Origin of the sequence: Halorubrum sp. 48-1-W (assembly GCF_003287355.1) — an archaeon.
Classification (GTDB): Archaea; Halobacteriota; Halobacteria; order Halobacteriales; family Haloferacaceae; genus Halorubrum.
Genome location: NZ_QMIM01000009.1, coordinates 1 through 46,787, shown reverse-complemented (window position 1 = coordinate 46,787; position 46,787 = coordinate 1). Strand labels below are relative to the sequence as shown.

43 protein-coding genes and 4 pseudogenes are annotated in these 46,787 nt (G+C 61.9%); 25 read left to right on the top strand and 22 right to left on the bottom strand.

Annotation, left to right across the window (positions count from 1 at the left end):
• Positions 1 to 190: 190 nt before the first annotated feature.
• Both DQW50_RS04740 and DQW50_RS18835 read left to right on the top strand, forming a co-directional pair.
• A pseudogene (locus DQW50_RS04740) lies at positions 191 to 741 on the top strand (IS6 family transposase); the annotation flags it as partial.
• 75 nt (positions 742 to 816) lie between these two features.
• Positions 817 to 1,176: a winged helix-turn-helix domain-containing protein gene (locus tag DQW50_RS18835; RefSeq protein ID WP_112078151.1), complete on the top strand. Its 360-nt coding sequence runs from the start codon at positions 817 to 819 to the stop codon at positions 1,174 to 1,176.
• Positions 1,177 to 1,575: 399 nt separating this feature from the next.
• Here DQW50_RS18835 and DQW50_RS04730 read toward each other — a convergent pair whose 3' ends face one another.
• Complete coding sequence (locus DQW50_RS04730; RefSeq protein WP_112078150.1) at positions 1,576 to 2,445, bottom strand: SDR family oxidoreductase; 870 nt, start codon at positions 2,443 to 2,445, stop codon at positions 1,576 to 1,578.
• A 196-nt stretch (positions 2,446 to 2,641) separates the two neighbouring features.
• On the opposite strand from DQW50_RS04730, the gene rdfA reads away from it, so the two are divergent.
• Together rdfA and DQW50_RS04720 are read left to right on the top strand one after the other, a co-directional pair.
• Entirely contained in the window at positions 2,642 to 3,259 is a 618-nt protein-coding gene (rdfA, locus tag DQW50_RS04725) for a rod-determining factor RdfA (RefSeq protein ID WP_112078149.1), read from the top strand.
• A 96-nt stretch (positions 3,260 to 3,355) separates the two neighbouring features.
• Positions 3,356 to 5,296, top strand: coding sequence for an archaea-specific SMC-related protein (locus tag DQW50_RS04720; protein ID WP_112078148.1), 1,941 nt, complete (start codon positions 3,356 to 3,358; stop codon positions 5,294 to 5,296).
• Positions 5,297 to 5,782: 486 nt separating this feature from the next.
• On the opposite strand, the gene DQW50_RS04715 is transcribed toward DQW50_RS04720, so the two are convergent.
• On the bottom strand, positions 5,783 to 6,550 hold the full coding sequence (locus DQW50_RS04715) for an IclR family transcriptional regulator (protein WP_198664608.1): 768 nt from the start codon (positions 6,548 to 6,550) through the stop codon (positions 5,783 to 5,785).
• 352 nt (positions 6,551 to 6,902) lie between these two features.
• Here DQW50_RS04715 and DQW50_RS04710 point away from each other — a divergent pair, with 352 nt between their 5' ends.
• Both DQW50_RS04710 and DQW50_RS04705 read left to right on the top strand, forming a co-directional pair.
• On the top strand, positions 6,903 to 7,673 hold the full coding sequence (locus DQW50_RS04710) for a molybdopterin-binding protein (RefSeq protein WP_198664607.1): 771 nt from the start codon (positions 6,903 to 6,905) through the stop codon (positions 7,671 to 7,673).
• A 41-nt stretch (positions 7,674 to 7,714) separates the two neighbouring features.
• Entirely contained in the window at positions 7,715 to 9,625 is a 1,911-nt protein-coding gene (locus tag DQW50_RS04705) for an FAD-dependent oxidoreductase (protein WP_112078146.1), read from the top strand.
• A gap of 90 nt (positions 9,626 to 9,715) precedes the next feature.
• On the opposite strand, the gene DQW50_RS04700 is transcribed toward DQW50_RS04705, so the two are convergent.
• The gene (locus DQW50_RS04700; RefSeq protein ID WP_112078153.1) at positions 9,716 to 10,534 is read right to left on the bottom strand and encodes a mycofactocin-coupled SDR family oxidoreductase; all 819 of its coding nucleotides are present in this window, start codon (positions 10,532 to 10,534) and stop codon (positions 9,716 to 9,718) included.
• Between the two features lie 118 nt (positions 10,535 to 10,652).
• Here DQW50_RS04700 and DQW50_RS04695 point away from each other — a divergent pair, with 118 nt between their 5' ends.
• Complete coding sequence (locus DQW50_RS04695; RefSeq protein ID WP_241964338.1) at positions 10,653 to 11,108, top strand: putative quinol monooxygenase; 456 nt, start codon at positions 10,653 to 10,655, stop codon at positions 11,106 to 11,108.
• A complete protein-coding gene (locus DQW50_RS04690) occupies positions 11,006 to 11,311 on the top strand; it encodes a hypothetical protein (protein WP_112078145.1) in 306 nt (101 codons plus the stop codon). The genes DQW50_RS04695 and DQW50_RS04690 overlap by 103 nt, the downstream gene beginning before the upstream one ends.
• A gap of 17 nt (positions 11,312 to 11,328) precedes the next feature.
• Here the strand turns inward: DQW50_RS04690 and DQW50_RS04685 are convergent, their stop codons facing one another.
• From DQW50_RS04685 to DQW50_RS18830, 5 genes are all read right to left on the bottom strand, one after another.
• Entirely contained in the window at positions 11,329 to 12,150 is an 822-nt protein-coding gene (locus tag DQW50_RS04685) for a mycofactocin-coupled SDR family oxidoreductase (protein WP_112078144.1), read from the bottom strand.
• Positions 12,151 to 12,184: 34 nt separating this feature from the next.
• Positions 12,185 to 13,009: a mycofactocin-coupled SDR family oxidoreductase gene (locus DQW50_RS04680; protein ID WP_112078143.1), complete on the bottom strand. Its 825-nt coding sequence runs from the start codon at positions 13,007 to 13,009 to the stop codon at positions 12,185 to 12,187.
• An 81-nt stretch (positions 13,010 to 13,090) separates the two neighbouring features.
• Positions 13,091 to 13,360, bottom strand: coding sequence for a hypothetical protein (locus DQW50_RS18095; protein WP_198664606.1), 270 nt, complete (start codon positions 13,358 to 13,360; stop codon positions 13,091 to 13,093).
• 1 nt (position 13,361) lies between these two features.
• Positions 13,362 to 13,565, bottom strand: a complete 204-nt coding sequence (locus DQW50_RS18595; RefSeq protein ID WP_198664605.1) for an SDR family oxidoreductase — start codon at positions 13,563 to 13,565, stop codon at positions 13,362 to 13,364.
• A gap of 113 nt (positions 13,566 to 13,678) precedes the next feature.
• A complete protein-coding gene (locus DQW50_RS18830; RefSeq protein WP_394338568.1) occupies positions 13,679 to 13,858 on the bottom strand; it encodes an SDR family NAD(P)-dependent oxidoreductase in 180 nt (59 codons plus the stop codon).
• 154 nt (positions 13,859 to 14,012) lie between these two features.
• Here DQW50_RS18830 and DQW50_RS04670 point away from each other — a divergent pair, with 154 nt between their 5' ends.
• From DQW50_RS04670 to DQW50_RS04660, 3 genes are all read left to right on the top strand, one after another.
• Positions 14,013 to 15,044, top strand: a complete 1,032-nt coding sequence (locus DQW50_RS04670; protein ID WP_198664604.1) for a thiamine pyrophosphate-dependent dehydrogenase E1 component subunit alpha — start codon at positions 14,013 to 14,015, stop codon at positions 15,042 to 15,044.
• Between the two features lie 4 nt (positions 15,045 to 15,048).
• Positions 15,049 to 16,023, top strand: a complete 975-nt coding sequence (locus DQW50_RS04665) for an alpha-ketoacid dehydrogenase subunit beta (protein ID WP_112078141.1) — start codon at positions 15,049 to 15,051, stop codon at positions 16,021 to 16,023.
• Between the two features lie 132 nt (positions 16,024 to 16,155).
• The gene (locus tag DQW50_RS04660; protein ID WP_112078140.1) at positions 16,156 to 17,973 is read left to right on the top strand and encodes a 2-oxo acid dehydrogenase subunit E2; all 1,818 of its coding nucleotides are present in this window, start codon (positions 16,156 to 16,158) and stop codon (positions 17,971 to 17,973) included.
• Positions 17,974 to 18,444: 471 nt separating this feature from the next.
• Here the strand turns inward: DQW50_RS04660 and DQW50_RS04650 are convergent, their stop codons facing one another.
• The 8 genes from DQW50_RS04650 to DQW50_RS04615 all read right to left on the bottom strand — a co-directional run bounded on the left by DQW50_RS04650 (position 18,445) and on the right by DQW50_RS04615 (position 26,808).
• Positions 18,445 to 19,266: a mycofactocin-coupled SDR family oxidoreductase gene (locus tag DQW50_RS04650; protein WP_112078139.1), complete on the bottom strand. Its 822-nt coding sequence runs from the start codon at positions 19,264 to 19,266 to the stop codon at positions 18,445 to 18,447.
• Positions 19,267 to 19,275: 9 nt separating this feature from the next.
• Positions 19,276 to 20,100: a mycofactocin-coupled SDR family oxidoreductase gene (locus DQW50_RS04645; protein ID WP_112078138.1), complete on the bottom strand. Its 825-nt coding sequence runs from the start codon at positions 20,098 to 20,100 to the stop codon at positions 19,276 to 19,278.
• A gap of 22 nt (positions 20,101 to 20,122) precedes the next feature.
• Positions 20,123 to 20,944 (bottom strand): mycofactocin-coupled SDR family oxidoreductase, encoded by an 822-nt coding sequence (locus DQW50_RS04640; RefSeq protein ID WP_112078137.1) that lies wholly within the window; start codon positions 20,942 to 20,944, stop codon positions 20,123 to 20,125.
• Between the two features lie 17 nt (positions 20,945 to 20,961).
• Positions 20,962 to 21,783: a mycofactocin-coupled SDR family oxidoreductase gene (locus tag DQW50_RS04635; protein ID WP_112078136.1), complete on the bottom strand. Its 822-nt coding sequence runs from the start codon at positions 21,781 to 21,783 to the stop codon at positions 20,962 to 20,964.
• Between the two features lie 34 nt (positions 21,784 to 21,817).
• The gene (locus tag DQW50_RS04630; protein WP_112078135.1) at positions 21,818 to 22,645 is read right to left on the bottom strand and encodes a mycofactocin-coupled SDR family oxidoreductase; all 828 of its coding nucleotides are present in this window, start codon (positions 22,643 to 22,645) and stop codon (positions 21,818 to 21,820) included.
• Between the two features lie 17 nt (positions 22,646 to 22,662).
• Positions 22,663 to 23,484: a mycofactocin-coupled SDR family oxidoreductase gene (locus tag DQW50_RS04625; RefSeq protein ID WP_112078134.1), complete on the bottom strand. Its 822-nt coding sequence runs from the start codon at positions 23,482 to 23,484 to the stop codon at positions 22,663 to 22,665.
• A 241-nt stretch (positions 23,485 to 23,725) separates the two neighbouring features.
• Positions 23,726 to 24,865 carry an ATP-binding protein gene (locus DQW50_RS04620; RefSeq protein WP_198664603.1) on the bottom strand — a complete coding sequence of 380 codons (1,140 nt, stop codon included), beginning with the start codon at positions 24,863 to 24,865 and terminating at the stop codon, positions 23,726 to 23,728.
• A complete protein-coding gene (locus DQW50_RS04615) occupies positions 24,862 to 26,808 on the bottom strand; it encodes a VWA domain-containing protein (RefSeq protein ID WP_198664602.1) in 1,947 nt (648 codons plus the stop codon). Before DQW50_RS04615 ends, DQW50_RS04620 begins: the two co-directional genes overlap by 4 nt.
• Positions 26,809 to 26,963: 155 nt before the next feature.
• Between DQW50_RS04615 and DQW50_RS04610 the strand changes: the two genes are divergently transcribed.
• From DQW50_RS04610 to DQW50_RS04570, 9 genes and pseudogenes are all read left to right on the top strand, one after another.
• Positions 26,964 to 28,901 carry an FAD-dependent oxidoreductase gene (locus DQW50_RS04610; protein ID WP_112078132.1) on the top strand — a complete coding sequence of 646 codons (1,938 nt, stop codon included), beginning with the start codon at positions 26,964 to 26,966 and terminating at the stop codon, positions 28,899 to 28,901.
• 16 nt (positions 28,902 to 28,917) lie between these two features.
• Complete coding sequence (locus tag DQW50_RS04605) at positions 28,918 to 29,922, top strand: electron transfer flavoprotein subunit alpha/FixB family protein (RefSeq protein WP_112078131.1); 1,005 nt, start codon at positions 28,918 to 28,920, stop codon at positions 29,920 to 29,922.
• Positions 29,919 to 31,232, top strand: coding sequence for an FAD-dependent oxidoreductase (locus DQW50_RS04600; protein ID WP_112078130.1), 1,314 nt, complete (start codon positions 29,919 to 29,921; stop codon positions 31,230 to 31,232). Before DQW50_RS04605 ends, DQW50_RS04600 begins: the two co-directional genes overlap by 4 nt.
• An 84-nt stretch (positions 31,233 to 31,316) precedes the next feature.
• Positions 31,317 to 31,607, top strand: a complete 291-nt coding sequence (locus DQW50_RS04595; RefSeq protein ID WP_074878640.1) for a ferredoxin family protein — start codon at positions 31,317 to 31,319, stop codon at positions 31,605 to 31,607.
• Between the two features lie 2 nt (positions 31,608 to 31,609).
• Positions 31,610 to 32,389 (top strand): SDR family NAD(P)-dependent oxidoreductase, encoded by a 780-nt coding sequence (locus DQW50_RS04590; RefSeq protein ID WP_112078129.1) that lies wholly within the window; start codon positions 31,610 to 31,612, stop codon positions 32,387 to 32,389.
• A complete protein-coding gene (locus DQW50_RS04585) occupies positions 32,386 to 33,243 on the top strand; it encodes an electron transfer flavoprotein alpha/beta- subunit (protein WP_112078128.1) in 858 nt (285 codons plus the stop codon). Before DQW50_RS04590 ends, DQW50_RS04585 begins: the two co-directional genes overlap by 4 nt.
• A gap of 20 nt (positions 33,244 to 33,263) precedes the next feature.
• Positions 33,264 to 33,854: pseudogene (locus tag DQW50_RS04580) on the top strand (IS6 family transposase).
• Positions 33,855 to 33,915: 61 nt separating this feature from the next.
• Positions 33,916 to 35,088 carry an alcohol dehydrogenase catalytic domain-containing protein gene (locus tag DQW50_RS04575; protein WP_112078127.1) on the top strand — a complete coding sequence of 391 codons (1,173 nt, stop codon included), beginning with the start codon at positions 33,916 to 33,918 and terminating at the stop codon, positions 35,086 to 35,088.
• Between the two features lie 166 nt (positions 35,089 to 35,254).
• Positions 35,255 to 35,818: pseudogene (locus tag DQW50_RS04570) on the top strand (IS6 family transposase).
• Positions 35,819 to 35,834: 16 nt separating this feature from the next.
• Here the strand turns inward: DQW50_RS04570 and DQW50_RS18735 are convergent.
• Genes DQW50_RS18735 through mftA form a run of 4 tightly spaced genes read right to left on the bottom strand, consistent with a single transcriptional unit; the run spans position 35,835 to position 39,463 of the window.
• A complete protein-coding gene (locus DQW50_RS18735; protein WP_323749570.1) occupies positions 35,835 to 38,126 on the bottom strand; it encodes an FkbM family methyltransferase in 2,292 nt (763 codons plus the stop codon).
• Positions 38,127 to 38,150: 24 nt separating this feature from the next.
• Positions 38,151 to 39,110, bottom strand: a complete 960-nt coding sequence (gene mftC / locus DQW50_RS04560; protein WP_112078125.1) for a mycofactocin radical SAM maturase — start codon at positions 39,108 to 39,110, stop codon at positions 38,151 to 38,153.
• On the bottom strand, positions 39,100 to 39,342 hold the full coding sequence (mftB2, locus tag DQW50_RS04555; protein ID WP_112078124.1) for a mycofactocin biosynthesis chaperone MftB2: 243 nt from the start codon (positions 39,340 to 39,342) through the stop codon (positions 39,100 to 39,102). Before mftB2 ends, mftC begins: the two co-directional genes overlap by 11 nt.
• Before the next feature lies 1 nt (position 39,343).
• Positions 39,344 to 39,463 carry a mycofactocin precursor MftA gene (mftA, locus tag DQW50_RS04550; RefSeq protein ID WP_112078123.1) on the bottom strand — a complete coding sequence of 40 codons (120 nt, stop codon included), beginning with the start codon at positions 39,461 to 39,463 and terminating at the stop codon, positions 39,344 to 39,346.
• Between the two features lie 147 nt (positions 39,464 to 39,610).
• Between mftA and DQW50_RS04545 the strand changes: the two genes are divergently transcribed.
• Complete coding sequence (locus tag DQW50_RS04545) at positions 39,611 to 40,378, top strand: creatininase family protein (protein WP_157964844.1); 768 nt, start codon at positions 39,611 to 39,613, stop codon at positions 40,376 to 40,378.
• Positions 40,379 to 40,577: 199 nt separating this feature from the next.
• Here DQW50_RS04545 and DQW50_RS17580 read toward each other — a convergent pair whose 3' ends face one another.
• The gene (locus DQW50_RS17580; protein WP_127341310.1) at positions 40,578 to 41,006 is read right to left on the bottom strand and encodes a hypothetical protein; all 429 of its coding nucleotides are present in this window, start codon (positions 41,004 to 41,006) and stop codon (positions 40,578 to 40,580) included.
• 162 nt (positions 41,007 to 41,168) lie between these two features.
• Here DQW50_RS17580 and DQW50_RS04540 point away from each other — a divergent pair.
• From DQW50_RS04540 to DQW50_RS04525, 4 genes and pseudogenes are all read left to right on the top strand, one after another.
• A pseudogene (locus tag DQW50_RS04540) lies at positions 41,169 to 41,804 on the top strand (IS6 family transposase).
• A 57-nt stretch (positions 41,805 to 41,861) separates the two neighbouring features.
• Positions 41,862 to 44,243 (top strand): cation-translocating P-type ATPase, encoded by a 2,382-nt coding sequence (locus DQW50_RS04535; protein ID WP_112078121.1) that lies wholly within the window; start codon positions 41,862 to 41,864, stop codon positions 44,241 to 44,243.
• A gap of 81 nt (positions 44,244 to 44,324) precedes the next feature.
• Entirely contained in the window at positions 44,325 to 45,401 is a 1,077-nt protein-coding gene (locus DQW50_RS04530; RefSeq protein ID WP_112078120.1) for a hypothetical protein, read from the top strand.
• A gap of 80 nt (positions 45,402 to 45,481) precedes the next feature.
• Positions 45,482 to 45,781 (top strand): hypothetical protein, encoded by a 300-nt coding sequence (locus DQW50_RS04525; RefSeq protein ID WP_112078119.1) that lies wholly within the window; start codon positions 45,482 to 45,484, stop codon positions 45,779 to 45,781.
• Between the two features lie 107 nt (positions 45,782 to 45,888).
• On the opposite strand, the gene DQW50_RS04520 is transcribed toward DQW50_RS04525, so the two are convergent.
• The coding region (locus DQW50_RS04520) for an amidohydrolase family protein (protein ID WP_157964843.1) at positions 45,889 to 46,787 on the bottom strand (899 nt) is incomplete at its 5' end.

Sequence of the window (46,787 nt, the reverse complement as noted above, 5' to 3'; positions counted from 1 at the left end):
CCCTCGCGGGCGGTTCGCGCCCTCCGGGCGCTCACCGGCACGCCACCGCAGAATCGTTCGTTCCTTCACCTGTGTTGAGCGATTCCTGTTTGGTGTGGGAAGTCTTCTATGACACGCTCATTATCGTAGTGTATATGAACTCCTTATGATTGGGCGGTCGAGAACGGTCGGTGTTCACCTGGGTGAATAATCGTTTTCAAATACTGTTTTGTTTCTCGAGGTATTCGGTGTTGATCGGGTTCGGTCTATCGTTCGTAACAGGGTTCGTACGACTGACCTACAGCCGGAATCTGGTCGGCGTCCGAATCACGTCGCGGTTGATGAGACCGTGAGTCAGCTCGATGGTGAACGAGATGGGCTGTACGCTACCGTCGATCCCGATTCGAACGAACTTCACCATACAACGCTTGAACCAACAGGAACGAACGTGACCGCAGATCAGTTTTTCACGGAACTCCGGCAAAAGCACGACGTCGATGACGCGATCTCTCTCGTTGATGACGCGGTTCTACTTCACCGAGCCTGCAAAAACATGGCTTCGATTTCAGATACGAACGACATGGAACTCGGAACAGTGCCAAATATGTCAATTATAAGGTGAAACACAGAACCATCCGTTTCTCAAACTGTTTCACCAGAGCCGAAGCAGAAACTGCGGACGAGTGGCTACGATCGTTCGCTTTCGCGTGGATCTGCGTACCTGACGAACCACTCGAACAGGCTGTTTCTGATACTCAGTGATCTGGCCGAAAGCGAAAACTCTCAGAACTACAATAAGAAGAGTTCGAGCGAACTGTCCACGGATCGCCTCGAGAGATCGGCTGTGACGCGCCGGCGTGGACGCCGGCGCTCGCACGAGAATATCTCGAAGAAACGTACAGTGTCGAATACTCGATCTCGAGTTGTCGGCGGTTCTTGAAAGAGGCGGGATTGAGCTATCAAAACCACCTCACTCAGCCACCGAATCCGACGATAGCGACCAAGAAGCGTTCCACGACGAGACGAAAAAAAGCGGCGGAAGACGGACGCCACAGTAGTGTGTCTCGATCAAACGGAGACGTCTGTCCAAGTCGAATCGCGTTGAGGGGGGTTTCCGTGTGGTACGCAGCCCGCCGTCGAAGTATCCGGTCAATGGAAGTGGACGCGTTTGTCGGGCGCGATCACCGAGGACGGTGAACGCTTCTCCTCTCGGCTCACGGAGTACACCACTGCCGATCACACAAAATTATCAGTTTAATACTATGTGTAGAATCTGAAGATGATCTGATTGTCGTATTGGATGGAGTACCGTATTTTCAGGCATCGGCCGTCACGGGCCTCACTGCCCCTGACGACCTGACTGCCCCTGACGACCGCACCTTCGTGACGCGCCCTTCGTACTCGCCGGAGTAGAACCCAGTCGAGGAATGCTGGAGACGACTCCAGGCAACGCGCAACAACCGCCTCTTCGACTCACTCGACGAACGTACAACAGCGATCGACACAGCGATCGATACAGCGATCGATCGACTCCCAGTTTCAAATATGAGAACGTATTTCTAACGTCTAGTAAATGCGGTCTCACCCCGGAGCAAATCAGGGCCACGCCGGATCGACGCCAACGAGGTCGGCGCTCCGGCGCCAGAGGCGGGTCCGGATCTCGGGGTCGGTAGCCTCGTCGGACGGTTGGACGGCACCGTCACCAGTCACGTAAACGCCAGTCCGGTCGCCGAACTCGGGCTCAGTGGCGAGACGGACCAGCCGTCGTCCGCCCACCCGTTCGCTGGTCCCGATACCGGGAACGATCCCCGCAATACGAACGGCGAGCCGAGTAGTGAGGGCAACGTCGCGAAACAGGTTCGTCGACGGGACGAATCCGGGGTGGAAGCTGTTTGCGGTCACGCCTTCCGGAACTCGGTCAGCGAGTTCGAGCGTGAACGCGATCAGCGCGAGTTTCGACCGTGAGTAAGCCTGCAGGGCGTCGTAGTCGCGCTCGAACTGGAGGTCCTCGAAATCGATCGAGGCGCGACGATGGGTTTCGGAGCCGGTCGTGACGATCCGGGCCGGCGCCGACGCGAGTACGACGTCGAGCAGTTCGTGTGTGAGAAGATATGGAGCCAGATGGTTGACCGCGAGCGTGCGTTCGACCCCGTCGGCGGTCTCGGTGCGCTCGCTCACAGAGAGTCCGGCGTTGTGGACGAGCGCATCGAGCTGATCGTACGTCTCTCGGATCTCCGTCGCGAGTGAACGCACCGCTGACTGCGTCGCCAGGTCGGCGCGGTGGAACCGGATCTCGCCCGGCAGCGTCGACGACTCGGCCGCCAGCGACTCTCCACGGGACCGCTCCCGACCGACGACCCCGACGGTCGCCCCATGCTCGGCCAGTTCCGTCGCAGCGATCCGACCGATACCGCTCGTACCGCCGGTGAGGAGCACGACGTGCTCGTCCGTGTTACTGGAGCACATAGGTAGCTGTTTGTCCACCACCGGAATCAAGTTTCGGGTCGATATCACGGGTTCATACGGACGAGACGTCGGACGACACTGTACCACGAGTGAGCGTTCCGATCAGTTCGCGATAGCGATTTCAGAGGGTACCTAACAACAGTACTGTTATTATTTGATCCGTACGCCTTTACCCTCGGAGCCGGACCGGAGAGTAGTGAGTGATTCAGAACCCGGCCGTCGGGGCAAAGTAGAACAGCTGATCGAGAAGCACGATTTGGATGGGATCGGTGACCGACTCGAACGTCGCTGGACTGCGAACGGTGACGAACGGAAGAGTTTGCGAGACCTTGCCGACGAGTTCAATCGGGAACTCCTCCGTGTCGCACTGATCGATGCAGAAATACAACCTCTCGACGGAGACGTCGAAAACGTGTACCGACTTCTGACTGACGACGACGTTAGCACCGCCGACCGTACGCGGGCCAAACGTCGCCTCGATCGTGAGGATGTCGACGTCGATCACCTTCAACAGGAGTTCGTTACCTACCAAGCTATCCGAACCTACCTGAGAGAACACCGCGGCGCCTCGTACTCTAGTGAGAAGAGAGACCGAACCGAATCCGAGAAGGAGCACATCCAGCGACTTCGTGGTCGCGTTCAATCGGTTACCAACAGCAAACTGGCACAATTGCGACGGAACGATGACATCGAGCTCGGCTCGTTCCGCACGCTGGTAGAGGTTAACGTGCTGTGTAGAGACTGTGGCACGAAGTACGCTGTTGAGGCGTTACTCGACAACGGCGGCTGCGACTGCGTCGGTTCGGACGAGTAGCAGCCTGTGCGAGGGGGTGGCGACGCCCTCACGAGTGGGCGACGACATCGGGACTAGCGTCGACATGTTTATACGATTTCCACTGGCAAAACGCCTATGCAGCGACAACAGGCCTCCGCACCGAGGGCCACAGTCCACGCCCACAATATCGGAGGAATTCGGCAGACGGAGGTTACGTTCGAGTCCGGGGTAACTATCCTCGTCGGCCGGAACGCCACAAACCGTACGTCGTTCCTTCAGGCCATCATGGCCGCGCTCGGAAGCGAGAACGTCGCGATGAAAGGGGACGCCGACAACGCCGAGGTCACGCTCGAACGAGGCGAGGAGACGTACTCCCGGACGTTCACCCGGCGTGAAGGGGGCATCGAGCAGGGCGGCGACCCGTACCTCGACGATCCCGAGTTGGCGGACCTGTTCGCGTTCCTGCTCGAGTCAAACGAGGCGCGACGGGCAGTCGCGACGAACGCAGACCTCAGAGAGCTCATCATGCGCCCCGTCGACACCGAGGAGATCCAGTCCGAGATCAACCGCCTCCAAAACCGTCGTGATGGCCTCGAAGCGGAACTCGACGTTATCGACGACCGGAAGGGCGAACTCCGCGACCTCGAGGATCGTCGCGAGACACTCCATGAGCAGATCGAGCAGACGAAAGCCGAACTCGAAGCCGTGGAGGACGAACTCGACGCGGCCGACGCCGACGTCGAGACCCAGCAGGCGGAACAGTCCGAACTCGAAGACCGACTCGAAGAACTCCGCGAGAAGCGCGCCGACCTCGATGACGTGCGGTACGAACTCGAAACCGAACAGGAGAGCCTCCGGGCGCTCGAGACGGAACGCCGAGAGTACGGGTCCGAACTGAAGGATCGAGGTGACGCGCCCGACACCAACGCCGACGAGATCGATGCGCAGCTCCGAGAGCTCCGGCAGCGAAAGAGCGAACTCGAAAGCCAGGTGAACGAACTCCAGAGCGTGATCCGGTTCAACGAAGGGATGCTTGACGAGGACGGGCCGGGGGCGCCGATCGACCTCGACGCGGGGGGTGACGGGGCTCTCACGGACCAGCTCGTCGACCATGCCGTCACCTGTTGGACCTGTGGTACCGCGATCGACCCGGGTCAGATCGAGTCCACACTCGAGCAGCTACGCGACCGCAGCCAGTCGAAAGTCGGCGAGGTCGACCGACTCGAATCCGAGATCGAGCAACTCCGGAGCGAGAAGCGAGAAATCGAACAGGCCCGAACGGAACGCGACCGACTCGAACGCCGGCTGGACGAACTCGAGACGGAGATCGAGCGGACGGAGGCGACAATAGACGACCTCCGGGATCGACGCGAGCACGTGACCGAGGCGATCGAGGAGGTCGAGGCCGCGATCGACGAACTGGAGGGCGAGGAGTACGACGAGGTACTCGACCTCCACCGGAACGCAAACGAACTGGAGTACGAACTCGGACGGGTAGAAAACCAGTTGGAAGACGTCGAAGCCGATATCGCCGAGGCGGAGGCACATATCCAGGATGAGGGCGAGATTCACGACGAACTCGACGACGTAACTGAGGAAATCGAGCGCCTCCGCACGCGGATCGGTCGAATCGAACGGGAGGCGGTTGAGGCGTTCAACGACCACATGGACTCGCTGCTAGACCGGCTCGAGTACGAGAACCTCGACCGGATCTGGATCGAACGTGTTGAGCGCGAGGTCAGGGAAGGGCGTCGCAAGGTGACCAAACAGGCTTTCGAACTCCATGTCGTCCGCACGACTGGCTCGGGAGCAGCCTACGAGGACACCGTCGATCACCTCTCCGAGAGCGAGCGCGAGGTGACGGGTCTGGTGTTCGCACTCGCCGGCTATCTCGTCCACGACGTGTCTGAGAGGGTCCCGTTCATGCTGCTTGACTCTCTGGAAGCGATCGACGCCGGGCGCATCGCTGTCCTGGTCGACTACTTCTCCACCCACGCCCGCTACGTGATGGTCGCGCTCTTGCCAGAGGACGCCGCCGTGCTGGACGATGCGTACGAGCGTATCACCGATATCTGATCGGAACAGGCGTGTTCCGACGCCTGGGACAGTGACCGAATCAGCCGGATCGACGTCACTGAGGTCGCTGATCCTGGAGCGATTTCGGGACCACTACTGACAGACCCTCCGCAACGGCGACGACTGGACCGGGACTATCGCTTCTCGAACACCGACGATGACGTTTCTATAACAAATGTACTGTTGTTATTTGAATGGAATTGTGACTGATCCGGGCGAAGCTTTCGGGTGCGAACAGAACGACAGCTCGAACGGAGAAGTACCGACTAGAAGGGCCCTACAGCGTCGGTAATTGGTACCCAGAATGGACCCGGGGAACGAGGCGAATCGTCAATAGTTGCGTTCGCGCCGTAGTAGAAAGGGAGCGTTTTCCGGATATTCCGCGGCAGTTCGTTCTCCCCGGTATCCCGATCGGCTTTCCCGAGGAGGACGATCGGATTTCGGAGAGTAGGGGAGCACTCGAGATGAGACCTCGCGATGCTGATCTCACACAGACATGTTTTCCATCAGCTTTAGCTCGATAACGTTCGTCACGTCTAGGACGGCATCCGGGAGCTCTTCTTCGAAGAACGGGCCACGTAACTCCCGTTCCGGGCCCGCGACACTGACTGCCCCGCGCACTTCACCGTCCGGACCTAAGATGGCGGCACCAACGCCCCTGAGTCGCTTGACGTGCTCCCCTTTGTCGAGAGCAAACCCCTGCTGGCGGATTTGCTCCAATTCTTCGTCGAGTGCGCCCCTATCGACGATACTGGATTCGGTCATCCGGGGGAATCCATGCCGATCGACGATCTCGTCGACGCGTTCTACAGGTAGTTGTGCCAGGATCGCCTTCCCCATGGACGAGGTAGTCAGCGGCACTGTCGTTCCGATGGAGCCGAGGTCGATTTCGTTCTCCAGGTGGCGGAAAATCACGGTCGCCAGTCCTCGCTCCTCGACCGACAGGTACGCGTTGGTCCCCGTCTCCCTGCCGAGTTGTTCGATCTCGGCACGTGCAGCCCGGTATACGCTAAGCCGTTGTCTAGCGGCCTCACCGAGGGGGAGGAACCGTAGCCCTAGTTCGTACTCCCCGTTGGTTTTGATGACGTACCCCTCGTTTTCCAGGGTCGCGAGGTGGTTATATACCGAACTTTTCGTTTGTCCCGCAGCGTTCGCGATTTCGGTGACGCCTGCGGGTTGGAGGTCACGAAGCGTTTCGATAATACGTATCGTTCGATTGACCGCGCTTACTTCGGTAGTGTGTTTCTCTCCCATGGCATGTCGGTACGTATCCATTGACATAAATTGAATGGTCGTTCAGCCAAAGTAGACAACTAATTACTATAGAAGAACAATGTTTGTTCTTTCATGATATAGTACAGATCCTAACAGCCCCACAGCGCTCTAGATCTGTCGTGAATATCCGTGAATAACGTGTGGTCAAACAGTCTCATACAACCATCAGTAGCTATTGATTAATGCCGCCGAGTGAGTAACAGCTGTTCTGTTCTAAAGAACAATTATCTATTTTGAGAGAACAGATAGGTAGTATAGACAAAACGAGGCGATAGCTGGAACCCGACAAATTCGCTTGGTTCTACACATCACATGTAACCAAAAAATCACGATGGACCCATCATACACTTACGAGGGGAGCGAGACTACACAGGTGAATAGAATGGCGACAACTGCCGCAATCGTCTCTATCGGGGACGAACTACTGGCGGGCGACGTTGAGAACACGAACGCGTCGTGGCTCGGGACCCGACTCACAGAGTTTGGTATCGACGTCCGTGAAATACGAGTCGTCCCCGACGAAGCCCCTACCATCGAGACGACCGTCTCGGACCTCAGCCAGACACATACCCTGGTACTAACAACTGGAGGGCTCGGGTCGACGCCGGACGATATCACGATCGAAGCAGTAGCTGACGCGCTGGGACTACCACTCGAACCCAATTCTGAGGCACGAGAACATGTGGAAGCAGCTGTAACAGAAATTCGGGAGGACCATCCCGACTTTCGACACGATATTGAGACAGCAGCACGGTATCCGGCTTCGGCAGAGATCATCCCGAACCACGTTGGGATCGCGCCGGGCTGTATCTGCGGGAACGTCTACGTACTACCCGGAATTCCTGCCGAAATGAAGGCCGTCTTCGAGCACGTTGCGAACGGTTTGGAGGGAAGTATCACCTCTCAGACGCTCTATACTGAGACGCCAGAAAGTCATTTGAACACGGTGCTTAGTGAGGTGAGCGAGCGGTTCGACGCGCGCATCGGTTGCTATCCGACAGGCGAACTGAAGCGGATCAGGATCGTCGGAGAGGAAGAAACGGCGGTCGAGGATGCAACAGCGTGGCTCGTCCGTCATCCAAACATCCGGCGGGACGTGTGAACTGCGCTATCTTCAAGTACAACTAATTGATATCTGTTAGCATGGACATCTCCGATTCCGCAACAGTTGGACCTCTCTCGGTTCCGAACCGTGGCGTCTTTCGGCCCGTTCGCACCCGGTTCGTCGACGATGGACGGCCGACAGAGGAGCTCGCTGCCCATCTCGCTGCTCGCGCAGCCGGCGGTGCGGGGCTGGTGGTCGGCCCCGCTGAGATGCTTGTCCACTCGTCTGCCAGTGGGCCGGCATTCATTGACGCGTACGACGAGGAGGTGGTCCCGGCGCTGGCGAGCGTCGTCGACGCCGTCCACGACCATGACGCGAAAGTCGTCGGGCAACTCACTCATACCGGTGCGGAATCCCGAGGTGACTGGGAAATGCAACCTCAACTGGCCCCTTCGGCGTCCCCATCCGATGCCGCCTACGAGATGCCCAAGACGATGACTCGGGACGACATCGACGAGGTACTATCCGGGTTCGGCGACGCAGCGGCGAACCTCGATGCAGCCGGCTTCGACGGCGTTGAACTGGCTGCGGGCCCGTTCTCGGTCCTCCGACAATTCCTGTCCCCGCGGTACAACGCCCGGGACGACGAGTACGGGGGCGACTGGTCGGCAAGGGCACGGTTCGTGAACGAAGCACTCGAGACAGCCGCTGACCGGATCGACGGTCCGGTCGGCCTCCATCTCTCGCTCGCGGAACTGGAGTACGGCGGGTACGCGTTCGACGACGTGCCCGAGATCCTCGACGCCCTGGAGGGGTTCGACTATCTCTCCTGTACGGTTGGGAGCCATGCGACGTACAACCAAACACACGCTGGAATTTCGACGGATGCTCCGGATCTGATCGGTCCGATCGCCACGGCCGCCGACACCGTCGACGTGCCCGTAATCGGGCGGTTGCCGTTCACGACGGTCGACGACGTCGACACCCTGTTCGACGCGGGCGCCGACTTCGTAAGCTTCACTCGTCAGCTACTCGCTGACGACGAAACGCTCCGGAAAGACGAAGCCGGCGAGGGCTACGACCGTTGTATCCAGTGTAACCAGAAGTGTCTCGAGGCGGTGTACGGGCACGCTCACGGCGGTCATGTCGAGTGTGTGGTGAACCCCCGAACCGGTCGGGAATCCGAACTGGTAGCCCGCTCCGCCCTCGACGACGCTGCGCTCCCTCAGCGCGTCCTCGTCGTCGGCGGCGGTCCGGCCGGACTGCGCTTCGCCGCGATCGCCGCCGAGCGCGGTCACGACGTGACGCTACGCGAGGCGAGCGATAGCCTCGGTGGTCAACTCACGCTCGCCGCGCAGGGACCGCTCGCGCCGTTCGGGCGCGCGGCCGCCGACCTGGAGACCGCCGCGCGCGAATCGGGGGTGACCGTCGAGCTCGATTCGCCCGTCACAGCCGCCGACGTGGAGCCATCGTGGGACGCCGTCGTCGTCGCGACAGGGGCAACACTCCCCGAGACTGGCGATCGGTTCGACGGGACGGTGGTAAACGCGTTCGACGTGCTCGAGGGCGCCGAGGTCGGGGAGGACGTGCTACTGTTCGACGAGAACCGCTGGATCGTCACCGTCCAGACCGGACTCGAACTCCTCGGCCGCGGGGCGTCGGTGGAGATGGTCAGCAGCGACCACTACCCCGCGTTCCGAACCGAGCAACCGAACCTTCCGGGGTTCGTTGCTGTACTACAGGCCCAGGGGGCCGAGTTCACCGGAAATCACACTGTCGATTCGGTCGCCGAGGACGGCACGGCCACCCTCCGGAACACGCTCACCGGCGACACCGCGACTCGCGACCCGGACACTGTGGTCGTTGCCGGTCGCCGACAGGCCGACGAGTCGCTCTACCTCGAGTTGGATGAACGTCGCGACGACGTCTACCGGGTCGGGGACGCCGTCTCACCTCGGAAGCTCGACCGCGCGTACTACGACGGCGAACTGCTCGCGAGACGGCTATAGGTAGTAGCCGACGGATCGGTTACGAGAGCGTCCGGTACAGCCAGTCGGCCAGCAGTGTCGGGACGGCGGGGGTCGTTTCTGGAGCCACGGTCATTTCGCCAGCATACCGGCGTCGACGGGGAGAACGACCCCGGTGACGTAGCGTGCGGCGTCACTCGAGAGCCACATGTACGCCTCGCTCACGTCGCCCGGCTCAATGAGCTGTTCATCCAACACGTTCATCGACCCGCTGGCATCGGAAACGGAAGCGAGCGCCGACTCTCCTACCGTCTCGAGAATACCGTCGATCATCGGCGTGGCGACGCCGGTCGGGGCGACACAGTTGACGTTCACGTCGTGGGGCGCGAGTTCGAGCGCGAGCGCCTTCGTCAGGCCGACGATGCCGTGTTTCGCGGCCGCGTAGTGGCCCGACCCCTTCGCCCCGACGAGCCCGGCCGTCGATGCCGTGGAGACGATTTTCCCACCGCCGTCCCGCTCGATGAAGTGCTGGCTGACGTGTTTCGCACAGAGCCATGCCCCCTTGAGGTCGGAGTCGACCAGTTCGTCCCACCGCTGTTCGTCCATCTCAACGAGGTCGGTGACGTTCCAGATGCCGGCGTTGTTCGCGAGGATGTCGATCGTCCCGAAGTGGTCGATCGCTTCCTCGACAGCAGTTTCGACTGCCGGCTCCCGGCGAACGTCGGCACGTACCACGAGCGCGTCCTGTCCTTCGTCCTCGACGAGACTGGCTGTCTCATCGAGTTGCGTCTCGGAGGCGAGTGGGTACTGACTGGTCTCGATCCCGCGTGCACCGCCGGTCACCACCACGTCGGCACCGTGTTTCGCGTAGTGTTGAGCGTGAGAGCGGCCCTGGCCTCGGCCGGCGCCGGTAACGAACGCGACCTCTCCGTCGAACCTGTAACGCGGCACTACCGTGTGTGTCGGTGCCATAGCAGTTCTAGTTTGCGGTGTCCGTGACGGAACGAGTACGTCGTATTGTCGTTCCGACCCGAAGCGACAGTGTGTGGGAAGTACCAGCGAACACACGATGATCGTACGCCACGCCTCGTTCCCGATCGACGCAGAGCGACGAGGCGAGACGCGTGACCACAGAGGGACGGTCGTCGAACAGTCGAACCGGGAGGACGGCGCGATCGAATACCGTGCCGCCGTGGACGTCGAAGACGAGAACACGATCCGGTTTTTGGAACGGTACGAGGACGCGGACGCGGTCGACGCGCACGATCAGACGGAGCATTTCCAGACTTCGAGGAACGACTTCCCGAACTGTTCGCCGGCGAGCCGACGGTCACCCGATTCGAGGTCAGCGACGCGACAACGCTCGAACTGTAGAGTAGACCCGTCCCGGAGAACTATTAGCGGGCAGTCAAATGCGGGCGTATGGCAACCGGTATCGAACTCGTCGTGTTTGCCGTCGTCGGCCTGTTTGGCACGAACGCGATCCCACACTTCGTCCGTGGAGTCACCGGGAAGCGCCACATGACGCCGTTCGGCTCGGAATCGAGTGCGGTGCTGAACGTACTCTGGGGTAGCGCGAACGCCGCAGTCGCTGGCTCGCTGGCGTGGGTGTACCGTGACGCCGTCGAGGCGAGCACGCTCGTTGTCGCCTTCGTCGCCGGCGTCGTGATGGCTGTCGGGCTGGCGTCGTACTGGACCGAGGAGAACCCGCAACTGCCCTGGGAGTGACCCAGAGCAGGAGGGTGCTATTTCGCGAGGAATCCGGCGTCGACCGGCAAGTATACACCGGTGACGTAGCGTGCAGCGTCGCTGGAGAGCCACATGTACGCCTCGCTGATGTCCTCCGACTCGATCATGCCGCCGTCGCCGAAGACGTTCCACGGGCCAGTCATCTCCGTCACCGCGGCGAGCGCCTCCTCGCCGTACGCCTCGTTGATGCCGGAGATCATCGGCGTGTCGATTCCCGTGGGGCCGATACAGTTGACGTTGACGTCGTACTCGGCGAGTTCGAGCGCCAGCGTCTTCGTCAAGCCGACGACCCCGTGTTTGGCAGCGACGTAGTGCCCCTGTCCGGGAATTCCGATCGCCCCCGCAGTCGAAGCAGTCGAGACGATCTTGCCGCCGTCGCCACGGTCGATGAAGTGCTGGCCGACGTGCTTCGCACAGAGCCAGACACCCTTCAAGTTCGTGTCGATCATCTCGTCCCACATCTCCTCTTCCATCTCGACTGCGTCGGCCATCGACGCGATGCCGGCGTTGTTCGCGAGGATATCGATGTGACCGAAGTGATCGACAGCGCGGTCGACCGCCGCCTCCACGTCGCCCTCGTCGCGAACGTCCATCTCGATCGCGAGGGCTTCCTGGCCTTCGTCCTCGACCAGGCTGGCTGTCTCCTCCAGTTCCTCGCTCGTCCCGAGGTCGTACGGCACCGTGTCCATGTTCCGACTGACGTCGGTGACGACGACGTCGGCGCCGTGTTTCGCGTAGTGCTGTGCGTGACTGCGCCCCTGTCCGTGCGCGGCTCCAGTGACGAACGCCACCTGACCGCTGAAGTCGTATTGTACCATTGTTGGGTGTTGGTGGTGGGTTGGTTGCGGGTCGTTACTTCGCGAGGAACCCGGCGTCGACCGGGAGGTACGTGCCGGTGACGAAGCGTGCGGCGTCGCTGGAGAGCCACATGTACGCCTCGCTGATGTCCTTCTCTTCGATCATCCCACCTTCCGGATCGAAGATGTTCGTCGGGCCGCTCATCGCACCGATCTCCTCCATGAACTCTTCACCAGCGGACTCGATCATCCCCTGGACCATCTGGGTGTTGATCGCCGTCGGCCCGATACAGTTGACGTTGACATCGTACTCGGCGAGTTCCAGCGCCAGCGTCTTCGTCAGACCGATCACGCCGTGCTTGGCGGCGACGTAGTGGCCGTTGCCCGGGACACCAGCTTTGCCGGCCGTCGAAGAGGTGGAGACGATCTTGCCGCCGTCGCCCCGGTCGATGAAGTGCTGGCCGACGTGTTTCGAACACAGCCAGACACCCTTGAGGTTCACGTCGATCAGTTCGTCCCACATTGCCTCGTCCATCTCGGTCATTTCGGAGATGGACTCGATACCGGCGTTGTTTGCCAGGATGTCGATCTTTCCGAAGTGGTCTACGGCCTGGTCCACGGCGGCTTCGACCTCGTCTTCCTTGGAGACGTCGGCCTCGATTGGAAGCGCCTCCTGTCCTTCCTGCTCGACCAGGTTCGCGGTTTCGGCAAGTTCCTCCTCCGTCCCGAGGTCGTACGGGACCGTCTCCATGTTCTCGATGATGTCGGTAACGACGACGTCGGCGCCGTGTTTCGCGTAGTGCTGTGCGTGGGAGCGTCCCTGTCCGTGCGCGGCTCCGGTGACGAACGCCACCTTGCCGCTGAAGTCGTATTGTACCATTGTCTATCTTACCTGGACAAAGCCCGCCGTTGGTTATCACTTCACTTCGAATGTGCTGTGGGCTTTGGCGCGACATTCTTCTCAACCAACAGTAATAAAACTAGGTACGTGTTCGAACGCTTTCTGGTTCGAGCGACCGACGTGCCCGAGCTGGACGGCAGGGTCGTCGTTCTGCGAGAGACAGTGGGCGAGGGAGGCGTGGCGCGGGATGCTACCGTTGGTGCAGGTATCCCCCTCCCTTGGAATATCGTGTTCGTCCGCCGCGGCAGGGAGAGTGATCCCGGTGACGTAGCGGGCGGCGTCGCTCGACAGCCACATGTACGCCTCGCTGATATCCCGCGACGATAGCATTTTACCGGGGCTCGAAGACGTTGAACGGGCCGGCGAGCGCCCCGGCACCCTCATCCAGGACCTCCTCGCCATAGGCCCCGAACATGCCATCCATCATCTGGGTGTCGATGGGGGTCGGTGCGACGGCGTTGACGTTGACGTCGTACCCGGCTAGTTCCAGCGCCAGCGTCTTCGCCAGGCCCCGCCCCCGGTGCTTCGAAGCCACATAGTGGCGTTCCCGATCGGCACGCCCGAGAAGTCCGACGTCAAGGCGGTGCTAACGATCTTGCCAACGTCATCCCGTTCGATGAAGTGCTGGCCGACGTGTTTCGAACACAGTCAGACGTTCTTGAGGTTCACGTCGATCGACTCATTCCAGGTCTCCTCGTCCAGCTCCGTCGCCTTCGCGATGGACTCGATACCGGCGTTGTTGGCGAGGATGTTGATCCGTCCGAACCGGTCGATGGTCTGGTCGAAGGCGGCTTCAACCTCGTCCTCGTTGAAGACGTCGGCCTGGATAGGGAATGCCTCCTGTCCTTCCTCCTCGACCAGGTCCGCGGTTTCGGCCAGGTCTCGTCGGTATTAACGTGCGACTGGGGCGATCGACTGTCGCAGTACCATGATACGTAGATTTAATATGATGTGCGGTAGCATTTGTCAGTACCGTGGGATCATGAGTCAAGAAACTAACGTACACGATCACGACAAGTCGAACCTCCGTGAGATGTATCGTCAGATGAAACTGACCCGAGAGGTGGAACTGGCGCTACTTGACTTGGTCGAGGCAGGCGAGATTCCGGGCGATGCACACATGTGCAACGGCCAGGAGGCGAGTGCAGTCGGGACCTGCTTCGCTCTCGATGACGACGACCTGATCACCGGCACACACCGCAGTCACGGCCACGTACTGGCTATGGGAACGGACGTGAACGAGCTACTGGCCGAGTTCGGTGGCAAAAAAACCGGCGTCGGTGGTGGCCGTGGTGGCGAGTTCCACCTCTACGATCCTGAAAACGGGGTGTTCGAGACCAGCGCCGTCGTCGGGGCGAGCGTCCCTCACGGTGCCGGTGCGGCTCTCTCCAGCCAGATCGACAACGACGACCGTGTCACGGTCGCCTTCTTTGGTGACGGCGCCTCGAACGAGGGCGTCGTCTTCGAGACAATGAACATGGCCGCCATATGGGATCTGCCCATCGTCTTCCTGTGCGAGAACAATCAGTACGCCGTGTCGACGTCGTCTGACTACTCGATCCCGACCGACGACATCTCCGACAGAGCTACGGCGTTCGACATGCCCGGCAAGACGATCGACGGCCAAGACGTCCTCACCGTCTACGACGAAGTGTCCGAGGCGGTCGCCGCGGCGCGCAACGGCGAGGGGCCGCAGTTCGTCGAGTGCGAGACCTACCGCTACTTCGGGCACTTCTCGGCCGAGCAGGACCTCCTCGGGGACCGGCCCTACCGCACCGAGGAGGAGATTCAAGAGTGGCGCGAGAACAGGGACCCGCTGAAACTGTTCAAAGACCGGGTGACCGACGCTGGCGTGATGGACGATTCGGAGTTCGAGGACATCGACCACGCGGTTGACGAGACCGTTGAGGAAGCGGTCGAGTTCATGCGCGATAGCGAGGAACCGGCCGGCGAGCGAGCCCTGGAAACGATCTACGCCGAGGACAACGTCCAACCGGCGCCCAAGTACCGGTGAAACCATGTCAGAAAAAGCGTACCTAACGGCGGTCATCGAAGCGTACCGGCAATCAATGGCGGCAGACGACGACGTGATCCTTCTCGGAGAGGACGTCCAGAAAGCGCTGTTGAATACCTCGATCGGGTTGGCCGACGAGTTCGGCGAGGACCGGGTCAGGGACACTCCAATCGCCGAACCGGGGTTCACCGGTATCGGTGTCGGCGCGGCCATGGACGGCAAACGGCCCATCGTCGAGTACCAGATCAACACGATCCCGCACCTGACGATGGAACAACTGGTGAACAACGCCGCCCGGATCCACCACATGAGCAACGGCCAGTACTCGGTCCCAATGACGGTGACGGTCCCGATGGCCGGGTCGCCGGGTGGACTCGGACCCCAGCACTCCGAGGCACCACACGCGGGACTGATGCACTACGGTATGAAGCAGGTGATCCCGAGCACACCGTACGACGCGAAGGGGCTCCTGCTGAGCGCCATCGAGGACGACGACCCCGTGGTCGTGTACTTCCCCGTAGTCCTACAGGGGGACACCGGTGAGGTCCCCGACGAAACGTACACCGTCCCGCTGGGGGAGGCCGCGGTCAGGCGCGAGGGCGACGACGTGACGGTAGTCGCCGTCGGCGAGACGGTGCCACAGGCGACTGCGGTCGCCGAGGAGTTCGAGGGGGAGGCGAACGTCGAGGTGCTCGACCTCCGGACGCCACTCCCACTCGACGAGGAAGCGATCCTGAACAGCGTCAAGAAGACCGGTCGCGTCGTCGTCGTCGACACCGGAAACCGGATGTGCGGGACAGCCGCAGAGGTCGCGGCCCGGATCGCCAACAAGTCGTTGTTCGACCTCGACGCACCGGTCAAGCGCGTGACCCGGGCCGACGCCCCAGTGTCGTACAGCGAGCCCGAGGAGGGCGAGGTACTGCCGGATCAGGCAACCATCTCGCAGGCCGTCGAGGACGTGCTCTCGCCGACGTTCTGATGGCCGCGGGGCCGAACTGCCGGCGAACGGCACCGCTCGCCGTTGGGCCGGTGGTGACGCTGTCTCGCGGATACCACGAGTGATACACAGTACCACCCACAGATTTACATCGGAATCGGAGGAGGGTCGTGTATGGCGTACATAGTGACGATGCCGAATCTGGGGATGTCGATGACCACCGGCGAGGTGCTCCAGTGGTTCGCGGACCGCGACGCGGCGGTAGCCGATGGCGACCGACTCCTGGAGATCGAGGCCGAGAAGACGACGGCCGAGATCGCCGCGAAAGAAGACGGCGTCCTCCGGGAACGGTTCGCCGACGTCGGCGACAAAGGGCCGCCGGGCGTCCCCCTCGCGATCGTCGCAGACGAGGGCGCGGACATCGGGGACCTCACGGCCGAGGCACGGTCGCGTCTGGACGATCTCGAACCTGCCGACACCGATGCGTCAGCCGGCGACGACGGGAGTGAACCAACGGCCGACGACGCCGAGGGGGGCGCCATCGACGACGAGCGCTCGACTGACGATGCCGGCGACTCTTCGGATGGGCCGGTAGGCGTGAGTCCTAGGGCTCGCCGTCGGGCAGCGGAACTAGACGTCGACATCCATCAGGTCACGGCTGCCGTCGACGAGAGAATGGTCACCGAAGACGATGTCCACGCCTGGCACGAACGCCAGACGGCCACGCCCCGGCTGACTCCCCGGGCGAAGCGCCGTGCGGAGGAACTGGGGCTAGATCCCAGTGATATGCCCGTGCCCGACGACGGGTCGGCGGTTACCGCGGACGACCTCGACGCCCTCGCGACCGGTGGCCCTGCCTCTCAAACGGTCCGTACCGAGCGCGAACTGGACGGGATGCGAGGACAGATCGCCGACCGCCTGAGCGAGAGTTACCGGCAGGCAGTACACGTCACTGTCGACCGTTCGGTCGATGTCGAGGCGCTGTTCGAGGCGGTCGATGCGGCCAGGGCGGAAATCGACGGAGACGTCTCGGTGCAGGACCTGCTCCTCCGAGCAGTGTCGCGTGCACTGTCCGAACACCCGGCATTCAACGCGACGTTCGAGGACGGCGTCCACCGCCAGTACGAGGAACACAACGTCGGCATCGCTGTGGACGTCGACGACGGTTTGCTCACGCCCGTGGTGCCCGACGTGGCGTCGAAGTCCCTGAGCGAGTTGAGTGCGACCCGCCGAAACCTGACCGAACGCGTCCAGGCCGGCGAGTACGACCTGGACGACCTCGCCGGAGGGACGTTCACGGTCTCGAATCTGGGTCCACTCGACGTGGACTCGTTCACCCCGATCATCAATCCTCCGGAGGTGGCCATCCTCGGTCTCGGTCGTGCAGAGCAGAGAGCCGTCCACACATCGGAGGGGACCACGTCTCAACGCCACCTGACGATGTCACTGTCGTTCGACCACCGTGTCGTCGATGGGGCAGATGCGGCCAGATTCCTCGAGACGATCTCCGAGGGCGTGACGGAGCCAGAACGCCTCCTCCCTGAGGGAGTAGCAGTCGGCGGCGGAGACACCGACGCCGAGGAGATAGAGCCGGCAAACCGGCAGGTTACCGCCAGCAACGACGACGGTCTGGCCGGCGACGTCGACTTCGGTGAGTACGCTTGGCGATTCGACGAACCGGCAGATGTCGGCGGAAGTGGCACCGCACCGACGCCCGTGGACCACTTCTTGGGGTCACTGGCATCCTGTCTCGCCGTCTCGACGCGCTTACAGGCCGAGAAGTACGACGCCGACCTCGCGTCGGTCGATGTCGACGTGACGGGGCAGCCAGACCACGGTCGGATCGAGAACATCGACGCGACCCTCACGCTGGAATCCGACGCCGACGAGGAGACCGTCGAACGAATCGTCACGTCCGCCAAGCGAATCTGTACCGTCTCGAACCTGATCCGGGACGACGTCGGCCTCGACGTTCGATACGAGCGGTCGTGACTCCGGGTGGTCGTCTGACGGCGAATCGACTCTCGACCGTGGCGGTGCGACGGCTCAACCCCCCATCTCTACCGAGGGCCACTCCAGTCGACGGTACCACTCGTCAGAGTGTGGCGTCGTTTGATGGCGTTCTCGTCAAAAAATCTCGGTGGCGTCGGTGGTTGCGGGGGGTGTTCACTTCGCCGCTCCGTAGTCGCCACACGACCGTATTTTGCGTACTCTGCCGCGTGTGATTGACCCTGTACACGTGCGGTCCCGGTGACGAACGCTACCTGCCAGTTGAAATCGTACTGAACCATCGTGTTCACCTGAACGAACCAGATCCTCGAAGCGATGTCTCGCCGACACTCACCTGTAACCGCACCCGTCGCATGTGTAATTTGTTCACGATGAACTAACAGAGAACTGATTGAGAAAACTAGCCGGAAAGGGACCCAACGGAACGGGTCGAGACCGATCTCGACAGCCCCGCTACTTCGCGGTCATCCCGGCGTCGACCTTGAGCGTCGTCCCGGTGACGTAGCGGGCGGCGTCGCTGGAGAGCCACATGTACGCCTCGCTGATCTCCTTGGGTTGCAGCATCTCGCCGGGTTCGAAGACGTTGGCCGGCCCGGTCATCGCCATCGTCTCCTCCAGCAGTTCGTCGCCGTACGATTCGACGTACCCCGAGATCATCGGCGTGTCCATGCCCGTCGGTGCGACGGCGTTGACGTTGACGTCGTACTCGGCGAGTTCCAGCGCCAGCGTCTTCGTCAGGCCACGCACCCCGTGTTTCGTGGCGACGTAGTGGCCGTTCCCGGGGGCACCGGTGAAACCAGCAGTCGACGTCGTCGAGATTATCTTGCCGCCGTCGCCCCGCTCGACGAAGTGCTGGCCGACGTGTTTTGCGCAGAGCCAGACACCCTTCAGGTTCGTGTCGATCATGTCGTCCCACATCTGCTCGTCCATCTCCGTCATGTCCGTGGCGTTGAAGATGCCGGCGTTGTTGGCGAGGATATCGACGTGACCGAAGTGGTCGACGGCCTGGTCGACGGCGGCCTCGACCTGGTCCTCGTCGCGGACGTCCATCTCGATCATCAGCGCCTCCTGACCGTGGTTCTCGACCGCCGAGGCTGTCTCCTCCAGTTCCGTCGACGTGCTCATGTCGTACGGGTTCGTGTCGATGTTCTCGCAGATGTCGGTGACGACGACGTCCGCACCGTGTTTCGCGTAGTGTTCGGCGTGCGATTCGCCCTGACCGTGACCGGCACCGGTGACGAACGCCACCTGGCCGCTGAAGTCGTAGTTTACCATCGTTCTGGGTTATTTTGCGGTGTGTCCAGTGTCTACAGGTAGCACGATACCGGTAACGTAGCGGGCGGCGTCGCTGGAGAGCCACATGTACGCCTCGCTGATGTAGCGCGGATCGATACCCGGCTCCTCTGGCGTGAAGATGTTCATCGGCCCGGCAACCTCGCCGATACTGCTCAACGCTTCCTCTCCGTAGGCTTCGATCATCCCGGGGACCATCGGACTGTTCACAACCGATGGGGCGACAGCGTTGACGTTGACGTCGTACTCGGCGAGTTCCAGCGCCAGCGTCTTCGTTATCCCGACAACACCCCACTTGGAGGCGACGTAGTGAACGATTCCCGGGTTGCCGGTTAGCCCCGCCTGTGAGGTCGTCGTGACGATTTTACCGCCATCTCCGCGATCGATGAAGTGCTGGCCGACGTGTTTCGCGCAGAGCCAGACGCCTTTGAGGTTCGTGTCGATGACCTCATCCCACATCGCCTCGTCCAGTTCGGTCGCGTCGGAAACAGTGACAATACCGGCGTTGTTCGCGAGGACGTCGATCCTGCCGAAGTGATCGATCGCTTCCTCAACGGCGGATTCGACCTGTGCCTCGTCGCGAACGTCCATCTCGATCGCGAGGGCTTCCTGGCCTTCTTCCTCGACCAGACCTGCTGTCTCTTCGAGTTCGCCCGACGTTCCGAGATCGTACGGTACAGTGTCGACATTCTGATTGATGTCGGTGACGACGACGTCGGCGCCGTGTTTCGCGTAGTGCTGTGCGTGCGAGCGCCCCTGTCCGTGCGCGGCACCGGTGACGAACGCCACCTGGCCGCTGAAGTCGTAGTTTACCACTGGTTTCCTGTTCTGACTGCGATCATTTCGCGGTCGCTCCGGCGTCGACGGGCAGTGCGATCCCTGTGACGTAGCGTGCAACGTCGCTGGAGAGCCACATGTACGCCTCGCTGATGTCCTTCGGCTCGATCATCTCGCCCGGCTCGAACACGTTCATCGGGCCGGTCATCTCGCCCATGTTCTCGAGCATCTCCGGCCCGTAGGCCTCCATGTAGTTCTGCATTCCCGGACTGTCAAGCGCCGTCGGACAGACGGCGTTGACGTTGACGTCGTACTCGGCGAGTTCCAGCGCCAGCGTCTTGGTGAGGCCGATCACGCCGTGTTTACCAGCGACGTAGTGACCTACCCCCGGCGCACCGACGAGCCCGGCCGTCGAGGAGGTGGAGACGATCTTGCCGCCGTCGCCACGGTCGATGAAGTGCTGGCCGACGTGTTTGGAACACAGCCAGACGCCTTTTAACAGCGTGTCGATCACCACGTCCCACTGTTTCTCGTCCATCTCGGTCATGTCCGCGGCCGGCCAGTGGCCGGCATTGTTCGCGAGGAAGTCGATGTGACCGAATTCGTCGAGCGCCTCGGTGACGGCGGACTCGACCTGCCCTTCGTGACGGACGTCCATCTCGAGGGCGAGCGCGTCCTGCCCCTCGTCCTCAACGAGGTCGGCGGTTTCGTGGAGTTCGTCGGTGCTCCCCATGTCGTAGGGAACGTGGTCGATGTTCTGCCCGACGTCGGTGACGACGACGTCGGCGCCGTGTCTCGCGTAGTACTGTGCGTGCGATCGTCCCTGACCGTGTGCGGCACCGGTGACGAACGCGACCTTACCGTTGAAATCGTATCCTGGCATAGTGTCGTGATTACTGGTTATTTGGCGAGCATTCCTGCGTCGACGGGAAGCCCGATCCCGGTGACGTAGCGGGCGGCGTCGCTGGAGAGCCACATGTACGCCTCGCTGATGTCCTTCGATTCGATCATTCCGCCGTCGCCGAAGATGTTCCACGGGCCGGTCATCTCCGTCGCCGTCTCGAGCGCCTCCTCCCCGTAGGCTTCCATCACTCCCGCGACCATCGGTGTCTCGACGCCGGTGGGACAGACCGCATTGACGTTGACGTCGTACTCCGCGAGTTCCAGCGCCAACGTCTTCGTCAGCCCCAGCACGCCATGCTTGGCGGCGATGTAGTGACCCGATCCGGGCCCTGCAACCTTACCGTAGATCGATGAGGTGGAGACGATTTTGCCGCCGTCACCACGGTCGATGAAGTGTTGGCCGACGTGCTTCGCACAGAGCCAGACACCCTTCAGGTTCGTGTCGAGCATCTCGTCCCACATCGCCTCGTCGATCTCGACCAGATCGCCGAAGTGGGCGATGCCGGCGTTGTTGGCGAGGATGTCGATCGTCCCGAAGTGGTCGACCGCCTCGTCGACGGCCGACTTGACCTGGCTCTCGTCGCGAACGTCCATCTCGATAGCCAGCGCTTCTTGCCCCTCCTCTTCGACGAGGCTTACCGTCTCGTCGAGTTCTTCGGGAGTGCCAAGATCGTACGGCACCGTGTCCATGTTCCGGTTGATGTCGGTGACGACGACGTCGGCACCGTGTTTCGCGTAGTGCTGTGCGTGCGAGCGTCCCTGTCCGTGAGCGGCACCGGTGACGAACGCCACCTGGCCGCCAAAGTCGTATTCTACCATTGTTGGGTGTTGGTGGTGAGTTGGTTTTGTGTCGTTACTTCGCGAGGAATCCGGCGTCGACTGGGAGCGTGATCCCGGTGACGTAGCGTGCGGCGTCGCTGGAGAGCCACATGTACGCCTCGCTGATGTCGCGCGATTCGAGCATCTCGCCCGGGTCGAAGATGTTGAACGGGCCCGAGAGCGCGGCGGCACCCTCGTCGAGAACCTCCTCGCCGTAGGCCTCAAGCATCCCGCTGACCATCGGTGTGTCGATGGCCGTGGGGGCGACTGCGTTGACGTTGACGTCGTACTCCGCGAGTTCGAGCGCCAACGTCTTCGTCAGCCCACGAACGCCGTGTTTAGCGGCGACGTAGTGGGCGTTCCCGAGCGGAACACCCGTGAACCCCGATGTCGACGCCGTGGAGACGATGTTGCCGCCGTCGCCACGGTCGATGAAGTGCTGGCCGACGTGCTTCGCACAGAGCCAGACCCCTTTCAGGTTCGTGTCGACCAGTTCGTCCCACATCGCCTCGTCCATCTCCGTCGCCTCGGTAATGGACTCGATACCGGCGTTGTTGGCGAGGACGTCGATATGGCCGAACTCGTCAACCGCCTTATCGACGGCCGACTTGACCTGGCTCTCGTCGCGAACGTCCATCTCGATCGCGAGCGCCTCCTGCCCCTCCTCCTCGACGAGACGTACCGTCTCTCCGAGTTCGTCCGATGTACCGAGATCGTACGGTACGGTGTCCATGTTCTGTCCGACGTCGGTGACGACGACATCGGCGCCGTGTTTCGCGTAGTGCTGTGCGTGCGAGCGTCCCTGGCCGTGAGCGGCGCCGGTGACGAACGCGACCTGACCGTCGAAGTCGTATCCTGGCATTGTCCCGTGATCGCTTGTTATTTCGCGAGCATTCCGGCGTCAACGGGGAGCGTGATCCCGGTGACATAGCGAGCGGCGTCACTTGACAGCCACAGATAGGCTTCACTGATATGTTTGGCCTCGATCATCCCACCGTCGCCGAAGAGGTTGAATGGGCCGGTCAGTTCAGCGATCTCGTTGAGCATCTCCTCGCCGTAGGATTCGACGTAGCCCGAGATCATCGGCGTGTTAATTCCCGTGGGTGCGACAGCATTGACGTTGACGTCGTACTCGGCGAGTTCGAGCGCTAACGTCTTCGTCAGTCCACGAACTCCGTGCTTCGTGGCAACGTAGTGCCCGTTCGCAGGCGTGCCGACGAAGCCGGCCGTCGATGAGGTGGTAACGATCTTGCCACCGTCACCCCGCTCAATGAAGTGTTGGCCGACGTGTTTCGAGCAGAGCCAGACACCTTTCAGATTTGTGTCGATCATCTCGTCCCACATCGCCTCGTCCATTTCCGTCATCTCCGAGGCGTTGAAGATGCCGGCGTTGTTTGCGAGAATGTCGATGCGACCGAACTCGTCGACAGCTTGGTCGACCGCCGCCTTGACCTGGCTCTCGTCGCGAACGTCCATTTCGATAGCCAGCGCTTCTTGCCCCTCGTCCTCGATTATGCTTGCCGTCTCCTCCAGCTCGTCCGGTGTACTGAGATCGTACGGATTCGTTTCGATGTTCTCACAGATGTCTGTGACGACGACATCCGCGCCGTGTTTCGCGTAGTGCTGTGCGTGTGAGCGCCCCTGGCCGTGACCGGCACCAGTGACGAACGCTACCTTGCCGCTAAAGTCGTACTCTGGCATGGGTTTTCTCCGGGAACAACTGTTTGTCATCAGACCTCATGGTGTGTGTTCCCAACCGACAGTTACCTGATCATACATGATAAATATGATGGTACTTACCGATCGCCGGTAAAATCCCCCATCAGAGCGACCAACACGACGTTAAAGGAATTATACCAGTACGACGTTGATGAAACGAGTACGAGAACGAGGCCGAACCGCATACGCTTTGAGAGCGGTGTTCGATCTCCCAGTCGGTTGCTCAGTCTTCCAGCCCGAGGTCGCGCCGCACGTCGTGGAACGTACTCAGTACGTCCTGTTCTTCCTCCTCGAACGGCAGTCGCTGGAGCCGGTGTTCCAGCGCCATCCGCGCGACACGGCGGACAGTTCGAGGGGTAACCTCGTCGGCGCCCTCGTAAGCCGCCAGCGTCCGGGCGACCCGGCGGAGCGTGATGTCACCGCGGTGGCCGTCGACATCGAGTTCGATGTTCATCCCCGCGATCAGCCGTGCGATCTCGTCCCCGAGTTCTACCTCGTCGAGTCGCTCGCGGGCCGCCACGATGTCGTCCCGTAGCGTCGCCTGCTCTTCAGCATATTCGGCGCGGAACGCTTCGGGGTCGGCCTCGAAATCGGCACGACGGCGACTGATCTCGACGCGGTCGTCCACTTCGTTGACTCCTTCCACGTCGACGACGAGGCCGAAGCGGTCGAGGAGTTGCGGTCGCAGGTCGCCCTCCTCGGGGTTCATCGTGCCGACGAGGATGAACTCCGATGGATGCCGGAACGAGACGCCCTCGCGTTCGACGATGTTCTCGCCCATCGCGGCCGCGTCGAGCAGCACGTCGACGATGTGGTCGTCGAGCAGGTTCACCTCGTCGACGTAGAGGATGTTGCGGTTGGCCTCGGCCAGGATTCCGGGTTCGAACTCCCGTTCCCCCGCCTGGACCGCACGTTCGAGGTCGATGCTCCCGACGACGCGGTCCTCCGAGGCGTTCAGCGGCAGGTCCACCACCCGCATCGGCCGCGTCTCGGTCGGGAGGTCCTCGCCAGTACCGTGGCGCCTGCGGCACTCATCGCACATCCGGTCGGGATCGGTCGGCGGACAGCCGTAGGGACAGTCTGCCACGGCCTCGATGTCCGGGAGCACTTCCGCCAGCGCACGGACCGCCGTCGACTTGGCCGTCCCCCGTTCGCCCCGGATCAACACGCCGCCCACGTCGCGGTTGACGGCGTTCAACACGAGCGCGCGCTTCATTTCGGTCTGGTCGACGATGGCCGAGAACGGGAACGTCCCGTCGGCCCGTACTTCGTCTCCGATCGTCTCGATGTCGTGTGTGATATCGTGGTCGGTCATCGATTGGTGTTGGTCGGGTTTCCCCGCTGCTTCGTCGCGTCGTGTCATACTGTCCCCTCTTCCCAGTCGAGCGCTTCGAGATCGACGTCACGCGGCAGGTCGATCAGCGGCAGGTAGTCGGCGCCCATCGTCGCCGCGAACTCGCGGTTGCGCTCGTGGCGCTTCCGTTTCATCCGCTTGGCCTTCCGATCGGTCCAGATCTCGTCGGGCGTCGTGTCGAGTTTATGTCCGGTGTCGACGAACACTGCCGGAACATCGTCCTCGTCGAACAGCGCCGCGGCACGGAGCGCGTCCTCTCTAGCGTCGCCGTCCTCGCGGTATTCGACGTTCGACTGCCCGTCCGAGAGCACTACGACCAGCGGGTAGAGCTCCTGGTCGCGACGTTTCTCACGGTCCACGAGCTGGTAGGCCTCAACCAAGCCATGGGCCAGCGGCGTATTGCCGCCGACGGTCAGCCGCGAGACGGCGTCGCGGGCCCCCCGATGGTTGCGAGTGGGTTCGACCAGCGTGAAGGCGCTCTCGCCGCGGAAGACCACAACGGCGACCCGGTTTCGAGCGCGATAAGCGTCCTCGATCAGCGAGAGCAGGCCGCGTTTGGTTTCCATCATCTGCCGGCCGCTCATCACGCTCCCGCTGGCGTCGACGACGAACACCACCAGCGCACGAGCGGTCCGCTCACGGAACTTCTGTCGGAGGTCTCGTGGCTCGATGACCAGGTCGTCCCCCTCCCGCCGGCGCTGTCGTTGGTGGGGTGCAGCCGCCCGAAGCGTCGCGTCGATAGCCACGTCGTCCACGTCCTCCTGTATGCGCGATCGGACGTACCGACCGCTACGTACGTCAACACGTGAGGGTGTGCGCCGTGCGAGCGCGCTCCGCATCGTCCGGTCCTTCTCCGGGTCGATGGCGGTTCGATCGACCGCGTAGGACTCCTCGCCTTCGGCGATCGGGATACCTCCGCCTTGCTGGTCGGCCGAGTCGTCGCCCTCGGGGTCGTCCTCGTCGTCCTCACCCTCTTCAGCTTCGTCGTCGTCGTTCCCGGTCGAGAGCGCTGCCTCGCCGAAGCTCATCTCGGCGACGCCCTCCACTCGGTGAGGGAACGCGAAGTATTGTGCCTCCGCGACGTGTGCGTCGGTCACCTCGTCCTCGCCGTCGAATGCCGCGATAGCGCGCGCGATCCGGGAGACAGCGATGTCTGCGCGCATCCCGTGAGCGCGTTGCCGGAGCGCCTCGTAGGAGGCGTCACGCAACAGTTTCTCGGATATTTCGACATCGGTGAGCCGCTCGCGTGCGTCCCGCACTCGTTTGCGGAGCGCGTCCTGTTCGTCGGCGTATTCGGTGCGGAACGCCTCGGGATCGGCATCGAACGCCTCTCGACGCTCGGCGATTTCGACGCGCTCGGCTGGGTCGTCGCTGGCTTCGACGTCGACGATGATGTCAAAGCGGTCGAGAAGTTGCGGTCTGAGCCCGCCTTCCTCTGGATTCATCGTGCCGACGAGGATGAACTCAGCCGGGTGACGGAAGGAGATCCCCTCGCGCTCGACGATGTTTTCACCCATCGCGGCCGCATCGAGCAGGACGTCGACGATGTGGTCGTCGAGCAGGTTCACCTCGTCGACGTAGAGGATGTTACGGTTGGCCTCTGCGAGGATACCCGGTTCGAACGTCGCCTCGCCAGCATCGACGGCTCGCTTCAGATCGATACTGCCGACGACGCGGTCCTCGGATGCGTTCAGCGGTAGGTCTACCATCTGCATCTGTCGTCGCTCGACCGGGAAGTCGGCGGCAGCTACGTGCCGCTGCCGGCACTCGCTACACATCCGATCGGGATCACCGGGTGGACAGCCGTAGGGACAGTCCGCGACGACATCGATCTCGGGAAGGATCTCTGCGAGCGCACGGACACCGGTTGACTTGGCAGTACCGCGCTCACCACGGAGCAGTACACCGTTCACGTCAGGGTTGACAGCGTTGATTAGTAACGCACGCTTCATCGCTTGCTGATCGACTATCCCGACAAACGGGTACGATACCTCCATGTCAGTATCTCCCAATGGGATATAACGTTATAAACAATTTCCGGCCCGCCGTCGGCGGTACACCTTTATCCTCGTCCGAACAATACGTGGTAGAGAACCACATACAATCCATGCCGGACATGCTTTTCACACCGAGACGAATCGGGTCGGTGACTATCCCAAACCGGACGGTGTTCCTGGCCCACGAGACGGGGTTCGCGGAGGACGGTCTGCCGACGGAACGCGACGCAGCGTACTACGAGGCCCGGGCCCGCGGCGGCGTGGGTCTCATCATGGGCCCGTCGAGCATGCTAGTCCACCCGAGCGCGTCGAATCCGATGTACGCCTCGGGGTACGATCCTGACGTGGTCCCGCGCCTCCAGATGATAGCGGACAGAGTTCACGACTACGGGACCAAGGTGTTCGCCCAGCTCCAACATACCGGTGGGGAAGATACCGGCGAGCACGCGATGCGGGAGACGTGGGCACCCTCGGCGATTCCGTCGGAGTACGGCTACGAGATGCCAAAGCGAATGGAGAAGGGGGATATCGAGGAGATCAAACTCGGCTTCGCCAAAACCGCCGAACACGTCAAACGGGGCGATCTCGATGGGATCGAACTCAAAGCCGGCCATGACGGGATCCTTCGACAGTTCCTCTCGCCGAAGTACAACCACCGTGAAGACGAGTACGGCGGGTCGCTGGACGGTCGTGTTCGGCTCGTGAACGAGGTCGTCGAGGCGATCCGAGACCGGGTTGGCGATGACTTCCCAGTCGGTATCCGGCTCACGCTGGACGAGATGGAGGAGGGTGGCTACGGTTACGACTACGCGGTCGAGGTGATCCGCCGCCTTCACCCGAGTTTGGACTTCATCGACTCCGACATCGCCACCATCTCGAAGCTGTACATCACCGATGCGCCGATGCACGCACCGCTTGGCTACACCTCCGAGTACTACGGTGCAGCGAGGGAGGAAGTCGACATCCCAGTCATTGCGGCCGGTCGGATCAACGATCTCACGAAGGCCAACGACGTGCTGGAGGAGGGCCGGGCGGACTTCGTCGGAATGTGCCGTCAACTCATCGCCGATGCCGACACGGTCCGGAAGGTCCGGCGCGGCGAGGACGAAGAGGTCACCCACTGTATTGCGTGTAACCAGAACTGTCTGGGTGGCATCCACACTAACGGTCACGTCGGCTGTATCCAGACGCCTCGATCCGGGAGGGAGACGAAGATCCCCCACCTCGAGGACCGCGATCCGGCGTCGGCGCCCCGGGACGTGCTCGTCGTCGGCGGCGGGCCCGCGGGACTCTCTTTCGCGGTGACGGCCGCCGATCTCGGCCATCGGGTGACCATCCGGGAGCGAGAGGAACAACTCGGCGGCCAGTCGAACATCGCTACACAGGTCGACTCCAGACAGGAGTTCGGCGATGCCGTCCGGAACCTAAAGAACCAACTGGACAACCGCGACGTGACCGTCGAAACGAACACGGAAGTCGTCCCCGAGGACGTCAGTTCCGACGCGTGGGACGACGTGATCGTCGCCATCGGCGCCAGCGAGAGCCAACCCGACCTACAGGGACCGGACGTTCACCGCTCGTGGGACGTCCTATGCGGCGAAGAAGTCGGGGACTCGGTGATCGTCTTCGACAACAACAAACACGCAGCAGGAGTCAGCGTCGCGGAGTACCTCGCGGGCGATCACGACGTGACCTTCGTGACCACTTCCTACCACCCGGGTGATCAGTTGGAGGGAACAAACGTTCCGCCGTTTCTCGAAACACTGTACGAGCATGGCGTCGACATCGAGACCCACGCCACGATCATCGGTTTCGAGGATAACACCGCACAGTTGCTCAACGTCTACTCCGAAGACGTGAACACCGTCTCCGCTGACTCGCTCGTGGTTGCGGAACGTCGGGAGGCCCGGACTGGCCTCGCCGACGCGCTGGTAAAACAGGGATTCACGGGCGATTCGGTCCACCGCATCGGCGACTGCGTCGCGCCGCGACTGATCGACAAAGCCATCTACGACGGCGAGATGCTCGCTCGGGAGCTATCCACATGACCATGAGGTGCTACCAATGACTCGGATCGTAGCCGTACCCGACGACGACGACGTTGCACTGCTGGACGAAGCTCACCGACTCGCCGAGGCGATCGGCGACGCGGGTCCGGTGTCCGAACAACCCACCGTCGTCGCCGTCACGTTCGACGGCCTCGTCACGCCGGAGAAAGCCGCAGCTGGAGCTCCCGACGAGGTACTCCACGTGACACGCGAGGAGGGGGAGTTCACGTCGGGCGCAGCGGGCATCCGCGCCCGCTCACAGGCACTCGCGGAACTCACCGACGACGCACGAGCCGTCCTGCTCCCCGATACCGCAGATGGCACCGACCTCGCGGCGGCGACGGCGCGGCGACGGCGGGGGGCCTGTGTCACCGACTGCCTACTGCGGGTTCGAGACGGCGAGCTGCGGGCCGGGCGACCCGTGTACGGCGGCCGTGCGTACGCCGAGTTTGAGTTCGAACGAGAGCCCCCTGTGGTGACGCTCAACACCGAATCACTCGGGACGCCCGATCAGCACCCCGAGGGTGAACCAACCGAACGCACCGTCGAGGTCGACGTGGCCGACGACGGCCGTCTCCGGCACGTTGAGACGTTCGAGGTCCCGGAAGACGACCTCTCGAAGGCGCGCCGCATCGTCGCCGGTGGCTTCGGGTTGGGTAGTGCGGACGGTTTCGACCTGATCGAGGACCTCGCGGACGCGTTCGGCGCCGCCAGCGGCGCCTCCCGTCCACCGTCGGATGAAGGATGGGTGCCCTACGACCGCCAGATCGGCGTGACAGGCAAGGAGATCGACGTTGAGGTCTACGTTCCCTGCGCGATCTCGGGTGACTCCTACCACATGCGCTCGGTGAATGCCGACCATCTGATCCCGATCAATTCGGACCCCAACGCGCGCGTCTTCAACTTCGCCGACATCGGTATCGTCGGCGACGTGTACGAGTACGGACCCGTCTTGGCCGAGGCAGTTCGCCGGGCGAGAGCGGGCGACGAGGCCGCAGAGACCGAGGAGGTGGCCGAATGACGGACGTCGCCTTCGACGTGGTGGTTGTCGGCGCCGGGCGGGCCGGCGTCGCTGCCGCCTACAAACTCGCCGACGAGGGGTTCGAGGTGGCCCTGGTCGAACGTGCCAAACAGCCGGGGATGAAGAACGTCACCGGCGGCGTACTCTACGGCAGTATCCTGGACGACCTCGTCCCGGAGTTCCCGGAAGAAGCACCGCTTGAACGCCACGTGGTCGAGCACAACATCAAACTGCTCCACGGCGACGCAGAGGTCTCCATCGGGTACCGCGACCTCGAACTCCGGGAGGAACCAAACTACACGCTGATACTCGGGAAGTTCGATCGATGGTTCGTCGACCGTGCGGTCGAAAAGGGGGTGACGTTCCTCTCGGAAACGACCGTCCAAGACGTCACACAGGAGGAGAGCCGTGCAGTGGTCCACACCGACCGCGAGAACGGCGACATCGCCTGCGACGCTGTGATCGGCGCCGATGGTGTGAACACGACGGTCGGTCGGAAGACGGGGATCCAGCGAACGATGCGCAACGAGGACATGGCGCTGTCGGTCAAGAAGGTGATCGACGTCGGCCGAAAGACGATCGACCAGCGCTTCAACCTGGATAGTGACGAGGGAGCGGCATACATCTACACGGGGTTCCCCCAAGGCGCAGCCACCATCGGCTACTTCATCTACACGTTCGACGAGTACATCTCCGTCGGCGCGGTCGGGGGTCTCGAAACCCTCCGGTGGCTCGGCGACGAGGGGTACGGCGAGACCGGTACCCCGCTGTACTCGCTGTTGGAGGACTTCATGGAACTCGACAACGTCCGTCCATACGTCCAGGGCGACGCCGTCGAAGAGTACCAGGGGATCCTCGTCCCCGAGCACTCCTACGATACCCTCCCGGACCGCCACGATCGCCGGGTCGCGCTCGTCGGCGACGCCGCGGGGCTCGTACTCAACAAGGGGTACACGTTCCGGGGACTCGACTACGGGATCAAGAGCGGTCTCGTTGCCGCCGAGGCCGTAATGGAGTGTGCCGAGGACGGGGACTGGGACGCGTTCGGCCGACGGTACGACACGAGTCTGGAGGATTCGTACGTCCTCCAGGACATGAAGCAACACCGTCACCTCCCGAAGTTCCTGAAAAACGAACGGATGTACGACGCGTATCCGGGCATCGCGACGGAGACGCTCCGGAGGATGTACTCCGCGGAAACCGACGCGTCCGGATTGACGTGGCGACAGGCGTACCGTGCGTTCCGACGTAGTGATGCCGGCGTCCTCGACCTACTCAAGGACGGGTATCGAGGACTCAGATCACTGTGACCAAAAGAGCAATACCTATCGACACCAATACATAGCCATGAGTTCACACACACCACGAACCGGTACCAACGGAGAGACAGAGCGATGAGTGTCCAGGACGATCTAGAGACGGTCGAGTGGGACGTGAGCGAGGACGCCCACATCACCGTCGACAACGAACAGTGTATCACCTGCGAGGACAAGCCCTGCCTACACCTCTGTCCTGCGGAGTGTTTCGACTATCAGGAGGACCAGGAGGGCGGTATCTACTTCGCGTACGAACCGTGCGTGGAGTGTGGCGCCTGTATGGTCTTCTGTGCGAACGACCCCGACAAGGGCGCCGTCTCGTGGTCGAAAGCAGAGGGCGGCAAGGGCGTGGAGTTCGACTTCGGCTGACAATGTATCTCGATGACCAGACGGCCATCGTGACCGGTGGCGCGAGCGGGATCGGTGCGGCAACGTGTCGCATACTCGCCGAGCGCGGCGCAGATGTCGTCGTCGCAGACCTCTCCGCCGAGGACGGTGAAGAGTTGGCCGGGTACATTACCGACGCGGACGGGGGCGACGCCTCGTTCGTCGAGGCCGACGTGAGCGACGAGGATGCCGTCGCAGGAATGATCGAGCACGCGGAGAAGACGTTCGGGAGCGTTGACGTCCTCGTGAACAACGCGGCCGTGGCCTCACAGGAGGCCGATAGTCGGATCACGGAGTTCGACGACGACGCCTACGAGTTTCTGACCGGCGTGAACCTCAAGGGACCGATGTATGCTGCGAAGCATGCGATCCCGGCAATGCTCGATACCGGCCAAGGAACAGGTGTCGTGGTCAACAACGCCTCGATCGCCGCACTGATCGCGGAACCTGGGATGGACATCTACACTGCGACAAAGGGGGCGCTCGTCTCGCTGACTCGATCGATCGCTGTCGAGTACGCACCCGATATCCGTGCGAACACCATCTGTCCCGGTGTCGTCGAGACGCCGATGCTCGAAGCCGCCATGGAATCGGAGGGAGACAGCGACATCCCCGAGACGATGGCGTCGATGATAGAGGAGACGCCGCTGGGGATCGCTGACCCCGAAGACATCGGTCGTGCGATCGCGTTCCTCGCGTCCGCCGACGCGGCGTTCGTTACCGGGGCCACGATCCCGGTCGACGGAGGGTACACGGCACAATGAAGGCTCTCGTCGCCGCGCGCTCCGAGCCTCACCGGGTCGTCGACGAAGACGGTAACGCGGAGCCGTACCGCCCCCAATTGAGCATCGACGATCGCGTCGCGCTGGCAGCCGCCCGCGACGTTGCCGAGGAGGTGACAGCAGTCGGCATCGGCGGAGAGACGGCGCAGCGCTGTGTTCGTGCGGCGCTCGAACGTAGCGCCGACGAAGGGCTCCACGTGGCCTACGATCCCATCGAGGAAGCGGCCGGGGACAAGTACGCGACCGTACTGGCCCGCGTCGCTGCACGCGAATCACCGGACGTCGTCGTCGTGGGGCAGTCGTCCTCGTTCGCGGGATCCGAGATCGCGACACTCGTCGGGGAACGGCTGGACTGGCCCGTCGCGACGCGGGTGACACGACTCGGCACCCCGAATATCGACGCCGATGTCACGGTCGATCAGGGTGAGCTCGCCGTCCAGCGGAAACTAGCGATCGGCCGGCAAGAGGCAGTCGTCGTCCAGTCGCCGACGGTACTGGGGATCGACGCCGGCTATACGGATCCGGACCGTGCGCCGCTCTCGACGATCGTCGCCGGCCAGCAGGCCGAGATCGAAACAGTGCCACTGGAGGATGTCGCGCCGAGAGAGTCCCGATTCTCGATGAGTGTCGGTCCTGTGACGATCGAAGATGTGACACCCAACGAACGATGGGGTCGTGGTCGACCGCCACGAACCGGGACGGTCGAGGAGCGCATCTACCGAATGCTCGGACGGGGCAGCGACGGCGGATCGAGCGTCGGAGAGCAGATCGATACATCGCCCGAGGACGCCGCAGCGCGTGTCGTGACGTATCTCGAGGAACACCAGTTACTGTGAACGAGCGACGGTTCCGCAACATCCGCAGTACTCAGCGACGTAGCGACTGGATCGAGTTAGATTTGGGGAGCGAGAGCGGACACCGTTCAAGCTGATGGAGATTGGTATTCGACTTCATCTGTCCGGACGATCACTTTCGAATAGATTTTTAGAATTGGAAAAGTTCGGTGTCAAACGGTTGCGGAAAGCTGTTCATGACTGGGTTCAGAAGGCTGATCTGTAGCCCGCCAGCGACGCCAGCCCGGATCACGTTGCGCTCGACGAAACGGTGTTCCGAATCAACGGTCAGCCGATCTGGCTGTCCGCAACTGTCGATCTCGAGTCGAAGAAATATCTACACATGAGGCTCTGTACAACCACTACAACAGTATTGACACAGCAGTTTCTACGAGAGCTTCGCGAGAAACACGACATCTCTGACGCCGCGTTTGTCGTTGATCGCGCACAACATATAACCGCCGCACTGCGGGAATCGGAATGCTGTCGAACGTATCTTTCGAGAAATAAAACGACGAACTTCCTCGTTTAGCAATAGTTTTAGCCACGTCGATCCGGAGACCGCCGAAACGTGGTTACGAGACCTCACCGTTTGGTGGAACCCGCTTAACTAAACACGATTGGTACGAACGGTAGAAAATTATTTATTCTTAATGATTATAAATCTGGATTGCTATGCAAACAGAAGTGGCCTATGTCGAGGAACCCGGGGTAGAGGATCGTTTCAGCTCACGAGGCAATATCAAGGTTGAAGAAGTCACGCTAGATGACCCGAAAAAAGATGAGGTTCTCATCGACGTGAAGGCGGTTGGGGTCTGCCACAGTGACTGGCACGTCGCATCTGGGGATATGCCCACCGAACACTACCCCTGTGCACTGGGCCACGAAGGAGCAGGCATCGTCGAAGAAGTCGGTGATGCGGTCACGCACGTCGAAGCCGGCGATCGTGTCGTCCTATCGTGGATCCCAAGCTGTGGAAAGTGCCGGTTTTGTACTGCCGGACATCAAGAGATGTGTACGCGAGGACAACAGGTATTGGCGGGTACGATGCCGGACGGGACGTTCCGGATGCACAAGGACGACGGAACCGATGTCGGACAGTTCGCGTTTCTGGGCTGCTATGCCGAGCACATCGTCACGCATGGGGACAGCGTGACGTCAATTGAAGAGTTCCCTGATGTCCCTTGGGAGGTTGCGGCAGTGACAGGGTGTGCTGCCGCGACTGGATTCGGTGCAGCAGTGAACAGAGCCGATATCGAACCGGGTGATACCGTGGTTCACTTCGGTCTCGGGGGCGTCGGTGCAGCGGCGGTTCAAGGATCCAGACGGGAAAGTGCTGATCAGATTGTCGTCGTCGATCCGTCAGAGTACAAACGCGAGAAAGCGTCCGAATTTGGCGCAACGCATACCGTTGACCCTGAGGAGACGGATCCGATGGAATTCGTCGATTCGATCACTAACGGTCGAATGGCTGATGTCGCAATATTCACTGGATCGATTGGAACACCAGAGGCGCTGGGGGAAGCATACAGCACCACGAAGAGTATGGGACAACTGGTCTCCGTCTCTAACAACCCTGCGGACGCGACGAGAATTGATCTCCCTGAAAAGGCAGGGGGAACGCTTATGTTCACGTTCGGCGAGCGTGATATAACCGGAACGTTGTACGGTGGATGGGGTCCGAACCTGGCGGTGCCCACGCTCCTCGAACAGTACGAATCCGGAAATCTACAACTGGGTGAAGAGGGAGGATACCTGACCGCCTCGTACAGTTTAGACGAGATCAACGAGGCGTACAACGATATGATAGAAACGAATAATATTCGCGGGTACATAGACCTCTCATGATAGGTTTAGCGACACAGTGACTTACAGGAAGAAGGTCAAACCCACGACCCAACTCCTCTGACGCCTTACCGCTGTATCCAGTCGTGGTAATTTAAGCATCGGTTCCGGGAAGTGGGCGGTGCTGAAATAAGTCGGAAGATGAGGCGGTCAAAAGCTCGAGGGGTCTATGCTCTCGTTCGACCGCCTCAACGGCGATAGCGGTCGTATCGAGTTAGGTGTTCTGGAGCGAGGGGCGACACTCGAGTTCTTGAGAAGTGGGTGTCGATCGTCATCGAACCACCCTCCATCGGTTGGTACAGAAGGCCGCTCTACAGCCGACAGACGGTACTGATCCGAATCACGTCGGGTCGATGAAACCGTGATTCAGCTCAATTCTGAGTGATATTGGCTGTACGCTACCGTCAATCCCGACACGAACCGCCGGCTCCGCGTTCGGCTGTATCCGACGAGAACCAACGCGATCTCCTCGATGTTTCTCTCTGAACTGCGTGAGAAACATCAGGTTGACAACGCAGTCTTTCTCGTCGACAGTGTGCCATGGTTACAGGCGGCCTGCCATCGTCATGGTCTCCGATTCCAACACGTCACACGTGGGAATGCCGTCGAACGTGTCTTTCGTGAAGTAAAACGACGAACAAACCAGTTCTCAAATATGTTTAGCCGCGTCGAACCGAGTACTGCTGAAAATCGGTTGCAAGCGTTCGCCTTCGCATGGGATCAGCTCATCTAAACACTACCCTCCGCTCTCACTCCGTCTTTTCGGCTCGAACGATAGTGCGTTCGTCCGGGAGGTCCTGAACACGTGTCACGGAGAATCCCTTCTCGTGGAGGATGGTCGTTGCTCGTTCAGTGGTCGCGCCGTGTTTTGAGAGTGAGTCCGGATGGAGCTCACAGTACACCAGTCGACACGATGGGTCCGACAAGACCTCGTCCATGCCGTCGAGTACGTCACCTTCCGTGCCTTCGACATCGATCTTGATCACCGTCGGTTGTGGTCTCTCACCTGATGCCACCAACGAATCTCCCGTCATGACTGGCGTCGACAGCGACCGATCCGTTGAGGACGACACGGAGTCGGTCGACGCGTCCCGTTCCGTGAGGAGGGTGTGTGTTCCGCTCCCGGCCACTGTATCGTCCGGGCTTGCCAGCGCCCCACGTCCGTTTTCGGATCCGAGCGCCTTTCGAACCACCAGTGAATCGACACCGTTCATCGACAGGTTCTCCGCGAGCCGCGCCGCGTTCTCCGGATGAGGCTCGACAGCGATGACGGTCCCCTCGTCGAGTTTACGGCCGACCAGACAACTGTAGATCCCGATGTTTGCGCCGACGTCGAGGAACGTGTCGTCGGATTCGATCCGTTCGAGCAGATCGGCGACGACCGGACGTTCGCCCCTGAGCTGGTCATCCCTGAACCACCACTCTTCTGCCGATGAATCGACGTTGAACCGACCCGTTACGGTCCCGATGGTAAGCGTCTCTGTGGGCGATGTCTCACGGCCGATACGTAGTCGTGCGAAGAACGTTGCCCCGGGTCCCGTGAGTCGAAACCGCGTCAGCGGATTGAGGTGGCTGAACGTGTGGTAGACGAACGCTCCGCGATAGGCCCCGTACTGATATCCGAAGTGGTCTACAGCGTAGTACGTTCCGTAGCCAAGTAGCGACGTGTCCGGATCGTGGACGCGATATTCGACGGCCATCGGGAGCGCTATTGCGGTGATAGTCACACCGATGATGCCGCCCCCCACCGTCTGCATCCCCGCTCCCCATGCCAAGACACCGAGAAAGAGTGCTGGTCCCGCGTAGTACCGCGTGACCTCTCGCGAGACGGTATACGTCGACGAAAGCCGCTCACGACCCCAGCTCCGTAGCACGTCGGACGCCGAAATAATCGGGGGGAGCTGCCCGTACCGCCGCCAGAGATGCCACCCACGGAAACTTCCGAGGAGACCGAGCGATATCGCCATCACTCCGACCGTGACAGTAGAGACCACGGCCGAACCGAAAGTCGCAAGCAACCCGAGTATAACGGCGAATGGGAGGAGCGTTGGTACACCGACGCCTCCGGAGCCATCACGACCGTAGTCGCGCGCGAGCAACGCCTCCGACGAACCGTACGCTGTGCGACGGCTGGCGAAGTCGCGTTTCCCGTCTCGATAGACATGCTCGACGACCCCAGTTGGCGAGTACACGACCTCGAGTCCAGCCGCGATAGCGCGCCGGCACACGTCCACATCTTCGGCGATACTCCGATCGGGAAACGGGACGGATTCGAACGCGGAGCGGTGGCCGATCAAGTTCGCCGTCGCTAGATACGGGACGTTCCCTCCGGGCTCCACTCGTGACGCGTAGGCGCCCATATCCAGTGAAGAGTTAATCCCCTCGTATACGCTCGCGGCTGTCTCACCTGCGGGGCGGATCCGACCCCCGACGAGGTCGGCAGTTCTGAGGATCGGGACGAGGTCGGTAAGCCAGTCCGCCCGCGGGCGACAGTCCGCGTCAGTGAACGCGACGACGTCGTGAGTAGCTGCGGCGACACCACGGTTTCGTGAGGCACCGATGCCTAGCGGATCGGTGGAACGTCCCACCGACAGCACGTGAACACGACCGGTTCCGACCATGTCGTAGTTTCTGGCCATCTCGTTGGTGCCGTCCGTTGATCCGTCGTCAACCACCACTACCTCGTACATCGGATACTCGAGTTCGGCTAGTGCGTCGAGACACCGTTCAAGCGAGGTACGGTCGTTTCGGACCGTCACGACGATCGATACGGGCGGTCTAAATTGGCGATCCCGGGCGGGCCGCCACTCGAGAAATCCGCGTCGATGGAGCCGTTCAAACAGTTGTACGACCGGCTCGGCGTCACGTCCGAGCTCCGAGGCGACCGCCGTCGGCGATCGAAACGTTTCACTCTCGAGTGCGTGGACAGCCTCGATAGCGGTCTCGTTGAGTCGCGTCGCAAGGAGCGGTTGCGTGGAGACGAGGATGGTGCCAGGAACCGTGACCCCGTTTCGAAGGCGATACTCCCCGTGAGCCCGCATCGACCCATCTCCCGGCATACGGAGTCAGTCGCCCGAGAGAATGGCCCGTAGCTGAGGGTCTTCGCCGTCGGGGTCGGAGCTACCCATCGCGACCGCGGGACATCCCTCGTGGTCGTCGATCCGACTACGGAGGTTCGCGATTTCGTCCCACGCCGTCTGGAACCCGTCGTCCGTTACGTTCCCGGAGGCGAGATGATCCCACTGTGTGAACGCACAGGGGAACACGTCACCGGCGGGATCAACGAGACACGTCATTGATCCGGCACCGCATTGTTTGAGCGTGTTATTTCTAACCTCACCGAGCGCATTTAAATAAAAGAAGGAATCGCCGGTTCGGACGTCGGGATGATCGTCGATCCAGTCGTGGAGGAACCGTATCTGATCTTCCGTGAGGCGGAACTCGTCCCACGTGTCCTCGCCGCGGCCACTCGGGCGGAATCGATTTAGCCGGAGGCCGGCACCGTGCGATGTTGCGAGGTCATATATTTTGGACAGATCTTCGACGTTCTGTCGAGTGACGACCGTGTTTACTGTCGTGCCGATGTCACGGTCTTCTAACCGGTTGAGGGAATCGACGACTTGGTCATACACGCCGTCACCACGAATGGCGTCGTTTTCCGCTTGGAGACCATCCATACTCACTTGAAGGAACAGTGGGTCCATCGCCTCGATACGGTCGAGTGTCGCCTCATCGAGCTGCGTTCCGTTCGTACTCACGCACGTCGAAATGTCACGACTCGTGAGTTCCTCGAGCAACTCCAGCATATCGGGACGGATGAAGGGTTCGCCACCACCGATGTTCACTTGGAACACGTCCATCCGATCGAGTTCCGCGATGAACTCACGAGCCTCATCTGTCGTGAGCTCGTTCGGTAGCTGGTGGCCCGGGCCGCTTCCCGACAGGCAGTGGTCACAGTGGAGGTTACAACCCAGCGTCACCTCCCACGTGATCGTGACCGGTGCCGAAAGCGGTTCACTCGACATTTGTGATGACTCCACGCTGTAATAGTGTTTCGACGACGCCCGGCGAAAACTCCTCCTCGAGGGCCTGTCGAGGTCGTTCTCCGTCGATGTACTCTAACACGTCAATAACCGTGTCGCTCACTTCGTACATGGACGCGTCCTCGTAGCCGTAGTTTTCGTGATCGTACACGAGCCCTCCTTCCGCCTCCCGCCTGAATTTGATGTGATCGGGCCTCGCCAGTTTCGTGGTCATGCTAGTAGACGCCACATATTCCATCGATTCGGAGCTCTTCCTCGAAGAGATCTTCCTCGATATCGGGCTCGTCAGTTGTGGACTGCTCAGTATCGTCGCTTGAATCGGCTGACTGTGACATACAGTATCAACCACACAATAGATTACTAAATACGTTTGGATACCCTCCCATTTACACGGGAATCTCTCTTGGTCCATTGGAGACGAGGAGAGTCGCTGTAGCTTATCGAGGAGAACAATCTTGTATCATCAGGTGAACGATACGGCCGTGTGTGACACTGACCACGTGACGCTGGCCGATCTGACGTGGCAAGAGATCGAATCCGCGGTTCAAGGAGGTGTAGATACGATCATCGTTCCGCTCGGCGCAACCGAACAACACGGGCCACATCTCCCAGTCGGGACGGACACCCGAATCGCGACGGCACTCGCGGAACGTATCGCTCGAAACCTCGAGGATGCTCTTGTTGCCCCTCCTGTGCCAGTCGGGCCTTCCGACGAACACGCCGCGTTCCCTGGCACCCTCTCTATCTCTCCGGATACACTCACGGCAGTGCTTCGTGATTACGTCTCATCTTTCGAGAGTCAGGGGTTCACCCGGGTTGTGATACTTCCTGGACACGGAGGTTCGTTTTCCATAGTTGACGCCGCATACGCGGAACTCGCCCGGACGGAAGGGGTGGATCTAGTCGCCATTACGAGACTCCAACGGTACATGGAACTGCTTGACGAAGGGTTATCAGCCGCAGGAATCGACGTCGACGAACCCGTCGTTCACGCAGGTGCCAGCGAGACTGCGATGCTTCTCGCTATTGAACCATCGCTCGTGGAAGGCGACCTCCCCGAAGGACACACCGGAACGGTCTCTGCTGCGGCGTTATTTGCTGACGGCGTAGAGACATATGATGAAAGCGGTGTTCTCGGTGATGCGAGGCCAGCGACCGCGGCTGCCGGAGAAGTGCTCTTGGAACATATCGCGGACGCGTATACGGCGTATATCCGAGACGAGTTCCACGAACTCAACGCGCGCCGTTAGGATAGTGTTCGAGTCGCGCCGTTAGGATAGTGTTCGAGCGACATCCTCCCCGTCCTGAAAGGCGGGTTTTCGTCTTGAAACTCCCAGAAGATCGAAAGGTGAGCGGTACGGTTCCAAAGATTGGCTCTGTTGAAATCCAATTCTTCAGACATATACTCGTCTGAAATGGTTGGTCGCTGGAATATGTGTACTGAACGAATCAAGGGTCAGTTCCAAGATTGATGTCTGTGGAGTTTGATGGTTGTTCGATAGCCTTTGAAACAGATAGCAGAACGTCGGTTTCAACGGAGAGACTTGAAATCCAAATTTGCTCGTTTTCACGCTGAAATTCGATGTGGGTCGCATCTTCGATTTGTGGGAGATGATTATGTCCTAAAGAGATAGTTATCTTCTCGAACTCGTCGGGTGGGGCTGAATCGTGGGAAGATGACGTTTCCCAATCGTGTATTTGTTCTACCAGTTCATCGATAGACACTTTTCCGCCTACTTGATCGAGATAGTACAGTACGTATCGGCGACGTTCCTCGCTGAATAAGGAGAATATCTCGTCCAACGTTTCCATGAGAGCCACAGGGGGATCACGATAATAGTTGTTTCGCTGAAACTTCTTCTCATCCTCGTACCTCATTCAACTGTACTAAGCGTGTAAAACTATTATCAGCTGGGGGTTTCAACACCTATGAAAGCCTGCTAGCGCAACAAACCACGTCTGCGATACGATATTTTTCGCCGGGATCGATGGCGGTGTTCAGATAAGGATTGAAATGCGAGGCGGTGCGTTTTCAAAGTGATCGATACCCGAAACGACTGCCTCATCTGCTGTGTAGGCGAGCTCAACGTAGCGTTTGTGGAGCGAGAACAACACCGAAGCTGTTGTGAAGCTCAGTATTCAGCTTCACCTGGTTGGATCATCATTTTCAAATACTGTTTTATTTTTTGAAATATTTGGTGTTGATCGGGTTCGGCCTACCGTTCAGAACAGGCTTCATTGGACTGACCTACAGCCGGGATCTGGTCGGAGTTCGAATCACGTCGCGGTTGATGAGACCGTGATTCAGTCCGATGATGAACGATATTGGCTGTACGCTACCGTCGATCTTGATTCGAACGATCTTCACCATACAACGCTTGAACAGACAAGAACGAACGTAATCGTCGACCAGTCTTTCGCGAAATCCTCTCAAAAATGTGATGTGGATAACGCGATATCTCTCGCTGGTGGCGCGGTTCTACTTCATCGAACCTATAAGAACATGGTTTCGATCGTAGACACGAACGACATAGAAATCGGACCAGCTTCGGACATATCAGTTATAAATTATATTGTAGAATCATCTACTTCTCAAACTGTTTCAGCAGAGCTGAAGCAGAAACTGCTGACGAGTGGTTGCGATCGTTCGCTTTCGCATGGAATCAGCGTATCTGAACACGACCTCGAGAACGGCAGATGGATTAATAACCGTCGGCCGGTTACTCCTCGCCAATGAGCGAACGGAACGGAACGGACGATCCTCCGGTCGAGAGCGTCGAGCTCCGGCTGGTCGTTCCCGACATGGACTGTGCGTCCTGTGCGGGGAAGGTCGAGGGAGCCCTCGACCGCGATGGCGTCCTCGCCGTCGACACGCGGCCGACTTCGGGAGTCGCCGTCGTTACCTACGACCCGTCGGTCCTCGACGCGGACGCGCTCGTCGACGCGGTCGAGGGCGCGGGCTACGACGTCGCCGACGCCGACTCGGACGCCGTCTCCGATGGGCTGTTCACCAGTCCGCGAGCGGTTCTCACGGCTACCGGCGGCGTCTTCCTCGCGGTCGGGCTGGTCCTCGAGTGGCTCCTCCCGGGTGCGAACCCGCTCTTCGCGACCGTCGGCGGGGAGGTCGGCGTCCTCGGCCCGTGGGAGGTGTCCGGCGCGTCGCTCGCGTACCTGCTCGCGATCGCGGTCGCGGCCCCGCCGATCCTCCGGAACGGGTACTACTCGCTCCGGGGCATGAGCCTCGACATCGACCTCCTGATGTCGGTCGGGGTGGTCTCGGCCCTGCTCATCGACCTCCCGTTCGAGGCGGCGACGCTCGCGGTGCTCTTCTCGACCGCGGAGCTCTTGGAGCGCTTCTCGATCGACCGCGCGCGAACCTCGCTGCGGGAGCTGATGGAGCTGTCGCCCGACGAGGCGGTCGTGATCCGGGACGGAGGAGAGGAGACCGTCCCGGCCGGGGCGGTCGCCGTCGGCGAACTGCTCGCCGTCCGACCGGGTGAGCGCGTCCCCCTCGACGGGGTCGTCCGCGAGGGCGCCGGTGCGGTCGACGAGTCGCCGATCACGGGCGAGTCAGTCCCCGTCGAGAAGGAGCCGGGTGACGAGGTGTACGCCGGCTCTATCAACGAGGCGGGCTACCTGGAGGTCGAGGCGACCGCACCCGCCGAGGAGTCCACCATCGCGCAGGTGGTCGAACTCGTCGAGGCGGCGAACGGCGAGGAAACCCGAGCGGAGCGGTTCGTCGACCGGTTCGCGGGCGTCTACACGCCGATCGTCGTGACCGCCGCGGTCGCGACGGTCGTCCTCGGCACCGTCGTCGTCGGCGGCCCGGCCGAGACGTGGTTCGTCCGCGGGCTTACCCTGCTCGTGATCGCGTGTCCGTGCGCGTTCGTCATCTCGACGCCCGTCAGCGTCGTCTCCGGCGTGACCGCCGCCGCGCGAAACGGCGTCCTGATCAAGGGCGGCGAACACCTGGAGACAGCCGGCGACGTCGACGCCGTCGCCGTCGACAAGACGGGGACGCTCACGACCGGCGAGCTCGCCGTCACCGACGTGATCCCGCTCGGTGTGGCCGACGCAGGCGACCTGCTCGCGCGTGCGACCGCGCTGGAGCGTCGGAGCGAACACCCCGTGGCGGAGGCGATCGTGGCGTACGGGGAGGACGTCGGCGAGGGCGGACCCGACGACGGGACCGCCGAGTCCACCGACCGCGACGTGGCCGGGTTCGAGGCGCTCGCCGGGAAGGGCGTTCGGGCGGAGATCGACGGCGAGACCCACTACGCCGGCAAGCCGTCGCTGTTCGAGGACCTCGGGTTCGATCTCGGGCACGCGCACGTCCGGACTGACGGCGGAACCCTCGAGGGGGTAGCGGAGACGAACGAGACCGGGAGGATCGAGGACCCCGCGACCTGTGAACACGGGGAGTACCTCGACCTGTCCGGCAAGACGATCCCGGGGCTCCAGGCAACGGGCAAGACGGTCGTGCTCGTCGGCACCGAGGACCGGCTGGAGGGAGTGATCGCGGTCGCGGACGCGGTCCGACCGGAGGCCGGGTGGGCCGTCGACCGGCTCCACGACCTCGGGATCGACCGCGTCGTGATGCTCACCGGCGACAACGAGCGGACTGCACGAGCGATCGGCGAAACGGTGGGCGTCGACGAGATCCGCGCGGAGCTCCTCCCGGACGAGAAGGTCGTCGCCGTCCGGGAGATCGGCGCGGCAAGCGACGGCGGGGTCGCGATGGTCGGTGACGGGATCAACGACGCCCCAGCGCTGGCGGCCGCGGACGTCGGGATCGCGATGGGGGCGGCCGGCACCGACACCGCCCTCGAGACCGCGGACGTGGCGCTCATGGCCGACGACCTGACCCGGCTCCCGTACGTGATCGACCTCTCGGCGCGCGCCGGACGGACGATCCGGACGAACATCGGCGCGTCCCTCGCCGTGAAGGCGCTGCTCGCAGTCGGCGCCCCCTTCGGGTACGTCACTGTCGCGATGGCGGTGATCGTCGGCGACATGGGGATGAGCCTCGGCGTCACCGGCAACGCGCTCCGGCTCGGGAACGTCGTGCCCGCGGAGCCCCCGGGGACCGAAGAACCGGCAGGGGCAGCGGAGTGACGAGCCGTGACCGCGGCGTGACGGGCCACAACCCCGGCGGCGGACAGTTTTAACAGCTCGTCACGCGTATCGGGGCCCGAGATGCCCTCCGGGAGCGGCTCCCCTGTCGAGACTGTCGAGTCGGCCGAGACGGCGGAATCGGCCGAGACGGCGGAGTCGACGGAGTCGACCGAAACCGCCGAGACGGCGGAACCGACCGGGGCGGCGAAGGTGAAGGGGACGGCGACCGGCACGGACTCGCGGACGGAAGCCGACCCGGCCTCGGTTCCCGAGCCGATCGAGTGGGGGCCGGTCCGCCACGATCGGCTCCGGTCGTTCGCGCTCGGGGCGGGGCTCGTCCTCGCAGTCCTCCTCCTCGCCGTCGTCGCGGTCGTCGCCGTCGGCGTGGCGAGCTCAGCGTGGGCCACAGCGACCGGCAGCGAAGCCGTCGGCGGCGGAACGGTCAGCGGGAACACCGACCTGTGGGTGCTCGCCGTGTTGCTTCTCGTCGGCGGCCCGTTCTCGCTGGTCTACCTCCTGATCGCCTACGACCGATCGACCGAGGGGGCTCGCAAGAAGCTCCGCTCCGCAGTCGGCGACTACTCGCTCTCGGGGGAGCCGATACGCCCCCGCTGGGTGCTCGCGGGAGCCGTCCCGTTCGGCGCGCTCTGGGTGTGGGGCCCCTCGCCGGTCGAACTCGTGTTCGCCTACCTGTTCCCGCTGATCTGGCTCCTGCCGGTCCTCGCCGACTCGAAGGGAACCTCGGTTCGGCTCGACCCCGCGGAACGCGTCGTCAAGCGGACGTCTCACACCCACGACCGGAGCCGGAGCGACGACCTCGACGCCGTGATCCGGACGCGCCGGATCGACCTCCCGTGGACGACGCTGTTCCTGTTGGCGTACCGCGGGAACGCCTGGTACCGGTCGACGCCCTGGCTGTTCGTCCCGAGCGAGCGGGCCGAGGAGGTCGAGACCGCACTCGAGAGCGTTCTCGCCCGCTCTCCGGGCCCCGAGCGCGCGAGCGTGCCCGAACGGGCCACCCTCGCACTCCTCGGGAGCAGCTCGCTCGTCGTCGGCTTGGCGATGTCCGCGGCGGGCGCGGAGGGCGGCGGGATCGCGTTGGGGCTGCTCTCCGCACCGTTCACCCTGCTGTTCGTGGCGCTCGCTGTGCGGCTGTGACGCGGTGGCGATCGGGCCGACGCTCCCGCCGGAACACCCCCACCGGACGACTCAAATAGCCGTCGACCCTACCCGAGGGCATGGACCGCAAGCGGCTAGAGCGGACGTTGGCCGAGGAGTTCGGCGGGACCGCCACGGAGCGGCGCGTGGTCGCCAGGGCCGCCAGCGACCTCGTCGACTCCGGGAAACCCTCCACCGACCGCGGACACGCGCTGACCGTCCCCGGCGTGGTCCGGCACCTCTCGGACGCGCCCGAGGGCTCCTCGCTGGTCGAACGCTGGAACTGGTGGATGGGCGCGTTGGAGACGGCCTACGGCGGCTACGACTACTTCACCGTCCGATACGTCGAGGACGACGAAGAAGCCGGATTACGGCGGTGACCGCCACCCGATCACCGACCGTGGTGTAGAGGACGCGGTCGGATACCGCACCCGTCCCGAACGGCCCGATCACTTTCGAACGGCCCGATCACTTTCGAACGACCCGATCACTTTCGAACGGCCCGACCGGGGAGGGCACCGGTCGTCTCGCCGTTCCGAACCGCGAGCTCGCCGTTCACGACGACGTGGTCGATCCCCTCGGGATACCGCCGAGGGTGCTCGAACGTCGCCCGGCTCTTCACGGTCGTCGGGTCGAAGACGACCAGGTCGGCGTCCATCCCCGGGCGGAGAACCCCCTTTCGATCGAGCCCCATGGCCCGCGCCGGAAGCGACGTCATCTTTCGGACGGCCTCCTCCAGCGTGAGGAGGTTCCCCTCGCGGACGTAGTGTCCGAGGATCCGCGGATACGTCCCGTAGACGCGGGGGTGTGGTTTCCCGCCGAACAGCCCGTCGGACCCGACGCAGACCCGCTCGTACGAGAGTATCTCCCGGACGTCGGCTTCCTCGAGCATGTGGAGCGTCATACTGACGCCGAGCTCCTCCTCGAGGAGGAGCTCGCAGACCGCGTCGACGGGGGTGGTGTCGCGCTCGGCGGCGATCGCCGCCACGCTTTCCCCCTCCAGGTGTTCGTTCGCCTCGGTCTCCACGTTCGCGATGACGACGTTCTCCCAACCGGTCAGCGCGCCGATGTTCTCCCAGCCGTCGACGCGCCACTCCTCGACGTCGCGGCGGATCCGCTCGCGTGTCGCGTCGTCGCGCAGGTGTTCGAGCGTCCCCTCCGGCCCGTCGGCGTGGACCCACGGGGGGAGAGCCGCCGAGAGCATCGTGCTCCCGGCCGTGTAGGGGTACTGTTCGGCCGTGATGTCGACGCCACGCTCGCGGGCGGCCTCCAGGAGCGCCGTCGCCCGGTCGACCTTTCCGTGTTGCATCGGGCCGGCGACTTTGAAATGCGAGAGGTGGAGCGGGACGTTCTCGTCGGCACCGATGTCGACGAACTCGTCGAGCG

What these genes read in the sequence shown, in the direction of transcription:
- DQW50_RS04730 (WP_112078150.1), bottom strand. Translation starts at nt 2,445, where the DNA reads ATGTGCTCCAGTAACACGGACGAGCACGTCGTGCTCCTCACCGGCGGT.
- DQW50_RS04720 (WP_112078148.1), top strand. Translation starts at nt 3,356, where the DNA reads ATGCAGCGACAACAGGCCTCCGCACCGAGGGCCACAGTCCACGCCCAC.
- DQW50_RS04715 (WP_198664608.1), bottom strand. Translation starts at nt 6,550, where the DNA reads ATGGGAGAGAAACACACTACCGAAGTAAGCGCGGTCAATCGAACGATA.
- DQW50_RS04710 (WP_198664607.1), top strand. Translation starts at nt 6,903, where the DNA reads ATGGACCCATCATACACTTACGAGGGGAGCGAGACTACACAGGTGAAT.
- DQW50_RS04705 (WP_112078146.1), top strand. Translation starts at nt 7,715, where the DNA reads ATGGACATCTCCGATTCCGCAACAGTTGGACCTCTCTCGGTTCCGAAC.
- DQW50_RS04695 (WP_241964338.1), top strand. Translation starts at nt 10,653, where the DNA reads ATGATCGTACGCCACGCCTCGTTCCCGATCGACGCAGAGCGACGAGGC.
- DQW50_RS04690 (WP_112078145.1), top strand. Translation starts at nt 11,006, where the DNA reads ATGGCAACCGGTATCGAACTCGTCGTGTTTGCCGTCGTCGGCCTGTTT.
- DQW50_RS04685 (WP_112078144.1), bottom strand. Translation starts at nt 12,150, where the DNA reads ATGGTACAATACGACTTCAGCGGTCAGGTGGCGTTCGTCACTGGAGCC.
- DQW50_RS04680 (WP_112078143.1), bottom strand. Translation starts at nt 13,009, where the DNA reads ATGGTACAATACGACTTCAGCGGCAAGGTGGCGTTCGTCACCGGAGCC.
- DQW50_RS18095 (WP_198664606.1), bottom strand. Translation starts at nt 13,360, where the DNA reads ATGCTATCGTCGCGGGATATCAGCGAGGCGTACATGTGGCTGTCGAGC.
- DQW50_RS04670 (WP_198664604.1), top strand. Translation starts at nt 14,013, where the DNA reads ATGAGTCAAGAAACTAACGTACACGATCACGACAAGTCGAACCTCCGT.
- DQW50_RS04665 (WP_112078141.1), top strand. Translation starts at nt 15,049, where the DNA reads ATGTCAGAAAAAGCGTACCTAACGGCGGTCATCGAAGCGTACCGGCAA.
- DQW50_RS04660 (WP_112078140.1), top strand. Translation starts at nt 16,156, where the DNA reads ATGGCGTACATAGTGACGATGCCGAATCTGGGGATGTCGATGACCACC.
- DQW50_RS04650 (WP_112078139.1), bottom strand. Translation starts at nt 19,266, where the DNA reads ATGGTAAACTACGACTTCAGCGGCCAGGTGGCGTTCGTCACCGGTGCC.
- DQW50_RS04640 (WP_112078137.1), bottom strand. Translation starts at nt 20,944, where the DNA reads ATGCCAGGATACGATTTCAACGGTAAGGTCGCGTTCGTCACCGGTGCC.
- DQW50_RS04635 (WP_112078136.1), bottom strand. Translation starts at nt 21,783, where the DNA reads ATGGTAGAATACGACTTTGGCGGCCAGGTGGCGTTCGTCACCGGTGCC.
- DQW50_RS04630 (WP_112078135.1), bottom strand. Translation starts at nt 22,645, where the DNA reads ATGCCAGGATACGACTTCGACGGTCAGGTCGCGTTCGTCACCGGCGCC.
- DQW50_RS04625 (WP_112078134.1), bottom strand. Translation starts at nt 23,484, where the DNA reads ATGCCAGAGTACGACTTTAGCGGCAAGGTAGCGTTCGTCACTGGTGCC.
- DQW50_RS04620 (WP_198664603.1), bottom strand. Translation starts at nt 24,865, where the DNA reads ATGACACGACGCGACGAAGCAGCGGGGAAACCCGACCAACACCAATCG.
- DQW50_RS04615 (WP_198664602.1), bottom strand. Translation starts at nt 26,808, where the DNA reads ATGAAGCGTGCGTTACTAATCAACGCTGTCAACCCTGACGTGAACGGT.
- DQW50_RS04610 (WP_112078132.1), top strand. Translation starts at nt 26,964, where the DNA reads ATGCCGGACATGCTTTTCACACCGAGACGAATCGGGTCGGTGACTATC.
- DQW50_RS04605 (WP_112078131.1), top strand. Translation starts at nt 28,918, where the DNA reads ATGACTCGGATCGTAGCCGTACCCGACGACGACGACGTTGCACTGCTG.
- DQW50_RS04600 (WP_112078130.1), top strand. Translation starts at nt 29,919, where the DNA reads ATGACGGACGTCGCCTTCGACGTGGTGGTTGTCGGCGCCGGGCGGGCC.
- DQW50_RS04595 (WP_074878640.1), top strand. Translation starts at nt 31,317, where the DNA reads ATGAGTGTCCAGGACGATCTAGAGACGGTCGAGTGGGACGTGAGCGAG.
- DQW50_RS04590 (WP_112078129.1), top strand. Translation starts at nt 31,610, where the DNA reads ATGTATCTCGATGACCAGACGGCCATCGTGACCGGTGGCGCGAGCGGG.
- DQW50_RS04585 (WP_112078128.1), top strand. Translation starts at nt 32,386, where the DNA reads ATGAAGGCTCTCGTCGCCGCGCGCTCCGAGCCTCACCGGGTCGTCGAC.
- DQW50_RS04575 (WP_112078127.1), top strand. Translation starts at nt 33,916, where the DNA reads ATGCAAACAGAAGTGGCCTATGTCGAGGAACCCGGGGTAGAGGATCGT.
- DQW50_RS18735 (WP_323749570.1), bottom strand. Translation starts at nt 38,126, where the DNA reads ATGCGGGCTCACGGGGAGTATCGCCTTCGAAACGGGGTCACGGTTCCT.
- mftC (WP_112078125.1), bottom strand. Translation starts at nt 39,110, where the DNA reads ATGTCGAGTGAACCGCTTTCGGCACCGGTCACGATCACGTGGGAGGTG.
- mftB2 (WP_112078124.1), bottom strand. Translation starts at nt 39,342, where the DNA reads ATGACCACGAAACTGGCGAGGCCCGATCACATCAAATTCAGGCGGGAG.
- mftA (WP_112078123.1), bottom strand. Translation starts at nt 39,463, where the DNA reads ATGTCACAGTCAGCCGATTCAAGCGACGATACTGAGCAGTCCACAACT.
- DQW50_RS17580 (WP_127341310.1), bottom strand. Translation starts at nt 41,006, where the DNA reads ATGAGGTACGAGGATGAGAAGAAGTTTCAGCGAAACAACTATTATCGT.
- DQW50_RS04535 (WP_112078121.1), top strand. Translation starts at nt 41,862, where the DNA reads ATGAGCGAACGGAACGGAACGGACGATCCTCCGGTCGAGAGCGTCGAG.
- DQW50_RS04530 (WP_112078120.1), top strand. Translation starts at nt 44,325, where the DNA reads ATGCCCTCCGGGAGCGGCTCCCCTGTCGAGACTGTCGAGTCGGCCGAG.
- DQW50_RS04525 (WP_112078119.1), top strand. Translation starts at nt 45,482, where the DNA reads ATGGACCGCAAGCGGCTAGAGCGGACGTTGGCCGAGGAGTTCGGCGGG.